We start from the raw sequence: 45723 nt of genomic DNA, 5'->3' as shown, positions 1-45723 counted from the left end.
TTGTGATTTGGTGACGATAAGTTGATGCGGATTTTTTGACGTGTGGGATTCGTTAAGGAAGGGTGATTTTTGTCGCGTGACTTTCATGGTGTTACCCATAGCAGGCATCGTTACCGCTTAATAAAATCATTATGTTAGGGGTGTTACCTGTGAATCAGGCACTCGTCCTGCATGGTTCCTGTGTCGCTTCCTTCGTGCTTCATTGTTACGTTGTCAGCCGCCTTTGTGAGAGTTGTTTTCTGCTAAAACATCAAAAACTGCTTGTTTTGCGCAAAATAGGCTGTTTTAATGGATTTCACACAAAACGACAGGAGGTACACAATGGAACTTTTACAGCGCTTGCAGGACTGCATTTCACGGGGCGCAGCATTAACACGGGCTGTTGCTCAGGCTCAGTTTGGCGATGATTCTCCCGAATCCCGCACGATTACCCGCCGTTGGGGAATCGAACAAGCGGCAGAAATGGTAGGCGTGTCACAGCCGACTATTCGTGCGGCAGAACAGGATGGTCGCCTGCCGGTGCCTGATATGACGCTGAAAGGCAGAGTAGAACAGCGCGCCGGTTACTCAATTGCGCAGATTAACCACATGCGCGACGTGTTTGGAACTCAACCCTACCGACCAGCTGGCGCTGATCCGGTTGTCGTGGGTGTAGCAGCGCATAAAGGTGGCGCATATAAAACCGCGACCGCCGTCCATCTGGCGCAGTGGCTAGCATTGCAAGGGTTACGGGTTCTGCTGGTGGATGCAACCGACCCACAGGCCACAGCGTCGCTGTATCACGGCTATGTGCCTGACCTGCACGTTCACGAAGACGACACGCTGTTACCGTTTTACCTCGGGCAGCGCGATGATGCCTTTTACGCTATTAAGCCGACCTGCTGGCCTAACCTCGACATTATCCCGTCGTGTCTGGCTATTCACCGCATTGAAAGCGAAATTTATCCACTGGCCGAGGCGGGGAAACTGCCGACAGCCCCGCATCTGCTGTTACGCGCGGCCATCGAATCCGTATGGGATGGTTATGACGTCATCGTGATGGACAGCGCGCCTAACCTCGGCGTGGGCACGTTAAATCTGGTGTGCGCCTCCGATGTCGTGGTGGTCCCGACCCCTGCGGAACTGTACGACTATATTTCCGTCCATCAGTTTTTTGCCATGCTGCACGACCTGATTAAAACGGTAGACCTCGGCGGCTTTGAGCCTGATGTGCGGGTGCTGATTACCAAATACAGCCTGCAGCCTGGCAGCCAGTCAACGTGGATGCGGGAAATGATTAGCAGCGCCTTCGGCGATATGGTGCTCGACGAGGTGGTTCGCGTAACCGAGGAGGTCGGCAAAGGTCAGGTGAAGATGCGAACCATCTTCGAACAGGCAAGCGAACAGCGCGGTACCAATCGCGCATGGAAAAACGCGGTCGATATTTGGGAACCCGTTTGCAAAGAAATTTACGAGAAGCTGATCAAACCACGCTGGTCACAGGAGGCCAAATAATGAAACGAGGCGGAATGAGTAAAGCGCCACAGATTGATATGAAAAATATCAGCGAGACGGCAAAAACAACGGCGCAGTCTTCGTCAGTGCCAGCCCTTAACCAGCTGCACGGAATACTGAATAAGTCGCAGGGCGACACGATGACCGTTGACGTCGCAGGCAAGCCGGTAAAATTTACCCTGCACGTCATACCGGGTGAACAGGTCGAACGTAAAACCATGGTTTGGAGTGCCAACGAGCGCCTGCAGGAGTTGTTAACCGAGGACACGCTGGACGACCTGATCCCGACGTTCAAAACCGACGGCCAGCAATTCCCGGCCATTGGCCGCGACGTTAACGGGGTGATAGAAGTGGCAGACGGCAGCCGTCGCCGTATGGCCGCGATTATGACCGGACGCCAATACTGCGTGTGGGTTGGCGACCTGGAAGACTCGCAGATGGCCAGCCTGACCGAAATCGGTAACGACTACCGCCCGACCAGCGCCTACGAGCGCGGAAAACGCTACAAACGCCTTGTAGACAACTTCTATAACGGCAACGTTAAAGCGATGGCCGAGGGCGAGAATCTGGCACGGCGCGTGGTGATTCGCTGCATGGCGACGGCAGAACTGCCCATCGAGATCATCAAGTTGTTTGCTAACCCGTCAGAACTCTCGGCGCGCGCCGGTGAGGAACTTCAGAAGGTTTATAAAGACAATCCTGTGACAATGATGGATATGGCCGAGGAACTGGCGATGTACCGACGCACTGAGATTCTGGAGGCGGATTTCATCGTCAAAACGCTGAAAGCGGCGAAGCCGTGGAAGGAAAAGCCAGAGGTGCGTGTCAGAACCTTTGTTAAGGGTGTAACGGCAAAGTACAAAGAAGACAGCGTGGAATTTACCATTAAGGCCGAAAACACTGAGTTGATTAAACGTCTGGAGGTCATCATGGAAAGCATCGAAAAAACGGGGGGAAGCGAGGAAGTGAACAACCTGTTCAAACAGCTGGAAGAAAAAACGGGGAAAGCCTGAAAAGGTGCCCTTGCAGCACGCCAGCCGCAAGGGCGCATCAACGGTCTTCTACGACAGGAGAACACGCCGATGCACGTAATTTAACATCTGCGTGCAACGGTACAAAGAGATAAAGCCGCGCAAGCGGCTTTTTTCATTTCAGGTCGTAAATATGATAATCGCTGAGGTAAATAATTACGGTCAATCGCTGATTAATTAATCTGACAGCGCGCGCCAATAGTTAACAAAATATTCCAGATAAGGTTATTTTATCCGGCGCGCCAATATCCGGTTTTGGGTTATTTTCGCGCGTGAAAGATAGTCCGTTTTAGAATATTTCAGGGGCGGGCTAATGCCATCCATTTTCCCTAACGACTATCGCGCGATGATTGCTGCGCTGGTGCGTATACGCAAAGAAAAAAGAATTACGCAGGTCCAGCTGGCTGGAGCGCTTCGTGTTCCACAATCTTTTATATCAAAGGTAGAGCGGTGCGAACGCCGTATTGATATAGCTGAATTAGTACACTTGTGTGAAGTGCTCGACGTCCCTGTCGTCACGCTGTTAAGCGCTATCCCCGCCCGATTTTCTGCCATAAGCAACAGCTCAGATTAGCTGGCTTAATCGCTGTTATAGTCGGCTGGTGGCGTTGTCGTCGTGAATGCGGCGTCAATGTAATAGAGACTGTCTGCGCTGTTGTAATACATGCCCGGCATACAGAAAACGCCAGAGGCGACAACCTGTAAGGTTTCTCCCGGATACAACGTAGCGAAATCATCGGATGAATCAGCAATGAGGATGTTGTCCACAACGTTCGATCCGCTTTGAATCATTGCGTAAGTCTGTGCTGTCATTATGCGTACTCCAGTACAATTACTTTACCTGCCGTGCCTGCACCGCCTGCTGCTGCGGTTGTATTGGTGATGATAGTCATTGCGCCGCCGCCGCCGGTGCCTGCGCCTGAACCTGCTCCACCCGCACCATTAGCAGAACCCTTGCCGCCTACGCCCAGCGGACTCCCGCCTCCATTACCTGCACATCCACCACTGCCGCCGGTCATATAACCGGGACTGCCAATTGCGCCACTATTACCGATAAGAACCGTAACGTCAGAAGTCGTTGAGGCCGTACCGCCACTTGTTGCGCCAGCCGTAGCTGCTGTGTTTGCGGTCGTGGCATAGCCGCCACCTACACCGCCTGCACAGGTAATTAAGCTGCCAAATTTTGTAGTGCCGCCGGTTCCTCCCGTGCCGCCGCCAGATGCCCCTGCGGCTCCCGCTGCGCCAATGGTCACAGTCACACTGGAAGGGATCGCCGTAATAAGCCCCTCTACATAGCCGCCGCCTCCGCCGCCCGCACCAATAGAGTTCGATGTAGACGACCCGGCAGGAACGCCCGCGCCACCGCCACCGCCACCCACAGCACGAACGAGAATTTTAGAGGTGCCGGTGGTCGGGGTGTACGTGCCTGATGCGGTGAACACCTGTACTGCCAGTAAGCGACCAGCGTTCTGCGCCAGTAGCAGCGTCTGAATGGCTTCAATCATCTGCGCATCGTTTGACGGGTCCAGCGTCAGGCCGCCCGCCTCAACAACAGCGATAATTTCGCGCTGCACGGTGTTGAACCAGCCCGCATCAAGAATGGTTGGTGATGTGCCGGTTGATACGGCTCCGTTAGTAAATTCGCCCGCACTGGTGGCGGTCGTAGTTAGTTCACTGATTTGCTGCATGCAAAGGGATTCCCTCGCCAGTTAAGGCGCTAAAAGAAAAATGAGTCAGAAAAAGGGGGTTAGTCGGTGGTGGCCGTGTAAACGAACTGGATGATGACGTGCGACGGGGCCAGACTGGTCAGGCGGCATTCAAGCAGCTTATTGCCCCACGAACGCAGCGGGTCGCCCGCATAGTTCGCACCGGCCTGCGCATAGGTGATCGTGGTTTCGGGGGCCGTAACCTGCATAACAAACGGCCAATCCTCCCCGTTCAGCGCGGCCCCAGCAACGGACATCCCCACGCGGGCCTGTCGGAATTGCTGGATAGTGACGATGTAGCCGAGCGCCTTGGCCTGCGCGATGAAATACGTCACCGACTGGCCGCCGGTGGCGGTCAGTTTGGTTGTGACGGCTTTCTGGCGTAACGCAATAGAATCGGTTTCCCCGATCGCGCAGTCGTCGGGCAGACCCAGCGTGCTCTCCCACTCCGACAGCATGATCGTGGACGTGGAGGGAAACGCGCCTTTAAGCAGGGAAATCGCATCGCTGTCGCTGTTGACGAACTCGGCAGCCATCGCGGCCAGAACCTGCGCCTGCACGCTATCCACTTCACGCGGCCAGACCAGACCCACGGGCATCAGCGCCTGTAAGGCGCGGGTATATTCGTCCTGGCTGAATTTACTCATGCGTAAGTCACCGTGCCCACGACCGGCAAACCACCGGTGCCCATCACGACGTTAGTCGTGGGGCTGGTCAGAATGAAGCCCTCGGAACCGTCCACGCCCGCGATGGCGGCCATAATGTCCGACAGATAGATGGTGCCGCCCGGTTCGCCATCGTTAAAAAACAGCGTACTGATGGCGGTGGAAATATCCGTTTTTACGGTGCTGTCAGCGCTGGACAGCCCGGAAATGTCGAACGGTACGAGGGTTTTAACCGGCGAACAGATATACACGACGGCGGTGGCCGGTTGCTGGCTGTAGAGCGCATCCGCGACCGTCAGCTGGTTGCCCGTTGCCACGCCGCCGCTGAGTTGCGTTTCTGATGACGATACGCCGTCGGTGCCCGTCGGAAACCCGTTGTCGTTGGTGTCGTCACTGTCGAGCATGATATAAACGCCGACCGTTCCCGCCCCCATCAGGCGACGCGTCACCCATGCCCGCGTAACGCCGGATACGGCAAGCGCCCACTTGATATAGTCGGCATCATTGCCACCCTGCGGGGTGTTCTGGAAAGCTGACAACATGCGCGAGCGGAACGTCTCTTCGTCCTCAATATCCGCGCCGCCGGTGACGGCGGTGGTCAGCGTCACTGTGCTGGTGATGCCGGAAATTGCTTCGTCAAACGTCAGCACGGTTCCTGAGTCGGCGTTGCCGTCTGCGCCGCCGCCGGTGGAGTCGGTGCTGGTGTCAGGCAGCACGGCGGTGATAGTGCCGGTGCCAGTGCCGTCGGTGCCGATGGTCACTTCAGCGTCTACCGTGTACTGATAGCCGTCGCTGCGGTTCAGGACCGAGGCGGCGGCGATGGTGTAACCGGCGGTGCCCGTGAACGGGACCGCCGAACCGGTGGCAGCGGTGGCCGCTTTGCGGTACACGCTTTTCAGCGCGGCCCAGCCTGCAAGGTTTTCATCGACGGCGTTGAACGGCGTGGAGTTCTGCGCGATGTAGTCCATATAGCCGTAATGCAGGTAACTCATTCCGGCGCTGACATCCCCCAGCACGCGCATGTTGGCAAAACGCAACAGCGCGCCGATGTTCTCCAGCCCGGTTTTAATGGTGTTCTGGTTACGCGTGCGTAACTCGGTAAGCGTGGGCCTGCTGTATGGCATCGGTTAAGACTCCCAAACCCAAAAATATTGCACCGTGGTGCTGGTTAAATCGGGCTTCTGATAGGTGATCGCCATGTTGAGGCGCTTCGGGTAAACGATTTGCGTGTTGATCGTGACGCTCTCGACGACGCCGTCATCGATAAGCCATTGCAGCGCCTCTTTCGCATAAGACGCCGCCTTAGTGGCCGTGCTGCTGGTGAGTTTCTGACGCCGTAACAGCCAGATACGCGAGCCGATTGGATAGTCGGCATCGGTATCGCCCCACCATCCCTTACGGTCCGTGCCGTCGTAGTCGTCATCGCTGCGCGCCTGCCTGTCCGTAAACAGGCTGATATAAATGGCCGTATCGAGGTCGCTGCCGGACGTCAGATCGCCGCTGCCAATCTGCCAGTCGCCGGAAGACTGCGAGACGTTCCAGATGGTTGTGATATCCGTCATCCGACTTGGTCCTCCGTCTTCTCGCTGGTGATAGTGCTGCTGCCACCCTCAACGTTTTTAACGTCATGGTCGTGATCGTTATGGCTGTCGCGGAGGTCTTTCAGGGAACTGATGTTCCCGCTTCCGGTGTTGTCCACAATGTCGCCAGAAACCTGCAAAACAGGGGTGTTCATCACGACGCCTTCTGATGCGTTGATTGTGACCGTGGTCGCATTCGTAACCGTCACCGGCTGCCCGTTTGCCTCGACTTCTACACCTGCAGCAGTCAGTTTGATGAACATCCCGGAAATGTTGTAAATCGCGCACTCGCCGCTATTGAGGCCGGTCAGACGTGAGTCTTTATGGTTGGTGCTGATGACGACCGAACTGGAACGGTCGCCGCCGAGGCTCACGACCAGCACGTCGCTGCCCTCCGGGGGCGCTGACGTAAAACCAAATTCAGCCAGGCGGCGCACGTTCATGACGTCCAGCGCGGTCTGCACTTGCAGGGTCTGCGTCAGGCCGTCGTCAGCCATGCCGGTGACTTTTCCGATGCCCACCATCATTTTCAGCGCACGATAAAGGCGGGAAATGTCCATTAATTCACCTCCTTGATGTTCTGATAGAACTGGTACGGCTCAACGCTGAACGCGGCTGGCGGCATCAGGACCATTTCGGCAGCGGTGCCCTCGTCGTCTTTGCGGAATGTCACCTCGCCGAGTAACCAGACCTCGTCGGTGATGCCGAACACGGGCACGGAAATCGGAATCAGGGTGTTGGGTTCCCACAGCTTGCCCGCGCTGTCGCGCCAGCTGTCTACCGTGACCATCAGCCGCTTTGAGCGGCCATAGCGGCGGTTCATTTCCCAATCGATGCACGCCTGCGCCTGCGCGTTCGCGGTCATGGTGCTTTCCACGATGATCGTGCGGTTGCGGTAGCGCATCTTTGACGCCTCCGGGTCGCTGGCCGTTGCCAGTGCCACCGAGTCGTAAGCCGCATCGCCGCTTGCCTCATTCAGCGGGTTCACGGCCATAGACACGCCCGTGTAAACCGAAAATCGCTCGTCCATGCTGGATTCAAACGCGGCCTGCTGGATGTTTTCGCCCTGCTTCACGCCGCTGGCGGCCTGCTTCGTGCCGACGCGGGTTAAAAACAGGCTGCCGTCTGGCAGGTCGTAATAAAGCAGCGCCGCCCAGCGGCTGATACGGTCGATAACCTCCTGTGACGACTCGCCCCAATTGAGCGTGAACTGAGGCACGGCGGTCGATTGCGTGACGTCACTGGTCACGGTGATGCCGTAAGGCTTAGCCAGCCGCTGCGCAATCTGTAGCGGCGTTGCGCCGCTGATCACGTTGTTTTTCCAGTAGGCCGAGCAATCGACCAGATCCGCGCATTTGCTGCGGCCCGTCGCCATGACCGCGTGACGTGCGCGCGAAATCATCGGTGCCCAGCGGTCGATGTAGCCGGTAATCACGGCATCGGTGCCGATTTTCACCACGCAGGCATCGCCCGGGTTAACCAGCTGCTTGTTGTCGCTGCCGGGGAAATAGTCCATCAGCGACAGCTCAAAATCAGAGGGCAGGTGTTCAATGCTTCGGGTCACGCGCACCGAGTCCCAGCCCGACAGCACTTTTCCGTTAATCGTCAGGGTGAGGTCATCACTCATGAGGTCAGCGCCTTAAAACTGGTCGGCATGAAGGCCGGGTGAATGGGGTCGGCCATTTTGACCAGCGACTCCGTGCGGGATGCGTCCTGATAGAGACGGTTCGCAATCGTCAGCGCCGGTAACGGGCTGGCATAGGTCACGGTGATAACCCGGGCAAGGCTTGCGCCGTTGCTCTCCAGCGCGGTCACGGTGTCGCTGCGCAGCGTCTGCATCGCTTCGTAAATGTCGTCGTAACCGGCGTCGGCAGCGCTCACGATGGCCGCGTCCATCACGTCGGCCACGCGGCGAATCAGCGCGGTCGCTTCTTCGTAGTTGGCTGGCGTGTATGTGGAGGCGGCATAAGCCATCGCCGAGGCGGTCAGCGTGTTAATGAAGATGGCCACGTCGGCGGCGACCGCGCTGTCGTAAGTGTCCTGGCGGTAGGTGGTATCACTGAACCCGGACAGCGATTCCAGCGAATCAATCAGGTCAGACCCGCCCGCCACGCTATCGAGCATGACCGTATACACGGCCTGTAGGTTGGTGGAAAACTCATCCAGTGACGCACTGGCCGACAGCGTCGCAATGGCCGTCGTCATGTCGGCGCTGTTCTCTACCGATGTGGCGATTTTGGTGGCTACCAGCGCGGAATAGTCGTCCGTGTCGGCGGTGTTGTCGGTGTTGGATGACGTGCCCGAGGCGTTACCGCCCACGCTGCCGGTGTTGTAGCGACCGTAACGCGTGCTGCCAAACGTGCTTTTCAGGACGTTGCTGAGGTTGGTCGCCTCGGTAAAAATGCCCTCGACGTTGCTGGTCCAGAATGCGACGGTGCTTTTAATCGTCTTGATGGCCTGCGACACGCTGCGCATATCGCCCTTAATCTCTGCGATAGCGCGGGCGGCAATGGTGGTCACGGTAGACAGCCAGGACGTATTAACCGTGGAAACGGCATCCGCTGCGCTGGTGATGGCAAAGACTTTCAGCCCTGACTCAATGACCGTCAGGGTAAAGCGGAACATGCGGCCCTCTTCCATGCTCTCATGGATGCGTAACCCGCCCTCGGTGACGCTCACCGTCAGCTCGCCGAGCGTCGGATGCACCAGCGTGCCCGATCCTGACGTTTCGGCGGCGGCGACCAGTGAGTCGCGCTGCGTCATCACGTCGGACGCGGTGTAAATCCTGCTGCTCTGTACGATAAAGCCGGTGATGTGGATATGGCGGGTGCCCCGGCCCATATCCTCCACCCACACAGAATCGCGGTAGGGGTATTCATGAACCGCCTGGCGCCTGCCGAACGAGGCGCTGCCCTCGGTCACGGCGAACGGCACGCCACGGAACGAGGCGGCGTGTAAATTGTCCTGCCAGCTCCATGAATCACCGGACCCGCCGAGAAGGCTGGACAGGGCCGAACTTACAATCGTCATTTGCCTTGCTCCAGATACAAAAAAACCGGCACGGGGCCGGTTACGGGGGATTGCGGGGTTAGCGCGGGAAGGTCATCGCCGTTGTGACTTTTGCGCCGTTACCGTTGCCGGTGTAGGTCTGCCGCTGTCCGGTCTTGCTGTCTACCATCGTGATCTCAACCTTCATGCCGTTCTGTTTCAGCGCCTCCGATACCGCGTTCGCAATATCCTGCGCACTTGGCGCGGCCTGCTGGCCTGCTGCGGGTGCGCCGGGTAAGCGGTACGGGGTTACAATCGACTGCTGAGGGGAACGGGCCTGAATAATCTGCTGGATGCGGTCCGTGGTGTAAGGGTTGTTGCCCTCCTGATTGAACAGCGCGCCGAGCACGCGGGCACGTTCGCGCGGGTCCGTCAGGTTCAGCTGCGCATCCGGCGCAATCCCCAGCTCTTTACTGGCGTTGGCAATCATCGCGGGCGTGTCGTTGCCATCACTGCGGGGCGATGCCTTGTTGATGATTTCCGACAGGGTGCGCAGCGGGTGATCCACGTTTTTCGACTCACCGGTGTAGTACAGCATCAGCTGGCGGTCTGCGGCTGATACGCCATCGTCACCGCTGCCGAACCGGGCGAAGTTCTTCGCGCCCGGAACTGCCCCGGGCTGCCCTGCATAGCGCAGGTTCCACGGGTTATTGTTGGCGACCGATAACGCGTAACGGTCCTGCACGCCGCTGGCGGGCACGCCTGCGCCGTTTACCGGGTTAGTCAGGTTCCGAACGTCATCCTGCAGCTGATTCGCCTGCGCGTTCAGACCGTAACGCACCTGCAATTTATTTTTGATGGAATCCGAATCCAGATGGCCGGTAATTATTGCCATCTGCTCACTGGTGGAGAGCGAGTCCATAAAGGGCTTGTCTTTGCGCGCGCGGCCAATCCAGTCAGCCTGCTTGTCACTGATAAACCCGCCAGCCTGCTCCCATGCCAGCCCCGACGTCGGGTGCTGAAAGACTTTGGCAATGCCCTTAATCCCGTCAGTCACCGAACCGTCAGACAGCAAGCTCCCCGCAATTTTCTGGTTCATGCGGTTTTTCAGGCCGTCCCACGTTGCGCCCAAATCGGTCAGGTCGCGGTTAAGCGTCACCAACTGGCCGTTGACCTTGGGGTCAACCGTTAAGCCGACCTCGTCAGACTTGGTTAACAGCTCTTTCAGGCGTGCGCCTTCGCGTAGCAGCTGGAGGCCGTCGGCATCCAGACCGAGCGCGTCGGCGACCGTCTTCTGATTCTGCGGGGACAGTTTCGGGAACACGGCGGCCAGCTGCTGCATGGTGCCGAGCACGTTGGCCGTGCCGTCTGCGTTGCGCACAATCCCCGCGTGGATCTGATTCATGACCGCGAGCGCGGAACTGTTGCGCCCCTGCAGGGCATCGTTGAACGTTTTATAAAGCCCCTCCACGCTGCCGCGCGCGCTGGCGCTGTCGCTGCCGAGAAGGCGCATAGCCCCGGCCAGCTGCGTGAAGTCTTTAACCCCCATCCCGGCGTTTTCTGCCGCGACTTGCAGGCTGTAGGCGTCGTCTGCCGCCTCGCTAATCTGCCCGCCCATGGCGGAAATCCCTTTGCCCGCGAGGTAGGCAGCGCCACCGGCTAAACCGAATTTACCGACCAGACCGCCAAACTTACCCGCCATGCCGGTGAAGTTACGCAGCGGCGGGACCATGTCACCGATAAACTGGACGTTATCCTTCGCAAACCGCCCCAACTGCCCAAACAGCTTGTTCAGGTCGCCTAAATTATCCTTGGTTCCCTGCCCGCCCAGCTCCAGACTGTCATTAGTCTTGTCCAGCTCGGGCTGTAAGCCCTTCACCTGCTCGTTAATCTTTTCCAGCGCAGCACTGACCTGATCGTCGGCGCGCAATTCAAAATCAAAACTGTTCGCCATCACTGCGCCCTTAGCTTGTTAATGCGACCGGCCTGCCGGTCCCAGAACAGAAGACGGCTCCACGTCAGGCGGGCCGCATCCGTCGGCCCCCACTTATAGAAAAACGTGACTTCGGCTAGCTTGTCTTCCCACTCTCCCTGTCCGGGAAGAAGCGCAAAAAAGCCGCCAGATAGCTCTGTGCTTCGAGATATTTGGTGATCGGTAGCTTTTTCAGGGCAACCGGATTCACCCCGGACAGCTCCGCAATCAGCCAGGCCATCGCCTCATCGTCGCCCTTCTGCTCATACATGGCGTAATAGGCTTTGAAGGTGGCGAAGTCCGGCTCATCCAGCGTGAACGCTTCCCACGCCTCGGACCCGTTAAAGTTGGTGATCTGCTTGTCCAGCTGGACCGACAGCGGGCGCGACGTGTCTGCGGCTGGCGGGTCGTAGTTGATGAAATGCAGCAAATACGCCTGACCGCGACGCAGCACGGTCAGCTTGAGCGCATCCACCTCGGCGACCGGCTTGCCGGACATTTTGGCAATCAGCTCGCCCATGGCCGCGTGCGCGTTCGTGGCCTTGGTGTTCTTATAGAACTCTTCGACCTCATGGCGCAGCGGCTCACGCAGCGGGAAAGGCCCTTGCGGGCCAAAATGGTTCAGGAAAACGACCTCATCCATAGCAATCAGCTCTCCGTTACGCTGATGCCTTCCCATTTCACCGGAAAGGTCGCGTCTTCGGATTTCACGTTCTGCTGGTCAACAGACCACAGGCCGGACCCGATGATCGTCTTGCCGTTGGCAAGCAGCGCCGTCACCGTGACGTTGGTCTGGCCGTTGAAGTCGGCGACGGTGGTGCCGCCGCTGTCACGCACGGTTGCCGAAATAGACCCCGCAACCGGGGTTTCTTTGTAACCGTGTACGCCATCCATGCCCGTGAGGGTTTCACGCTTCACGGTTGACGGGCTGTACTCAAAGTCGCCCGCAATCATGATGGTTACGCCGTCCACGGTGACGTTGGCCGTCCCGGCGAGGCGGTTAGTGGTATCACCCATTGCTTAAAATCCTTATGAAGAGGAAGACTGGAGGACGTTGGCCGTCCCGGCGAGGCGGTTAGTGGTATCACCCATTGCTTAAAATCCTTATGAAGAGGAAGACTGGAGGCGGAACTGGTTCAGCAGGGCGAAGATGCGCAGCTGGTCAATCAGCACGCCCGGCCACAGCACATCGACGCGGTTCGGGTTGCTGCTGTTCTGCTCAACAATTAAGCCCGCTGCGAACCCGGCGGAGTCCTGGACGTAGCCGTTGTATTCCAGCGTGGTGTACTGCGCGATTAGCTCGGCGCGGATGGTGTTCGGCGTCACGATGGCCGCACCGGCGGCGAACTTGGTGCCGTCGGCGGCCAGTTTCATGCGGGCGTATTTGGTCGTAACGACGTTGCTCAGGTAGCGCGTGACGTACATCAGGAGAAACATCGTTTCAATTTCGAGATACGAATCATCCGCGTCGCCGTAGCTGTTCGTCTGATAGGTCGTGATGATGTTTTCCAGCTGGACCGTGCCGTCGCTTGCGACCGTGGTGGTCGAAATCCCGCTGTGTAGCAGGTTGTTGCGCTCGGTCAGGGTGAAGCGTGACGCCAGCGGCGGTGCCAGAACTCCCGCGACTGACAGCGTCTGCAACGGACGACCCGGGTCATTGCGCAGGCTGACGGCAGCCGCGCCCCAAATTCCCGCTGTCCACTGGCACGGGGTCGATGGCGAGTCGTACACGCCGACCAGCGATTCGTGCTGGTTATTGCGCAGCTCACCGGCGGCGGTCAGCGTGCCGTAAGTGCCGAACAGGGTGCCCAGCGAATGGCCGTACAGCTGCGAGGCGTAGCTCCAGCGGCCCGTGCTGTCCGAAAGCAGGGTTTTCACCGAATCCAGCGAGGTCGTGTCGGTGTACGGGTTCACAATGAAGTCGAACGCCTTATCGCCGAGGTTATCCAGCGCGTCATCCAGCGACGGGGTGCCGGTGCCGCCTGACATTGCAACAATGGTCAGCGCCATGCCGGTCGGCGTGGATTCACCGCCCGCCGTGCCGAGGTAGTTCAGGCGCATATCGATGTTGTTCCCGTGCGCGCCCTTGTTTTTGGCGGTCACGGTCACGACACCCGCTGCGGCCACAGCAGTCACCGGCAGCGCGGTCGCGGCGTTGATCGCAGCGGCTAAGTCGGTGGCGATGGTGGCGAGCGTGTCCGTGGTGGTCACGGCAATTTGCACGCGCGTGCCGCCGATATACAGCGACAGGGTGCCCGCTGCGGTCGCAACCGCCGTCACGGTGATGGTGCCCGTCGCGGCCACGGTCGCGGTGCCGTCGGCAATCGGCAGAATGTAAATTTCGCCCGCCGTATCGTTCGCAAGATAGGCCGTCATCATCATGTGAATGATTGAGCCATAGCCGCACACGCCGCCCACGGTGGAGGCTGACGAGGCGAGGAACGGCACGCCTGCGGCCTGCGTAGCGCTGTCCAGCTGCTGGCCGATAATCAGCGTTAGCTGCGTGGCCGTGGCCGAGTTGGCCATAGAGTTGTCCATCTCCGCGTAAAACAGCGGGGTGCGGAGAGTGCTCGGGACGTTAGAAAAGGCAACGGTCATTAGCTGCTGGCCTCCGTGCTGGTAGTGGTATCAGCACTTGCGGTGCTGGCCGTGTTGGTGGCCGCCGATGCCGTGGTGCTGGCGGCGGTGGTCGTGGTGCTGGCGGTTGACGTGCTGGCCGTGGCCGTAGCGGTCACTTCCACGACGTCACCGTCGCGCAGGCGGCGACGCCAGAACGCATCGACAACCACATCAGCCCCTTCTGCGGGCAAAAGGGTGCCTTTGACGGGGTCACGCACGGCGCGCCCGTCAGCGGGTTTTAATTTCATGGGTTGGGTTCTCGGTTATTGCGGTAGGCTGGCGTCAAAGCCGGGTTGTGTGGTGCCGTCCGGCTGCTTCACGCGCAGGCCGAGCGTTTCCAGCGGTTCAGACGGGACAGGGTAGAAATCTTCTGGCCCTTGGTAATACTCCACGTCGATTTCGTAGGTCAGTTGGGCGATGTGGCCATCGCCCCCTGCGTCCACCTGAATCGCCGAGCGGATGTGTTTGTACTGCTGCGTGACTTTGGTCAGGTCATAGCTGTTGATAACGGCCTGTTCGACCTGCTCGCGCAGCGTCTCAAGCGCCATTTCGGCCAGCTCGGCCCCGTCACTGGTTGCGCTGTCGAACGCTTCCAGACGACCCGTGATGCGTACCGTGGTCACGGTGTTGAACTGCGGGGCGTTACGCCCTAATGACTGCTTTTCATCAAAGGGCGTCTGCACCAGTAGCACGGGGTAATCCTCGCTACGGGTCGCCCAATCGCGCGGGGAATAGACACGATCCCCGGCATCGGTCGCGGCGGCTTTCAGGGCGGCCACGACCATCGTGCGAACACTGGCCGCATTCATGGTTTCACCCGGTTCAGTACCAGTTTCCGGCCCCCGTGGCTGTCTGGCTGGACGTCAGCGACCTTAAACACGGTCGCCACGCTCACCACAAACAGCATGTCACCCTGCACCGGCAGCGCACGCCCAGCGGCGGTAAACTCCCCGTCACGCACGCCTAACACAGCGTGCGTGGTGTTAATGCTCGGGTCGCCGTCGTCGAGGGGTTCCACTTCCTGCGTGTAGGGCCGGTCAAAAATGCCTGAAATGTCGAAGGCTGCCCCACTGGCGGGACGGTAGTTGACGGATTCGCCAAATGTGTCCTGCAGCGGGGACAGCAATTCACTGTCCCAATCGACGGCCATGGTCAGCTCACCGTGACTTTGCCACCGGTGATGCTCACCCGGGGGCTGGCCTGTGCGGCGTTCTGAAGGTCTTCCAGATAGTCCACGACGCCGAGCGATTTCAGACGTTCAGCATCCGCACGCGGCAGCTCCACCGCCGAATTCGCGGGGTGCTGTTTGCCGCTGTGGCGCACATGCTTTTTCGGGCGCACGACCACTTCGATAAACTCCGGCAGGTCTTCGCTGTCGTCGTCGCTATCGCAGTCGCAGTCATGCTCGCCACAGTCGCATTCGTCGTCGGAATCGCTGTCGTCGTCGCTATCGTCAGGCGGGGTTGGTGTTACAACGGCTGAATCCGTGCCGGATTCGACTGTTGCGGCGTTTTCGGCACTGTCGGGTGCCGTTGGTGCGGTGATTTCAGCCGACGCCGTAGCGTCGGTCTGGTCGGCATTCTCTGCCGACGCGGGTTTACGCGGGGCCATGCGTTACACGACCACGGCTGCGAGGCAGGCGTTTACACGGCTCGGGATGACAATCGGGGCTGACTGCATCATCAGGAAACGCTGCGCCGGGTCTTCCTGCACCCACGTTTTAGGCGCATACGCCATCGGGCCATAGTTGAACTGTGGATCGATGATTGCGCCAAACGCACGGGTGCCCATCAGGTCAGGGCCTGACAGCAACACGGTGCCATCGGCCAGCATCGGCTGCTCGACGCCGTTTTCGTCAATGAACCAGTCGTTATACAGCCACAGATCCAGCTGGCCCCAGCGGCCTTTGTACACCGCGCCGCGCTTCACCTGCGTGCCCGGGTTCACCACGTTGCCCAGCGTGTTCAGCTGCGGGAAGATGATCGCGCCTTTGAGCGTTTCATCCTTGATGAACGCATTCCAGGCGGAATTGCTGAACACCACGTCTTCAACCACGCCGCCCGATTTCTGGAGAACGGTCGTCACCCACTCGGTGATGTGCGTGGTCGGCTTGTCGTACTGAATGCCGGTGGTCGTGGTGTCGCTCCACAGGTCGGTGCCTGACAGCGTCACGCTGAGCGCGCTGTCGCGGCCAAAATCGACCACGGTGGTTTCGTAGCCTTCGCCCGAAATGGTCACCTGTGCGAACTGCATGGCCTGATTCGCCATCCATTCCAGACGGCGCTGCACCATGTCCACCTGATCGGCCATTTCGAACATCATGTTCAGCTGCTCACGCTGCGCGGCGGTGTACTCGCCGCCGATGCGCTCACCAATCTGGCGGCGAATCGGTTTGCGCAGGTCAGGCACGCGCTTGTCTTTGATGTAAGCCGGCTTAAAGGTGTTGGTCTGCATGCGGCGCTGCTCGACCAGCTTGCCCGCCACCAGTGGCGACACAAACGGCGACATACGGCGCTGACCGACGTCCACATCGATAGACACAAACTCGGTGTCGCTGGTCACGATGTTCGGGAAGAAGCGGTCCAGCATCCAGTTTTGTGCGGTCAGAAGGTTCGGGACGATGCCGACCAGCGTGGAGGTGTCGAAAATATTGGCGGTAACGGTCATAAAATTCTCACTAAGCCCGCGCGAGGCGGGCAAATTTTGGACGTGCGAATCCCTGCCCGGTTAAGGGCATAAATTCACGGTTCAGGGTTTAGCGGGGGCGGTTAGACGCCGGGGCCGGTGATGCTGTCCTGGAGGAAAATCGAATAGCCGCGCAGGGCGTCGGCGAGGTCTTCCACGGTCCACGTCGGATCGTAGGTAATGCGGTTCTGGTTGAAGCCGCCCATGATGTAAACGCCTGCGGTGTTGGCCGCGCTGGTGGTGTCCACGTCATCGACCAGAATGGCACTCGGAACCTGCGAACCGTCGGTCGCGGTGCGCACGCACTCGCTATAGAGGTTGGTCGGCTCCGACACGGTCAGCGTGAACAGGTCACCCGCCACGAACGCGGTCGCGCCTGCGGTAATGGTCAGGTTCAGCTGATTGCTGGTGAAGGCCGTTCCCACGGTCACGGTGCCGACGGCGGTGCCGCTCGGGTCGGTCAGCGCAAAGGTGTCGGCATCGGTCGCGGTCAGCTTGTACGCACCGACCTGTGCCGCACTGCCCACGCTCAGGCTGCCCACGGTGCCGTTACCGGTGCCGGTGACGGCACTGGCCGCGACGCTGTGAAGCGAGGCGCGACCGAGCACGGTGCCGCGCTTGAGTTTCAGGCCAGCGGCAATCGTGATGGTTTTTGTCACTAGCTGCACGTTGCTGGCAATCAGCTGATCGGGAATAAACGTGTCCTGAATCGCGGCGGGCTGCCACGGGTTCTGTCCGAACTGGTTAACAGTGGTCATTATTTTTTGCCCTGATGTCCGTTATAGAGATTTACCATCGCGGTGATGCCTGCGGCTGGTCCGGTGGCCTGTTCGGCGTCGTGGCCGACGTTGACACGCGGCAGATTGCCCATGCGCTCATCGAGCGACACACGACCGGTGGCCTGTTTGCCTGCGCCCGGATTGGTCGCGGCGGCAATGTTCAGCTGTGCAATCGCTGAGGACGCGGAAACGCTGGTATTACAGGCGAGGTAAGCGGCCAGCGCGATATTTCCGCCAGCGGCCTTACAGCCGAGAATCGACGCAATGCGCTTTTTCTCCATGCGGCGACCTTTGGCTACCGAGGCGGCGGCGTCGGCGTCGTCCGAATCGTCATCGGCCTTTTTACCTTTGGCTTTTTTAGCCTTTTTCGCCTTTTCGTCCTCTTCGTCGTCGTCGGCGTTTTCGTCGTCGTCAGACTCTTCGGCGTTTTCGTCGCGCTCGTCTTCCTCCGCGTTTTCGTCCTGATCGTCGTCTTCGGCGTTTTCGTCGCGCTCGTCTTCCTCTTCCTCGGCGCGGCGACCTTTGGCGGCTTTCGCCGATTTATTCAGGCCCATCAAATGGGCGAACGGGTTTACAAACTTCGGCATGTCACTCTCCGATAATGGCGATTAAGTCGCGGAATGCGCGGTCAGGCGGGGCGACGGCATCAGCCAGCCCCAGCTCGACGCCTTCGGCAGCGATGAACGTCGCGGCCTGCGTTCCCCGGATGGTTTTTTCAGAAATCCCGCGATTGCGGGCGACGGTACTCACAAACAGCGCGCCCATCGTGTTCACGTCCTGCTGAATTGCATCGCGTGCCCGGTCGCTCAGTTTCTGATAAGGGTTGGATTCGGCTTTGCGGTCGCCGAATGTGATGATCGAGACGGTTAACCCGTCGTCTTTAATCTTCTGCGTCCAGTCGCAGTGCATCACGATGACGCCGATTGAACCGACGCCGCCGGTGCGCGGCACGATGATGCGGTCGGCAGCACTGGCAAGCGCGTAGGCGGCGGAATACGCCGACTCGTTGAGCACAGACCAGATAGGCTTACTGCCGCGCGCCTTGTAGATTTCGTCCACAAGGTCGAAGCAGCCCGCCACCTCGCCACCCGGAGAGTCGATGTTAAGCATGATGGCTTTCACGCTCTCGTCGGTCATGGCCGTTAAAAATGCCTGGCGAATACCGTCATAGCCGGTCATGCCGCTGTAGGGTCGAAGGCGGCCCGACTTCTGCACCAGTGTGCCCTCAATGTTGATGACGGCCACCGGACCCGCCATGTCGTAACCCTTGTCGCGGTCACGGCCACGCGCGGGGCGGCTGAAATCTTCGTCGTCATCCCACATCATGGAAGGGCCATTGATGCGGGTAATGCCAAAACGCTCGGACAGCGCGGCCATCACGACCTCGGCCTTGCGCGGGTGAAGCGCAAGCGGCGTATTGAAAAGCCGCTGCGCCAGTAACGGCAGATTCACTATTTTTCCTCCGGGTCGGTGATCGTCTTGCTGGCTTCGTCCCCTTGCAGGTATTCAGGCAGCGCGAGGCCACGCTCAACAAAGCGGGCCTGCTCAATGGCGCGCTGGTCGATAACCTCTTCCCAGTCGTCGCCCTCGCTGTCGCCGACTTCTTTTTCAAGCGTTGACATCCCGGCATCCAGACCGAGAATCGCGCCTTTCTTCTCGGCGACGGGGTCCACCCATCCCCGCCCCGGCCCCATCCATTTCGCACGGCTGTAGGCGGAACGTGCTTCCAGAAAGTCGGGCGCACCCGCTGGCAGCGGCACGCCTCCGAGGGAATGCACTTCCTCTACTAAACAGGTAGCTACTGGTTGCGCGGTCCCGGTGGCAAAGTCGTGACGGCGGCGGGTTAACGTCTTCCACGCTTCCAGCATCGCGGCGCGCGCGGAAGAGTAGTTAACGTCTGACCAGTCCTGTGTAACCTGCTGCGTCGAGAGGCCGGTGGCGGCTGTGATATTGCGGAGAACGGCGGATTCAAACGCGGCAAAATTTCCGCTCGGGCGGGCGGCGTTAACCATGCCGATTTTTTCACCCGGGAACAGCATGTTGATGCCGAGGCCGCCCTGCAGGGATATGCGGCGGTCAGCGTGGTAGTCGATGCGTTCTTCCTGATACGCGCCCAGCTGGCCGCTGTCGCCCATGCCCTCTTCGACCATCTGCTGGTCGTAGGGGGATTCGATAAACGCCCCGAACACGGCGTTCAGAATGGCGGCTTCAACCTCGCTCTGATCGTACTTAATCAGCATTTTCAGACGCTGGATGACAGGGGCGAACATGCTCAGGCCGCGATGCTGTGCGGCACGGTCGCTGTCAAAATCATGGATAACAATCGGGCGGCCCCATGGGGTTTCACGCGGTACGCGCTCCCACGTCATGGTTTTTTCACCGCTCCACCAGTCACCCTGATGCGCCCTGCGGAAGTGGTACGCCACCGGCGCGCCGTAATCATCCAGCTCTACGCCACCGCGAGTGTGCGCCATGTCGTAAACCTGCTGCGGGTTGCTCAGGCGGTCCGGGTCAATCACCTGCATTGAGGTTGCAAACTGCGCGCGGCCATAGCCCAGCCTTTCGGGCGTGTAGTGCATGATCACCACATTGTCGCCATCAATCAGCTTGTGACGCAGCCCCAGCCGGAACATCTGCGAAACGGTTTTCTTACGCTCATAGTCGCACCAGCGGCCCTCGTCGTTGGCCCACGTGCGCCACTGTGCGGCCATGTAGCGTGCGTACTCGTCGGCCCATACGGCATCAAACGCTTTGTTGCCGGTCAGGACCTGTAACGCCTGATAGTCCGGCTTAAAAATCGGGCGGTAAGTCGCCCCGACCGCGTTGTCCAGAATGCGCGTGACCGCACCGGCGGCCCAGCCGTCGTTACGGACTATGTCGCGCGAACGCGCCACAATACGGTCGCGGTAAATATTGATTTCGTTGTCGGTGGACCACAGCGTCGGCTGCCACCCGCCCAGCTGGTCGCTGAACGAGTCGGCGGCGTCATACGGAACCCGGCCAGAACCGTTCAGCGCCTTAAAGTTCGGGCGGGAAGGTTCCAGCGGCAGCCCGTTAGCGCCGAGGATTCGGACGGGATTCTGTTTCATCAGTAGCGAAACCTCACCTTACGGCGGCGACCGCCCGGCATCCCGAGCGCGCGCTGCAGCTGCATGATGAACTGCGTCAGCTGCGCCATGCTGGTTGGCTGGTAGGCCACCGAACGCGTGCCGTCGCCCTGCGTGTAACTCAGTGAAACGGTTTTTTTTCCCATCGCCATTTCGGCATAAGCCTGCTGTGCGCTGGTCAGCATCGACTGCAAAGAGTCGCGGGGCATCCCGGCAAGGATGCCGCTATCAAGTGGTTGCATGGTCTGCCCTTATGACGGAAGACGTTTAGAAAGCCGCTTACGCGGCTCGGTAGGTTTGTCCTGCTGGATAATCACGCCGGGGCGCTGGTAGCTCGGCTTTGCGGGTTCGGGCGCTACTGGCGGGGCAATCAGCTTATCCGGGTTGGCTTCGATGGTGTCTGCCATCCGGTTCAGCTTTAAGCCCTGATGCAGCAAGCCCATCAGCGCAGCATAGTTATACACGCGGCAGTCCAGCGCCTCGTTAGCACGGCCTGATCGCAACTCCCACACGCGATAGCTGAAACCGCCCGTCATCTTTCTGACCGAGCGTTCGGCAAGCAGCTGGCTGAAATAGTTGAGGTCGCGGTCATGCGGAAAGTGCATATAACCCGGCTGGCTTTCACCCGGTGCGGGGGCGTCCAGGTGGAGACGATTTCGGATCACATCTTTCGCGGCGTTGACGCCAATAATCACCGGGCGATAGGTCGCCTTGCTGCGGTTGGATGGCTTTTTGTTCGGCCAGACTGGCGAACGCTTGCCACCGCGCGCAGACTCGCCCTTAATCGCCCATATGCGGCGACCAATGCGGGCTTTCGCAAACTGGTAGACGGCTTCGGTGTGGTGGCCGCCTGAGTCGATACAGCCCGCCATAATCGTGAAGCCGCGACCGTCACCCCGTCGCCAGACTTGCAGGAGGTAGGCGTCCAGTCGCTCCCACGGTTCGGGCGTGTCTAAGTCGCCTTCGATGACTTCATAGTCAATCGACCAGCTTTCCTCGTTACGGCCCCAGCCGGTGATCTCCACTTCTAAGCGACCGTCCTGTGTGTCGATACCTGCGGTAAGCAGCACGACGCCGTCGGGCACTTCGGCGGCGTAGACTTCGCACCGCTCAAGCAGCTTTTTCTCATTGAGAACTTTGTCGCCTGAATCCTCATAGGGCTGGCCGAGCGTGGTGTTAATGAACGTCTGACGCCTTACCGGGTCATCTTTCACTTTTAACCATTCTGCGACCAGCTTTGGCCATGCGGCCTTCGGGAAAAGGCTGTACGCCGTCCAGATATGAAATCCGGCGATCCCTTTAAAGGGCTTGTGCGCGCGCCATTCGCCGCGCTTCACCATTAACGGGAGGTCAGTGTGCTTAATCACGCAGCCGTGATGACGGCACGCGTAATAGGTGGTTTCAGGCAGGCTCACGCCATTTTCGTCGCGGTCCCATTTGATGCCGTAAGGGGAAGTGCGATCCCCCCATTCCAGAACCTGAAATTCACCACAGTGCGGGCACGGCACGTAATAGAAACGCTGATCGCTTTCTTCAAACGCCTTTTCGATTCGGCTTTCACCCTTAACCGTGGGCGTTGAACCAATTGCGATTTTGCTGTTCCAGAACGTTTCCGCGCGCTTCTTTCCAAGCGAAATCTGGTCCCCTTCATTACCTGCGCCCGAGACGGGGTAGCCGTCCACCTCATCAAAGAGAACAAGACGGCAGGTGATGCGTCGGAAGCCGCCCGGGCTGTTTGCACCGATTAACGTCAGGTTCGCGCCACTCAGGAAAGAGCGTTTTAAAATGGTCTGGCTGGTGTCACGGGATTTAGCCCCGCCACCAACCAGCGCAGCAAGCTCGGGCGTATCACGCAACATTGGTGCGATTTCGGTCTTGCTGTAATCCTCGGCGTCATCCTCACGGGGCTGGACGACAAGCATCGGGGACGGGTCATGATGAATGTGATAGCCAATCACCATGTCTAAAATTTTGGTGTAGCCCACGCGGGCCGATTTCATTACGACAACCTCCTCCACCGCTGGGTCGGTGAAGGCGTCCATAATGCCGTCCTGAAAGGCCATGGAACGGAATCGGCCTGTCTGTGAGGACGTTTCTTTAGACAGCATCCCGTAGGTGTTCGCCCACTCACTCAGGCGCAGCGGTGCAGGTGGTGCAAGCGCACGCCTGATGGCATTAAGTTTGCCTTTGAAAATGTGCCAGGCTGACGGGTTATCCGCTGGCGAGGTCTGTAGGTTCGCTTCCATCGGCGCTGAGTTCCTCCATTGCTTCATGGATCACGCTTTGCAGTGCGGCCACAAAATCCGTGTCATCACTGGTCAGGGCAAGCAATCGGAGGCGGGGACCGTGTTCGGGCGCGATGGCGATAAGCCGCGTTCTGACGCGCGCGTATTCATCGGACACAAGCCCCAACATGTCCTCAAAGGGAAGAAGCCGACCGGCTTTCTGTTCGTATTCCAGTTGGGTCAGCTTGGCGTGAAAGTTGGCTTTGACGGTGCGTGCTTCGTCGAACGTCAGCGACACCCCAAACTCTTTAGTAATTCGTTCAACTAACTGACTGGCGGCATCGTCTCCGCCGTCGCCGTCATCACTTCCAGATCCCCCGGACCTGTTACCCGAATCTGAATCGTCAGTGTTACCACGGTCGCGGATAATTTCTTTTTTTTTTCGGGCGGGGTAACAGCTTTCCGGTGCATCTCGATGTTGGCGTTGGACGCCTCGACGTTCACCTCGTCACCATCCAGAACCAGCCAGCCGCGCGCCTTCCACGTGGTGACAGTCTTGCGGCTGACGCCGTGGAGTTTTGCAAAATCGGCCTGATTCATCTGGTTGTTACCTTGTTACCTGTTACCCGAATTTTTGAAATTTCATAGCTAGGGAAAGAACACGGCGCGCAATGCCCGTGATTTAAAAAGGCTCAGGAGGGACCCAAACCCCACAGGGGGCCGGGGTCCGTGTGACCATGGTCACACGGCCTAGCGATGACGCAGGCACAGGACAGCAACGACCAGACACAGCGGCACCAGAAGCCACGCAAGCGGGCTACAGTGTGAATGATGGTCGATGGTCACAACGCTGGATTGCGAAGCCGATACGGCAGCAATTACGGGCACGTGTGGCACGATCACCGGATGTGATTCAATCACTGGATGTGCAATGACAACCGGATGCGCGACGACAATAACCTCAGTCATGATTCTTCCTGTTATGCCGTGTGTCCATGGTCACACGGCGTTGATTGATTCAATGAAGGCGTGAACAAACTGCGCAGCGACCTGTGGAACTATGGCATTGCCATAACCGCGCAGGCGTCCCACTCTGGCGGAAATCCCATTAGCCAGCGGGAATGTGCCGGGTTCAACTGGCCGTTGATTTCCATCCCGGCAGCCGAGCCAGTCAGCATCAGACCAGAAACTGTGATGCGGAATGCCAGATCTATAGTCCGTGCTATCAAGTGGCGCGCCTGACCACTCAGGGTTTGTAAGCCTCTCTCCGTATTTGGCTGTGGAAAGTGGTTTGTCGTCGGCGTGTACCAGTAGGTTTGCGCCGAAAAACAGCCGATCCCTTTTGTGCGGGGCACCGACGCAGCACGCTGGCAATACTGCCGCCCCGCAGGCGTAGCCTTCTGTTTCCAGCTCAGTGCATAAATCGTCGAGCCAGTGTTTTCCAATTGCTGCCGCAACCTGTTCGCCAAACAAGACTGGAGGGCGGCACTGGCTGACGAGGCGCATAAAGGTGGGGGCAAGGTGTCTTTCATCCAATTGACCTAACTGTTTACCTGCGGTGCTGAACGGCTGACAAGGCGGCGATCCCGTCCACAACGGCATGCTGTCCGGTATGCCTGCTTGTCTCAATGCGAGTGACCAGCCGCCAATGCCGGCGAAGAAATGGCACTGAGTGAACCCTTTCAGGTCGGCGGGATGAACATCGGTGATGCTTCTGTCGTCAACGATGCCGGGGGCGATCAAACCTTCTTTAATGAGTTCACGCAGCCAATTTGCTGTGCGCTTATCCCATTCGTTGTAATAAGCGGTCACAGGCTGCCTTTATGCTTACTGACTCAAAGAATGCCGTGTGTCCATGGTCACACGGATTGAATAGACTCAAACCCACGCCAGCGAACAAGGGCGATGGCTTCGGCTATGCGGTTGTGGTTGCTAGCTTTAGCCTGTCGGCACTGATAAAGCAGGCGCGCCCACGGCGTGACCGGGATAACCTTTCCGGTCAGGCGGCGAATCGGGTCAGTCGCTTTAATCATCGTCGAACAGCACAGGACGTTACAGGCCGCGTCGGGGTGCTCGGGCACAGCGCGCGTGGTAACAATAAAAATCTGTCCGTGATTGCCCCGACTGATGATGGTTTTCAGCGGCTGCGGCGTCAGTTTGATGCCTGGCATGATGTGCCCTCTGTGTGTCCGTGGTCACACGCTAAAGCGTGGGATGATTTCATAATGCTGGCTGACGATTTCATCCAGCGACGTCGCCGCCTTGGCGGCCAGATCAACCAGTAGCGGATGCGTGGCATTGCGGAGTTCATGAATGTGAACCGAGCGCGTCACGCCGCCGAGCGGGTTGCCTTTTTCATCCGTTGCGGTCATCTGAATCAGGACCGTTGCGGGGCGCTGATGTTGTGTCATGGCTCGTCCATTGCAAATAGAAAGCCCCGGCGTGAGTCGCCACACGGCTAAACGCCGGGACGGTCAGAGGCGGGGGCTGATTCGTTTTCGTGTGACCATGGTCACACGCTAATTAATGGCCGACGTGTGCATTGCGTAACAACTGCAAGCAGGGACGGCAGCGCTGTTATCGGGGTGCCGTGTTCGCTACGTTCGGACACTGCGCGCTTTCCACACGCAGGCCGTCATCGAGATAAAACACGCGCACCGGTATTTCATGGCTGACCGTTCCACCTGCGCGGCGAATGCGCTCGGCGCACTCGTTGATCGCATGGTTGCGGTTAATGATGCTGGACCCGCGCCCCTCGCGCAGCTCTGCAGGCGTCAGTTGTTCCAGGTGGGGCAAAATCACGTGCATAGTTTTCACCTATCGCGCGCTTGCCAGTGCGGCGGCCATCGCGCGGCTTAATTCTGTTTGCATGAGGTTGGCGGCCATGGTCTGCGCCCGGTCAAAGTAGCCGAGCACGGGATGCACTGGCAGCGCGTCGCCAAACCGAATTAATAACACCGGTGGGCGCTGCTTGATGCGGGCCTGATGCGTACCGTTCGCCGAGCGTTTGCGGCGCTTCGCGCCCTTCTTACCTTTGGTTGCTTTCTTGCGCTGCCAGACGCCGTTAACGCCGTCTATCACCCCGATGAACGTGTCAGGCTTGGCTTTCAGCTGCGCCATCTTGTTGCGTGTCAGGTTGCCGTATTTGTTCAGCTTGATGTTTTTCGGGTTTAACAGCGCCTGACTGTTCAGCTTGTGATCGCCACCGAACTCGAAAGGCTCAAGATAGCTGGCCGCGATGTCGCGGATGAACACCTTAGCGACCAGATTGTCGCGGCGTGCGCCCTGCGACCCCACGGAGTTCACTGTAAACGGCGTGGGATTCTCCAGCTTGCGGGACAGGGCCGTCTTTTCGGCGGCCTGTATTTTCCTCGCTATAGCGGTTAGTGCCTGCGCCGTGGAAAATGGGATTTGCTTTTGCAGCCGGGTCAGCTGGCCGGAAAGCTCTTTCAGTCCTGCCATTCATCCCCCTGTGTGACCATGGTCACACGGAAAAGAAACACTAAAAAACGCCCCTCGGGGCGCTTTATGGTGCTACTCGATTTCGTGAACTTTAACGCCGTTTTCGTTGAGCACTTCGGCCATATCCCCGGCATAGAGGAACTGATAGTTCGTGCCGGTCACGCCTAATTCACCCGATGCGGCCACGTCAGTAATCAGCACGGCGAATGGCTCGCCCTGCGCGTCCGGGCGCGGAATGTTCAGGGTCATTTCATCCTGCAGCGCGCCGTCGGCGTCGAACGTCTCCGGGAATTTCTGCACGACGTCCAGCGGCTGCTGGTTGCCTTCTGCCTGCGTCATGTCCACGACAGACTGATAAAGCTCGCTGCCTTTCATTCCGATAGAAACCTCGGGCGACTGACTGATAAGAATGGAACCGGCAATACTCAGTTTGATGGTTAGCATGTAAAGCACTCAGTGAAAACGACAATAAAAAACCCGCCTTTCAGCGGGTTTCGGGATGGCTTATCAGGCCAGCTTTTTCGCTAACGCGATGCCTTCTTCCCACAGGTGTTCAACTTCAACACCGGCGAACGTCAGCACATCTTTAAGCGAGGATAGTACAGCCGACAGGCGCGCTTCCACGGCTGCGGCCACCGAATCCGAATCAGCAACGGCTGCATCAGATGCCGGTGCCACGGTCGCGGCAGAATCAGTAACGGTTGCCACGGATGCGGAAGCATCAGAAGCAACAACAGCGGTTGCAGTGGATGCGGAAGCATCAGCAACAGCGCCAGAATCAGCAACGGATGCGGAAGCATCAGACGCAGTCGCTGCGGTAGCAGTCGCATCGGTTGAGACAGTTGCGGTCGAGTCCACTGCGGTCGCAGTCGCATCGGTCGCGGTAGTTGCCACGTCAGTCGCGGCGGTAGTGTCGATAACATCAGGCACATTGTTCTCCTTTGTGCGGGTGAAGATGGCTTTCAGCCATGTAAGAAATTTGCTCACGTTTGCCCCTCGGTAATGGCATTAGCGAGCCAGCCGGGTGACTGGCTCGGTGATGGCTTTACCAGCTGCTGTCGCTGCCGCCTGAACTGCTGCCGCTGTCATAGCTGCCACTGTCGTAGCTGCTACTGCTGCTGCCGTAATCGTGGCTGCTGTGACTGTCGTGGTGGCTGCTGTGATGGCCGCTGTTATAGCTGCTGCTGTCGTGGTGGCTGCTGTGATGACCGCTGCCGCCGCTATCGCTGCTGCCGGAATGGTGCGGCGTTACACGTCGCCCCCCGTCAGCTCTCACAAACTCACGATGACGGCTTCCCATCGATGTGACTTCGATCTGCTGCAAGCGGTGATCGCGTTGGGCCTGCTCGAAAGCAAGTTCCATTGCGAGTGCGTTGGGGTCATCTGGCGCAAGCGTCATGTAAAACGGGACAGGCTCTGGCTGGCGATAACTGCGCAACTGCGCTGATGTAAGGTTAATGCCACTCAATTGCGCTTTGCGGCGCAGCTGCGCGCGGCGTTCTGCGGCTTCCTTCTGTTTGCGCTGTCGGCGCTCACGTAACCATCTGAACATCGGCAAACCTCCGCGCCTTAACGGCGACCGAAACTGCGGCTGGCGTGGAACGCGGAACGCGCGCCACTGCTGAACCCGCTGCGGCTGCTGACGCTGCTGCGGCTGGTGCTAAAGCTACTGGCCGTGCTGCTACTGGACCCGGCCATGCGCGAATACCACGGACGCCTGACCGGCTGCGCGGCGGGTGTGGCCGCTGGCGCGGGGGCGCTGGTCGTGTGGTAGTGGTTATTGATGAGCTGCGTCGAACTGGTGTGGCTGGAACTGGTCCCACCACCTCCACCGCCGCCTGACAGCATGTGACCGAGAACCATACCGGTTAACAGGTCGCCGCTGCTGTCGTGCTGAACCACGGTCGGCTGCTGCACGTAAACCGGGGCGGGTGCGGTGACAACGGTCGGCGGGGCGGCCTGCTGAACCACAGGGGCAGCCTGCGCGACCTGCTGACAGCCCGGGGCAGTACATTGCTGTTGCAGCTGCGCCACGGTCTGCGACAGCTGCTGAATCTGCTGCTGTTGCGCCTGAATCACGTCGTCTTTGTTATCGCAGCCGGACAAGAGCGAAGCGCCCATTACCACTATCGCGATAAGAATTTTGTGTTTATTCACGGTTAAAAGTCCTGAATGGTGTGAACGGTGGGGGGATTGTTTTTCGGCCACGGAGAGAGCATCCCCGGCAGCTGGCGCTCGCCCTCAAACGCCGCAAACACCGTATCGGTGTCAAGTAGCGCCCAGGCGGTGTAAAAACGGTGCGGCTCATACTCATCGCGCGCGAATTCACGGATGTAAACCCGGTCCGGCTCGCCGTCCTCGCGGTCAACGTTGATTTCGCCGATGTGCCAGCCGTCGCAGGGGTTAAAGACAAGAACGTCCCGGCCTTCCATGTCCACGGTCGGCGGCTCGCTCGCGGGGCGCATCACCACGCTGCAACGTAATTGCGGGGTCATGGCGTCACCTTCCCGCTGGCCGTGCGCTGCGCGTCTTCGGCGCGGATGCCTGCCAGCTGGTTGTTTGCCTTGTCGATGGTGCTCAATAGCGGGTTAATCCACAAAACCGCCTGGCAATAGGTCAGGGTGCTGGCGGCAGCGGCACCACTACCGGCGCTGTCAGCGTCGGGGACAGTGCCGGACACTGCGCCGGAACGTAAACGGTTCGCGTAGTCGAGCAACCCGCCAGACACAGAAGCAGGCACAGGCAGATTGCAGGTCGGCTCACTTTTAAGGATCGTGCGATATTCAACGACTTTCTCCTCGCTGGCGCTGGTGGTCTTCGTCGCGTACTGCTGCGCGGCGGTGGTAATCTGATTGAACGCGTTAAACGTCAGTGACTGGCTGGCGATGGTTTCCGACTGCAGCGTGTTGTCGCTTTGCAGCTGGCTGACCTTGCCCTGTTCGGTCACGGCTTTGGCGTGGTAGTGAAACGCCAGCCAGCCAAGTGCGCCGAACGCCAGAAGCAGCACGCCCGCGAGCGTGCCTAAAATGGCTGCTTTCATTTCACCCCCATCATGCAGACCGTCTCATCGATATAACGGCGATAAATCAGGCCGCGACTGCGCTGCCCGTTGACGTAAACCCACTGGCGCATGTCGCTGCACGCCTGCGCCGTCTGACCGGCGTTGAGGTGGCGAAGCAGGGATGAATGCTGGAAGGCTCCCGTGCCGACGTTGTAGGCGAACGAGTAAAGCGCGGCGCGGGTGTAGTCATCGACCGGCACCTTGACGGCGCTGTCTACGATCCGTTTAACCGGCGTCAGGTGCTTTTCTAACAGGGCATCACACTCGCTGTCGGTGTAATGGTGGTGGCGCTGCACGTCTTTGCCGGTGATGCCGTCGCAGACGGTCCAGACGCCGCCGACGTCCTGATAGGCGTCATAGCGACGACCTTCGACGCCGTCACCGCCTCCGAGAAGCGCGACCGCAAGGGCGAACGCGCCAGCGGCGGCGGCCCCCATCAGCTTTTTCATCAGGCCGGGCGGGAATTTCAGGCGCATGCATCAGTCCTCACCCTCGGGCAGCTTGTAGCCGCGTTTGATGGCCCACACTTTGATCGCCATGTTGCTGACGCAGGTCAGGCCCGCAAATGCCAGGCTGCCCATGACGCCCACGGCGGCCCACTGGTCGGGGGTCATCGCGGTTGTGAGTTTGTAAAACCAGTAACCGGTACTGCCACACGATGCGCCATAGGCGCAGACGTTCGCGGCGGCGGAAATCTTATCCATGCTCATAATCTCCCTCCCCACGAAAGCCGTGCGGCGGTTGGTGTGTGACCATGGTCACACGGGTTGGAATGGCGTCCGGCGCTTATCTCCGGCTGTCGCTCTCACGCAGGCCAGCTCTACAGCACGCCAATAGGGGAAACGCGTGTGACCATGGTCACACGCACGTTAATGCGGTTGATTCAGGGGAAGCGGGGGCGGTCAGGGTGCGATGCACCTCGTCCACTTCGTTCACGGTCTGGCGGTAACGGACCGGATCGAGTTCCGTGCCGTACACGGTGCAGCCGTGTTTCAGGGCGGCTTTAATGAACGAGCCAGACCCCATAAAGAAATCGGCGCAGACAAAGCCCGGGCGGGCGCTGGCGCGCAAAATGTCTTCCATCATGGCGGAAGGCTTTTCACATTCGTGCTTGCCGGGATAGCTGTGTACGGGCGGGTAGTGCCAGACGTCCAGAAACGGCACGGCTTTTGAAACCGTGAACACGCGACGGTCTTCTTCATACGCAAGGCGGCGGCGTTCAAAATCAGCCAGGTGCGTCGCATACTGGTCTGTCAGGCCGTTATAGGTTGCTGGCAGGCCCGGATGGTCTGTCCCCTTAGCCTTGCGCCAGAAAAGCGCCTGTAGCTGCGCGTACTGGTCAGGCTTCGGCAGCTGCCACTGTGACCCGCTGAACCAGTGCGAACACATCTGCGTGCCGGTGGCGTCGTGAATCTCTTTGGCCGTTACACCCAGCGCGGCACGCGCGTCGGCGAAATAACTGATTAACGGGCCAAACACCTCGCGGCGTAACGTTTCCATCTTCGCGCCATAACCCGCACCGCCCGGGGCGGTACTGCGCTCGCCGTGGTGGTCGGCGAAAATTACGCGTTCGGTGGACGGAAAGAACTGGCGAAACGCCTCTTTCCGGTTGCGGCCCCATGTCCCTGACGGCTTCGCCCAGATGATGTGATTCAGCACGTTCAGATGGCGGCGAACCATGATTTCAGTGTCCGAGGCCAGCCGGTGGCTGCAAAACATGTACAGGCTGCCCGTGGGCTTGAGTACGCGACGGAACTCAGCGACCATGCTCTCCAGCCAGTCCAGATACTCGGCATCGCTCGACCACTGACGATCCCACGCGCTTTCCTTCACGCGGAAGTAGGGCGGGTCCGTGCATATCAGGTCTAGGCTGGCGGCGGGCAGGGTTTTAATAAACTGCAAAGCATCCGCACAGGCTAAATGCGCTGCGCCGATGTTAACGGGTTCAGTCATATGCGGGTGTCGTCATGGCCCGGAACGCGGTCGCGTGGTAGCCATAGCGGCGGGCAAAATTCAGGCGAAAAAAAACCGCCTTTCGGCGGTTTGTCGTGTGCGGGCGTTGTTTTCCCAACTTAGAAAAAGAGTACCTGATTTATTGATTTTTTGTCAAGTACACTTTCCATGGTGATTGCTTTTTGAACTCTCGACTTGCTTCTCCAGCTCCCGCACACGCCCTATCAGCTGTAATATAGCGGCTGGATGCGCGGCCTCTATGTAAGCGCAGTCAATGGCAGTTAGGTCGCCATCTGTCGTGTTTACAACAGATTTACCGCTTTTATTGATAATGTATCCCCGTGCATACAAAGACACGCGAACATAGCGCCAAGGACCTGCGCTTGCTCTGCTCGCTAAGTCTTCCAGGCTGTTAAGCTCGTCTGATGTCATTCGCTAAACCTCTAACGTTTTATGACGGGGATTTTCCCGGTACATGTAGCGGAATATCTCCCGGTTCAGGGCCAGCATGACCCCATCCGGGCGACGCAGTACAAACTGACCAGGCATGAGAAACACCACTTCATTCGCCGGGGTCGGCAGCCTGATACCCTGCCCGGGATAGGAATTATCAATCCGGTGCTGCATCACCAGCTTGTGCCACCATGCCGGGTGTTCGGAACGGATGACCGGGAACTGGTTTCGGTCCAGCTCATAAAGCACGGCCTCAACCTCGGGGGCACGGGCAACAAAGTTAACGGGTTCGGCTGGCTGCATGTTAGACCTCTAACGCTAACTGAAATGAAATGCGATCCCGTGACTCACAGTAAATCAGTGACCCCGGGGCGTTGTGCGATTCGATTCGCTCAACCAGTACGGCGGCGCGGGTTTCACGGGAAGCGGGCGAGTAAGCCCCGGACCACGCTTTATCGATACCGATGTTCCGGGCCACGTTGGTGCTGTCAGCGCTGGCAAGCGGCAGCTTTGTGAATATGTGGGCCGACAGCATGCGCAGGCCGTGAAGCTTTGCCACCGGCTGACCGTGCTCGTCCGTAACGTGCCGAATCAGGTCTTTCATCCGTAACACCGCCTGCTTGGGGCGTTTGACGTCGTACTCCCCACAACTCCCGATGGCCACGCGGGGGAACCGGTGGCACAGGTGGATAAACCGCTCGTCACTCTCGTTCATGTGCCAGACCGGAACGCCAACCACGTCACCGTGCGGCCATTCGTCCAGCAGGGCGTCGTTCGCCTCTTCGCCGCCGTCTATCACGTCCGGGATAATGGCAAAGTCGAAGCCTGGATGATTTTTCCAGCGCGCCACAAACGCATAGTAATCAGTCCAGTCAATTTTGTTCTTTCCCGCTGCTTTCCACGCGGTAAACGCGCCATTGTCCAGCGCGAACGACTGACAGACCTCAACGGCCAGACTCAGCTGGTCAGGACGGGCAAAAGAGATAAACGCATGACGCCCGCGCCACGCTTTGAGCGCAGCGACGTCGGGTGTAATCGGGCCGCCGTGATAGTGGATCATGATGTTGCCCTCAGTGATAACACACGGCCATGTCGGCCAGTATTTTCTGCGTCGCCGTCAGCTGCAGCTGCACGTTGCGAATCTGTTGCGCCAGCAGGCGCCCTTCGGTGGTGTCGTCGCTGATGGCCTTCATGTGGAACGCGGCCAGCTGGTTGAATATCTCGCCGAGGCCGTCGCGCGCGCTTGCCAGCTCGCCGAATGCCTCAGTTTCTGTAATGCGTTTCATGTGTTCCCCTGTCATAAAAATGCGGGCGGGTGGCGTCCCTCCCGGCATGGCAACGGGGCGGCAGACCTGCCGCCCGCATTACCTCCTGTTAGCTGCGCTTACGGGCCGTGGCGGCCTCTCTGCTGATGACTTTATCCAGCTGGTGGGATAACCCTGCCTTGCGGATTTCGGCGCGCACACGCTCGCGCAGCGCGGCTTGTGTTGAACTGAACTGGAAGCGCTGACCAAAGAAGTTCACGATCACTTCTTTCGCCTTCACTTCTACCCGGACGCTGGCACCGCCAAACGTAAACTGAATCAGTTGTTCCACATTGTTCTCCTGTCGTTATTGCCTATGTCGCAGCAGGTGGCGTCCCACTGCAAGACAGACGATAGCGTCTTTCGATGTTTAGTTACAGCTAAATATTTAGCTACAGCTAAATATTTTTCGTTGACTGACCCCGGGCGTTTAACTAACCTTCCCCCATCAGATAACAGGCGCGAAGGCGCTCGGGGGCTTTGCATGAAACCGGTAGAAATGAACGATCTGAAAGGGAAGATGCTGAACACGGAGGAAGCGCGCGAAGGATACCGCGAAGCAGATCGCAATCTGGCCATCACCGGGTTGCTGCACGAAATGCGCGCGCACGCGAACATCAACAGGGCGGAACTGGCGAGGCGGCTCAACGTCACGCCGTCGTCAGTGACGCAGCTGGAAACGAACCCGGGGGGCGTGAAACTCAGTACACTGGAGCGGTACGCGGCGGCGTGCGGGGCAAAAATCAGCATCAGCGTTTCATACGATTAACCCGTGTGACCATGGTCACACGTAATCAGGGCGGTGCAGGTTACAGGGTCAGGCTGGCAGCTCTGCACTGTCCTGGCTTCCCGCGCAGCTCTGGATCTCTTCGATATTGTCCATCCACTGATCGAGGCAGTGCAGCATCTCTGGGTTAAGCATGACGCCTTCGCAGCTTTCCATCGCCAGTTTCAGAACGGACATACCCGAACGCATACGACTCAGCAGCGCATAAAGGCGCTCGGGGTTTTGTGGCGATGTTGTTTCATTTGTCATTGTTACAGTCCGTGATTAACTTTAACTAAACTCGCCGCCGGGAATGGCGGGTTGCGCCTATTTAGCGGGGTAGCTAAAAAGCGCATCCAAATAAGGGATCGGATAAATCTGATTTAGCAATACATTATCCCATGTGACGACAGGCGTCTACTGAATCACTCAATTTATTTTTGGCAGTTGCAATTTATTAAATTGGTTTTTAGCTGCGGCTAAAATTTCACTAAAAAGAGCAAGTTCTTATTTGTGACCAGTTAAATAGTTTATTTGTGGTCACACGCATTTAACCGAATGTTGCTCTGTTTTTTGACATTACTGTGTAGAGCGATGCGTAAGGAAAGCGTTAAAAACAAAAGGGCGGAATCCCCGCCCTCTATATCATCAAAATTTTTAATTCAATGAATAAAATGTTTCCGTTGTTTACGCCATGTACATTAAACGGGTCGGTACAGATAACCGCGAACGCCGCCGTCGCTTCGCTTAATTATCCGGCGCTCGATGGTGCCCGCCCGGACGCCTGCATCCATCACCCGGCGCATGGCCGCCGTGCGCAGGCCGACGTCAAAGCGCAGCACGTCAGTGGTCACGAAACCCGGGCCGCCCTGTCGGGCATTCTGCTCGCAGCGCAGGCGCAGCGCGTTCACAACGTTAGCCAGCTGGACCGCAGACATAGTCAGACCCCCGTGCCGTGGGTAAAGTGTTGCAGGCTCGACAGAATATGCTCGCAGGTCTTTGCCACAATCTGCATGTCGGCGGCGTGGTTCTGCTCGGCTTCGTCGTCCTTCCCGCCGGTGCCGCTGCCGTAGTCCAGCGCGCGCAGGCTGATCCCCGCGTTATCCGGCACGTCCAGCACGAACGACGCGACGCGCTTGCCGGACTTGTACAGGTCCATATCGGTCGTGCGCACCGTCAGATCCTTGAGCACTTCACGCACGTGCTCGTCCAGCAGGCTGACCCCGTCAAAAGTCACTTTAGAATCGCCCTCGCGCTCCACAGCAACCAGTTTCGCCCCGTCAGAAATCAGCAGGTCATCCGTCAGCGCGCGGGTGCCGTGACGCAGGCGGCTGGCAAGCTGGCGGCCCGCCAGCGGGAACACCACGGATTCAGTGTCCAGGCTGCCCAGCACGCGGCGCAGGCGCTTAAGCGCGGCCTCGCATTTCTTCACGGTGCTGCCCGCGCACCAGACCTTACCCGCGTGGAAGTCGTAAAGGATGTACACGGATAAATGATTTATTTTGGCGAACTTCACCGCCTCGCGTTCGGCCAGCTCGCGCACGGCTTCCATCGTTTCGGAGGTGACTTCGCGGCCTTCGTCCGTCACCTTTTGCAACCTTTCCTGATAAATATGATTCACCGTATAGGTGTCGGCTTTGCGCGACTGTTCACAATAAAGAAACAGATGGCGACCGTCGGATTTAATAAAGCGTTCGCTTTCCGTTAATAAAGCGAAACCTGACGCTTTATTTTGTCCGTCGGTTAATGAATCAAATGCGTGTTGTGATAAACGCATTTCAATATCGTGCGGAACTTCTTTCGTAGTTGTGAAAGGGAAAATTAATTTCCAGTGCTTCATGATTTTATTTCCTGTGCTTTCTTTCGCGCTTTATTCATTTGCTGCATGCGCGGCGTTAAAAAATTACGGCGAGGATTATTAAATGGTCGGGCGTGATAATCAGACGATTTACGCACGGGAATAAAATCGACGCCTTTCAGTCGGTTTAAATATTCCTGCATAAAGTCATATTCTTTTTCCGGTCGCATTCCGCATCCGGCGCGGGCATATACAGATTCCATGCTTCATTAACCTTTAGTGTGTGTCCGTGGTCACACAGGGTTGCGATTCGCCGGAAGGGCTGACCGGCGCGTTTTGCTGGCGGTGATACTTCTCTTCCCACAGCTCGGCGATGTACGGATCGCCGGGGCGGTTCATCCCGCACCACTCGGCGATCACGCTCTGCCGGTTGCTGGACGGGTAGGTCTGGATGCGGCACGACGGGCAGAACATCAGATACTCACCCCGGACGCTGGAGAAGCGCAGCGAGGGGCGGCCCGGTTCCCGGCGCATCAGCTGCTTACACAGGCAGACGGGCATCTCGCCGCTGTTGGCTTTCCTGACGGTGCTGTTTTCCCACATGGCGGATGGCCTCGTTGTCGTAGTCGTGACAGGCGCTGATTAACAGCGTCCAGCGCGGCAGGTAATTGTTCTGCCAGTTGTCGGGTTTTATTCCCAGTAGCTGGCTCAGCTCGGCCCAGCTATATTCCTTGCTGCCGCCGTTGATTTGGCTTACGGCCACCTGAACGGCCAGCCATGCGAGGCTCTGAACCCGGGCGTGCGTTTTAGCGTTCATTTTTTTAAGCCCAGCGACGGAAGCGAGATTTAGAAACCGATTCCAGACCTGTTTACAAATGATCAATTGATGATCAAATTTGAGGTTGTCGCCGTAGCAATATTTCATCCAGGAATGCCACGGGTCAGGAACCTTATTTGCTGCCTGCCGCCATATGGCTGACTGGAAAGCGCTTTCCAGAATCAGCGGCTTATTCTGTTTGAATTTTTTTCCCTCGCGATAGCGAACCGGCTCGGCGTCGATTTGCACCGCGCTGCCCTCCGATATCACCGTTCGCACCGGGCGGTCCGTGTAGCGGTCCCCGCCAGCGGTGTCGCTCATGATGGCGATCTGACCCTTCTGCGTCATCGGCAGGTCGTAAAGGGCGTTGCGTAACTGACCCCGGACAAAGCTATCGTGCATGTGCGCGTTTCCCTCTCGGCGGGCGGGATGGCGTTCCCGCTGCCATTGCCAGCGTGTAATCCGATTTCAGTGCGCCACCGCTTTTCACTTCGATTTCAAACTGGCGCGCTGGCGGCACCCGTTCCCCCCATTCCTGAACAGAGGCGCGGTGACAGCCAACAGCGCGCGCGATGGCGGCTTTACTGCCAAAAAAGGCGATAGCATCAGCGGTTTTCATGGGAGTGATGTTAAGTGCGCCTAACATGTTTGTAAAGTCTATTGTCCATCAGGATCAATATTTCTTCGACAGGTCGTAATTGCGTATGGCTGCCCTAACATTTTGGATGCTAAGATTGCACGCATGAACAGAGGAAAATGGCTTTCAGCTCGGCGCGAAGAGTTAAAATACGCGAACCCCAAGAACGCCAGCGACTACAGTCTGCGAGGTGTAGCGGCAGCAGTTGGTTCGACGCATGCCGCGATCAATCACCTGGAAAAAGCAGACGGAATGCCGACGCTGGAATTAGGTCTTAAACTGGCTGATTATTACGGAAGGTCGCCGGAATGGGTTTTGACAGGGAAGGACACCCGCGCGGAGCACGGGGTCCCGATTGTTGGAACGACGCAGACTGGCCCAAGCGAAGAGTTTTTAAAAGACGGGGTAGTGAATCCGCACGATCCGCAGTTTGTGAACCTGCCGAATAACTCTACACGCAGGCTGTACGCGCTTCGCATCGCGGATAACAGGGCGGCACCGGCCTATCAGGCGGGTGATGTGATTATTGCCGACCCTGACGAGCGTCCGATCCCGGGTGAATCGCATTTGTTGAAACTGCGCCGGGATGATAACTTTATTGCGGTCATGACATTAGTCACCGACATGAACGACGCTTTTGTGTTCAGTTCGCTGACGGAATTACACAGTCGTGAGGTCTTGGCGAAAGATGAAATTGAGTACCTTCACCCCGTGGTAGCAGTGGCGAAAGCCTGGACGGTGAAAAAAATCTGACAAGCACGTCATCCGTGTTTGTAAAGTCGGCTTTCCGTCGTTATTATTTTGCCGGTAATAACGACGCGCAGGCAGGCTGTAAAACTGGCGAATTAGTGAACGATTCCGAGTCCCGGGCGAAAAAAAACCCGGTTTTGCCGACCGGGTTCTTTAACTGATTCTTATTTCTGGTCTTAGTGACACAAGAAAAAGATTGTCTGTGAGAGACGTCTTTATTGTAGCTAAGACCGGACCCTGTGCGCAAGTTCAACGCGTACTGATTCTGGTCAAAAAATGACAATAACGGATTTTTACCAGGAGTTTTTTAACTCCGACCCTTACGAGATTCTGAGGGCAGGCGAGTCACAGATCGCCGCTATCGCTGAACAGGCTGGCTTTGACTGGTCTGCAAACGCATCTTCCATCCGTCTGATTGACGGCGACGGGGTCGCGACCAAGTTCCGCACCTACAACCGCCGCTATCCGGTCATGAACTCCCCGGCCCTGAAAAGCCACGCCGATATTTATTCCAATATCCGCACCAGCGGGCGCATTCGTTACCCCTTTATTAACTTCGTGGTGAAGCAGAAAGCCGCCGGTGAGTGGAGTGGCTACGAGTTCCTGAAAGGCGAATACGAGGATCACCTCCGCCGCAGTGCGGTGACGGTCACACAGTCCCCGGAAGAAATCCGCCGCCGCGAGGTGCGCCTGCAGCAGCAGGAAGAACGCCGCATCGCGCGCGAGAAGCAGGACGCCATCGAGCAGCGCAGGCGCGAACGCGCGCAGGCGCGCGAGCTGGCCTACTGGAACCGGATTAAAGAGGCGTTTGACGCAGCACCGCGTGAAGACGGCTCGCATCCTTACATCAACGACAAGCGCATCGGCGGCGTGCAGGCACATTGTGACCTGCGCCGTGTGACCCTGTGTGACCATGGTCACACGGAAAAAACGGAAGAGTTTTTAGCGATCCCGCTGCACCATCTTAACGGGGAATTCTCCGGGCAGCTGGCGGGCTGGCAGCGTATCTATGCCGATGGCCAGAAGAAGCAGACGACGGCCATTGAGGGCGTACCTTACAACGGCGCGGCCTTCGTCATTGGCGACCTGCACAGCGCGCAGAACGTGGCGGTCGTGGAAGGCTTCGCCACCGGCGCGACCGTGTTCATGGTCGATGATCGTTTTGATGCCGTGGTCGTCGCCATTTCAGCCGGCAACATGACGCACGTGGTGCGCCAGCTGGTTGACCTTGAAGGCGTATTTACCATCACCTGCGCGCTGGATAACGACCGGAAAAACCCGCGTCGCGGTAACACCGGCTTGCTGACCGGCCTCGACATTCTGGAGACGTTCGGCGGCGACGGCGTGAAGTGCATTTTCCCGACCTTCTACGACGAAAACGGCAGCGACTTCAACGACCTGTTTGTGCTGAACGGCAGAGCCGAAACCGTCACGCAGATGAAAACCAGCAAGCTGACCCGTCCGGCCAGCCTCTACGAAGCCGCGCTGCAGAAGCTGCGTTTCATGAATCAGGAGCAGACCACGAATTTCGAAGCGCAGGTGTTTAAGTGCGTGGACGTGGCGATGCTCTCCTGTCCGGCAGACATCAGCCGTGACCAGGTGAAAGCGACGCTTTCCGCCGAGCTGGCATCCATCGGGGCCGACGAACAGGTCGGTGTTAACGCGGCCAGCCGTATCGACTGGAAATACCGCGTGAAGAAAAAAGCGGCCATGGAGGCGCGCGGCTTCACTGACGCCATTACCGACCCGCGCAACCGTCCGGCGCACGTGAACTATCGCCGCCTGAAAACCACGCAGATTACGCCTGCGGTGCTGGATCTGGTCCTGCGCCTGTCGCAGACCGGACCGGTCATCGTGCGCGCGGGTATGGGGTCCGGCAAAACGATTAACCTGATGCGCCCCGTGATGCAGCTGGCGCACCGGGGCATTGCGCTCGCCAACCGCGTCAGCCTGATGCTGTCCATGCACGGCGTGATGCAGCAGAACGACGACGGCACCGGGTCCGATGCGGGCGTGTTTTACTACAAAGACGACATGACCGGCATTTCCCCCGAGCACATCAACAAGCTGACCATCTGCATTAATTCCATCATCAAACCCAAGTGGCAGCCGCTGTTAAAAAATCACGACTTTATCGGGCTGGACGAGGCGACGCAGGGGCTGCGCGGCATCCTTATCGGTAAGGCCATGGAGAACCCGGTGGCGGTGTTTAATCACCTGGTTGATTCGTTTGCCCGCACCACGGAGTGCGCCTTGCTGGTCGATGCGGATGCCAACGACTCGCTCGTTTCGTTCTGCGAACTCGCGATGGCCAAGCGCGCGAAAACCGGCCTCAAGCAGTGGGAAAAAATTCACGTCATCGAACTGCCGGTTGACGTGTCCTGCCAGCCGGAAGGGTCCGAACAGCGCCAGCCACTTCGCGTGCTCTACACCGACCGCGACCGCGTGTACTTTGAAATCATGGTCGCCGCCAAGCGCGAAGAGAAAATGCTGATCGCCACCGATTCGAAGGCGTTCGGCCAGCAGGTGTACGACCAGCTGATCACCGACTACCCCGATAAAAAATGGCTGTACGTCAGCCAGGACACCAAGATGCAGGACGACGTCATTGCGTTTATGAGTGACCCGAACGGCACGGTGCAGAAGTATGACGGCCTGATTTACAGCCCCGCGATTTCCTCCGGGGTATCGCTCAACAAACACCGCCACTTTACGCGCCACTTCGGCATGTTTTGCGGTCAGGTCGTGCCCTCCGATGCGGTGCAGATGCTGCGCCGCGACCGCAAGGCGGTGGAGTTCGTGGTCGGGCTGTCTCAGCTGCCCGGACGCAAGGAAACCAGCGAGGAAGCGCGCCGCAACGGCTTCGCCGGGGCGGTGAGTTTTACCGACCTGGTATTAAGTCAGGTGACGGACGTCACCCGCGACCCGGGCACCAACCGCGCCTCCTTCGGCCTGTCTGATTCTGACTTCGCCGACATGCAGTTCCGTCTGGCCGCGCAGGAAGCGGCCGCCCGCAACGACTTCAAAAATAACCTGATCCTGATTCTGGAGGCTGACGGCTACAACGTGCAGCAGCTGGCCCCCAACGATGCGCGCAGCGACGCGGGCAAGGAGATGCGCAAGGAGTCACGCGAGCGCATCTGGGAGCAGACCGTGCTGGTCCACATGGAAGCCGAAACGCCGACCGACGAGGTACGCGAGCAGCTGATGGAAGCCGACTATCTCGACGTCGTGCAGCAGGCCCAGCTGGCGCGCTGGGAAATTGAGCACGAGCTGATGCTCACCGTGACCCCGGAAAGTCTGGCGTTCTACATGGACGGTGGGCGCAAAAAATTAAGCCTGCTTGAGCTGATGCGCATGGACGAGGCCACGGCGGCCAGCATCGACCAGCATCAGGCGATGATCTGTTTCTCCTACAGTTTCCGCAAGGCGATGCGCACTAACTTCGTGTCCATCACCGCGCACAGCCGCAAAGAGGCTGACGAGAAGTTCCGACGCCTGCAACCGGGCGTGACCTCCTTCACCGTTCGCCATCAGCCGCTGGTTGAAGTGCCTAACCGCACCTTTGCCGCGTTGCACAGTCAGGCGCTGCGCCTCTACTTTGAGAAGTGCGGCATCAACACCGAAACCGGCGAGGGGCAGGCCACCAAAGAGGCGCAGAAAGAGGCGTTAGAAGCCGTCGTGAATATGGCGGGCGTAGACGCGTTTAACAACGTTTTACGCTTCGGGGGATACCTCGGACGCAATGGCGCGAAAAAACGCCCTGACGTCGTTTTTAAGGACATTTGCGGGGCGTTAGGGTTCGGGGTCGAGAATGACCGCGTTGGCCGCGCAGGGGCGCGCATAATGCGTCTGGATGGCGACAGCGTGGAATTCATGAACCAGCTGAACGCGCTGCGCGCCGAGGCGAAAAAATCGTTCTTTAACGTCAAGGCTGAACAGATGGATATGGTGCAAAATGATGATCCAGATCTTTTAGTTAGTCTTATAGATATGGAAAGATCTGGATCACTCTCCGAACCCCTCCCTGCCTCCAGTCAGGATGCCCCACAGAGCGCTGCAGAAGGTGCGGTGGCGCGTGCGATAGCCGACACCCCGGTACCGTTCGCATGGGTGCGCAGCGTGCTCAACAGAGGCGAGCTGGCGCAGCTGGCTGCCATGCCGTTGCAGCTGGCCCGGGCGACGCTCGCGGGCATGTACCTGACCGACCACATTGGCACCCTTAAACCTGCCGACCACGCGGCGTTAAAACGCTTGCAGGCTGGATAAGGTAAGGGCAAAAACAGGCGCAAATGACTGATCCAGATCTTTTCTTACTCTTATAGTAATAGAAACATCTGGATCACTAAAAAACCCCGCTACGGGCCGCACAGAGGGCACCAGATGGACACGCAGGAAAGGGCACAGGAAGCATGGCAATACAAACGGTCGCAACAGCTGCGCGGCGTGCGTGGCGTCCTCTACGCGACCGGCGCGTTTCGCATCTACGCCGACGGCAACCTGTTCCGCCCGCTTATGCGGTGGTGGCATCCCGTCACCTGGCTGATTTGGGTCATCATGCTGCCGGTGGCCATCGTCGTGTCGCTGTTCACGCCGTTCACTGTAATCAGCATTTACAGCGAAATATCATTTCGGCCCGTTCCCTATTTCCGGCAGAACCCGGATCAACTCTTCTTTGTGAAATGACCGTGCCCGCCCACCAGCTGATTTATTTTTTTTAACGGCCAATTCAGGCGCATAAATACCGGTGCGCTTTTCTTCCCTTCCCTTATTTCCAGCCTGACTTATACTGTATAAAAATACAGTATTTAAGAGGGTCAAACGCCATGGGTTTTCCGAGTCCCGCAACTGATTATGTTGAACAACGCCTGTCGTTAGATGCGCTCAGTAATAACCACGGCCCGGGGGTTTATCTATTTAAATCCGACCTTGAATCCCCGCTGGCGGGAATTAAGCGGGGCGCGGTACTGGTTTGCAACAGCGCGCTGGAACCGCTGGACGGCAGCCTGATTGCCATGGCGGTCGATAATCATTTCAAGGTGGTGCGGTTCCGTAACGTGCCGCGCCTCCACCTGGAAGACATTAACGACCCGGAACGCAAAATAAAGGTAAGCGAGGATGAAATGGGACTCGGGGAAGAGGGGATCTGTTTCGGGGTCGTCACGCACGTTCTGAACGACGTGCGCGTGAAGCTGGAAGGGGTGTAAAACAGCCGGGGCAGCTGCCCCGACCGGTTTAAAAGTGCAGCGTGGCTTTTTCCACCCCACAGGCGCGCGCATAGCGTGCCAGTGTGTCAATTTTTGCCGCTTCGATGTTCTTTTCCATGCGTGACAGCGTGGGCGGTGTGATGCCCATGCGTTCGGCCACCTGCGCGCTGGTCAGGCCCGCGTGGGCGCGCCATTCAGCCAGAAGCGCCTGCAGGCGCTCCTTGCGTTCTTCGGCTTCGTATGCGGCGCGGAACTCGTCGCGCTGCATCATATTCGCCTTTACCTCTGCCAGTGTTTTACCTTTCACCCTTCATTTCCTCCAGTCTGCGCCATGCCAGCTCTATCTCGGGGCGGGGCGTTTTCGGTGTCTTTTTGATGAATATCCGCAGCAGAAAAATCTGTTTCCCTGACTGATAAACCCACAGCCCCCGGGCAATATCGCCGCCCTTCGTGGTCAGTTCAAACAGTCCGTCGCCGATGGGCTTGCAGTGTGGCTCTCTCATGGCTTGCGGGTTCTGTTCCAGCTTTTCCAGTAGTTTGGTCATCTTCGCTGCGATGACCGGCGGCAACTCGATTAACTCTGTTTCCGCCTCGTCGTGAAACCGTACTGTAAACAATGTGCTTTCCTCCCTGAAAATAATATTAGCCCAAAGGCTAACTTAGCACAAGAGCTAAGTTAGCATTCAAGCTAATTATTTTATTCACCGTTAATCATGGTAAGCGCGCCATGCTTTTTCCATTGCTTCGCGGATGTTCTCCGCTTTGCCGGTCCACGCGAAACGCTCGCCGCCGAACTCATAGCGGATCACCCACTCGCCCGCGTCGTTGTGTTTTGGCGCATCAAACCGGGGGCGCTCGGCGTTCGCAGGTTCCGCAGGCGTCTCAGCCTCTTCAGTTTCGGCCTCGCTTTCCAGCTCGATGTCGAGTTCGTCATCGTCGTGCGCGTCGTCGGCTTCTTCCTCGTCTTCCTCCACCAGCTCGGCGGCGTGCTCGTCGTTATCCAGCACGATTTTTTTAACGCCGTCATCCAGCTGCAGGCGACCGTTGTCACCCACCGTCTGGCCCAGCGCCTCGGCGGCCAGCTCTAAATAGCGCTGAATCATTTTTGTGTTGAATCCGAACGGGCGCAGCCGTGAACTGTTGATGATGGCGTTCGGCTCGTCGGCAATGATGCGCTTAACGGTGTCGTGCATCTTGATTCCTGCGTCACCCCGGGCAAAACCGGGCATCAGGTCGTCCAGCTCCTGCAAGGCGGCCAGCCGGTCGTTTTCCTCGCCGGTTTCATACTTCCAGCTGGTTGAGAAGTTATGCAGCTTGAACTGCTTATAGTGCAGCTGCGTGCCTTCGTCATCGTGGCCGAGGATTTCAGAAAAGAAAACGTCCTCATCGACCTTTGACCAGCGGGGATCGACGCGGAACCATGATTCATAGGCGATACGGGCATAAATGGCGCGGCTATCTTTAAACACGCGGCGGTCATCGCTGAAAAACTGTTTCACCCATACGTTAAACGAGTTACCGAGCAGGGTCTGAATTCTGCCGTTTTCGGACCGCATATCGTCGTCACCATACCCCCGCACGACCTCGTCAAAGTCGGCAGCGGCCCCGCAGCCGCGCAGCAGGTTCAGCTTTTCCATAAACAGCCCGCTGTCGCACAGGGTGTAAATGGTGCGCGTGGTGCCGTCCTCCTCGCTGCGCTTTTTTGCCTGCCCGGTAAATTCGACCTTATTGCGCCCCGCTGGTTTGAACTCACCGAGGCGCATCACCTCTATCATGCGTCGCCCGGACACGGCGGCCAGCGCGAACGCCAGCGGGGCCATGCTGGCGCGCGTGCCGAAACTGAACCGGTTGGCGGGCGTGTGGAGAATATCGAGCACGGCCTGCATATAGGCCGGATAATCAATCAGCACGGTGCTGCGCTTTTTCTCGTCCAGGACGTCGCCCCACCGTTTTTGTATTGAGACGCGTTCGGCGGTGCTCAGTGTCAGCGAATACATGATCTCATGGTTAACGCGCAGGCCCATCAGCGCATCGAGCAGGTCGTCGCCCTCGTCAAAATACTGGAAGAGGCGCACCCGCGCTTCGCGCCAGTCAGGGGCGTTGAGGTCGAAAAGTGCGAGTTTCCACCCCGGGTATTTTGCGGCCAGACGGACCACTTTTTTTTCACCGGCCTTTGTCCCGATGCTCACGTCGCCGATTTCCTCGCGCAGCGGCATAATTTCTTTAAGGCGGGTAGTCAGCTCTTTGATGTGCTGGCGGATTTCTTTTGTCGGCAGCGACAGCCAGGACGTTAACTCATCAGAGTAAAGCGGGTGCTTTGCAGCCAGCGCCGTCACGTTTTTTTCAAAGGCATGGTGTAACCGGTCATCAAATTTTGAACGGGCTTTACTCATGTAAGTGTTGAATGTGTTGGCCGTGACGCGGCGTGTCAGCCCTTTGCCGCGAAACTTACGCTTGTCGTTAAACAGGGCATTTTTGAATTTATTCGCTAATGCCTTGTATTTCTTAGTTTTAACACCTTGTGGAATATCTGAGGTGTCCACCGCGTCCACGTCAGCCACAAGCGCGTTTATCATTTCGCCTAACTTGATTTTAGCCATTCTGCATCCCTCTGAGTCGTTTCAATTTATCGTAACACATTTACGAGACAAGTACATATGAAGG

General features: G+C 58.2%; 62 protein-coding genes. 8 read left to right on the top strand and 54 right to left on the bottom strand.

Annotation, left to right across the window (positions count from 1 at the left end; all coding sequences use genetic code 11):
- Nucleotides 1-321 precede the first annotated feature (321 nt).
- From ACPUC8_RS24360 to ACPUC8_RS24350, 3 genes are all read left to right on the top strand, one after another.
- Nucleotides 322-1494: an AAA family ATPase gene (locus ACPUC8_RS24360; RefSeq protein ID WP_494927624.1), complete on the top strand. Its 1173-nt coding sequence runs from the start codon at nt 322-324 to the stop codon at nt 1492-1494.
- 14 nt (nt 1495-1508) lie between these two features.
- Complete coding sequence (locus ACPUC8_RS24355) at nt 1509-2507, top strand: ParB/RepB/Spo0J family plasmid partition protein (RefSeq protein WP_494927623.1); 999 nt, start codon at nt 1509-1511, stop codon at nt 2505-2507.
- Between the two features lie 331 nt (nt 2508-2838).
- Nucleotides 2839-3099: a helix-turn-helix domain-containing protein gene (locus ACPUC8_RS24350; RefSeq protein ID WP_494927622.1), complete on the top strand. Its 261-nt coding sequence runs from the start codon at nt 2839-2841 to the stop codon at nt 3097-3099.
- A 5-nt stretch (nt 3100-3104) separates the two neighbouring features.
- On the opposite strand, the gene ACPUC8_RS24345 is transcribed toward ACPUC8_RS24350, so the two are convergent.
- The 44 genes from ACPUC8_RS24345 to ACPUC8_RS24130 all read right to left on the bottom strand — a co-directional run bounded on the left by ACPUC8_RS24345 (nt 3105) and on the right by ACPUC8_RS24130 (nt 33376).
- On the bottom strand, nt 3105-3338 hold the full coding sequence (locus ACPUC8_RS24345; RefSeq protein ID WP_494927621.1) for a hypothetical protein: 234 nt from the start codon (nt 3336-3338) through the stop codon (nt 3105-3107).
- Complete coding sequence (locus tag ACPUC8_RS24340) at nt 3338-4213, bottom strand: glycine-rich domain-containing protein (RefSeq protein WP_494927620.1); 876 nt, start codon at nt 4211-4213, stop codon at nt 3338-3340. Before ACPUC8_RS24340 ends, ACPUC8_RS24345 begins: the two co-directional genes overlap by 1 nt.
- Before the next feature lie 59 nt (nt 4214-4272).
- Nucleotides 4273-4878: a YmfQ family protein gene (locus ACPUC8_RS24335; RefSeq protein ID WP_494927619.1), complete on the bottom strand. Its 606-nt coding sequence runs from the start codon at nt 4876-4878 to the stop codon at nt 4273-4275.
- Nucleotides 4875-6020, bottom strand: a complete 1146-nt coding sequence (locus tag ACPUC8_RS24330) for a baseplate J/gp47 family protein (protein WP_494927618.1) — start codon at nt 6018-6020, stop codon at nt 4875-4877. Before ACPUC8_RS24330 ends, ACPUC8_RS24335 begins: the two co-directional genes overlap by 4 nt.
- Before the next feature lie 3 nt (nt 6021-6023).
- A complete protein-coding gene (locus ACPUC8_RS24325; protein ID WP_494927617.1) occupies nt 6024-6458 on the bottom strand; it encodes a phage GP46 family protein in 435 nt (144 codons plus the stop codon).
- Complete coding sequence (locus tag ACPUC8_RS24320) at nt 6455-7036, bottom strand: phage baseplate assembly protein V (protein ID WP_494927616.1); 582 nt, start codon at nt 7034-7036, stop codon at nt 6455-6457. The genes ACPUC8_RS24325 and ACPUC8_RS24320 overlap by 4 nt, the downstream gene beginning before the upstream one ends.
- The gene (locus tag ACPUC8_RS24315) at nt 7036-8103 is read right to left on the bottom strand and encodes a phage baseplate assembly protein (RefSeq protein WP_494927615.1); all 1068 of its coding nucleotides are present in this window, start codon (nt 8101-8103) and stop codon (nt 7036-7038) included. The genes ACPUC8_RS24320 and ACPUC8_RS24315 overlap by 1 nt, the downstream gene beginning before the upstream one ends.
- A complete protein-coding gene (locus ACPUC8_RS24310) occupies nt 8100-9506 on the bottom strand; it encodes a DNA circularization protein (protein WP_494927614.1) in 1407 nt (468 codons plus the stop codon). The genes ACPUC8_RS24315 and ACPUC8_RS24310 overlap by 4 nt, the downstream gene beginning before the upstream one ends.
- A gap of 58 nt (nt 9507-9564) precedes the next feature.
- Nucleotides 9565-11418: a hypothetical protein gene (locus ACPUC8_RS24305; protein WP_494927613.1), complete on the bottom strand. Its 1854-nt coding sequence runs from the start codon at nt 11416-11418 to the stop codon at nt 9565-9567.
- A 115-nt stretch (nt 11419-11533) separates the two neighbouring features.
- Complete coding sequence (locus tag ACPUC8_RS24300) at nt 11534-12079, bottom strand: phage tail assembly protein (RefSeq protein WP_494927612.1); 546 nt, start codon at nt 12077-12079, stop codon at nt 11534-11536.
- A gap of 5 nt (nt 12080-12084) precedes the next feature.
- Nucleotides 12085-12453, bottom strand: a complete 369-nt coding sequence (locus tag ACPUC8_RS24295; protein ID WP_494927611.1) for a phage tail tube protein — start codon at nt 12451-12453, stop codon at nt 12085-12087.
- 87 nt (nt 12454-12540) lie between these two features.
- Nucleotides 12541-14034, bottom strand: a complete 1494-nt coding sequence (locus ACPUC8_RS24290) for a phage tail sheath subtilisin-like domain-containing protein (protein ID WP_494927610.1) — start codon at nt 14032-14034, stop codon at nt 12541-12543.
- Nucleotides 14034-14303 carry a DUF2635 domain-containing protein gene (locus ACPUC8_RS24285; RefSeq protein ID WP_494927609.1) on the bottom strand — a complete coding sequence of 90 codons (270 nt, stop codon included), beginning with the start codon at nt 14301-14303 and terminating at the stop codon, nt 14034-14036. Before ACPUC8_RS24285 ends, ACPUC8_RS24290 begins: the two co-directional genes overlap by 1 nt.
- A 15-nt stretch (nt 14304-14318) precedes the next feature.
- A complete protein-coding gene (locus ACPUC8_RS24280) occupies nt 14319-14864 on the bottom strand; it encodes an ATP-binding protein (protein ID WP_494927608.1) in 546 nt (181 codons plus the stop codon).
- Nucleotides 14861-15205, bottom strand: coding sequence for a head-tail joining protein (locus ACPUC8_RS24275; protein WP_494927607.1), 345 nt, complete (start codon nt 15203-15205; stop codon nt 14861-14863). Before ACPUC8_RS24275 ends, ACPUC8_RS24280 begins: the two co-directional genes overlap by 4 nt.
- A 2-nt stretch (nt 15206-15207) precedes the next feature.
- Nucleotides 15208-15666, bottom strand: coding sequence for a hypothetical protein (locus ACPUC8_RS24270; RefSeq protein WP_494927606.1), 459 nt, complete (start codon nt 15664-15666; stop codon nt 15208-15210).
- Nucleotides 15667-15669: 3 nt separating this feature from the next.
- Entirely contained in the window at nt 15670-16722 is a 1053-nt protein-coding gene (locus ACPUC8_RS24265; protein ID WP_494927605.1) for a major capsid protein, read from the bottom strand.
- 101 nt (nt 16723-16823) lie between these two features.
- Complete coding sequence (locus ACPUC8_RS24260; RefSeq protein ID WP_494927604.1) at nt 16824-17498, bottom strand: head decoration protein; 675 nt, start codon at nt 17496-17498, stop codon at nt 16824-16826.
- The gene (locus tag ACPUC8_RS24255; RefSeq protein WP_494927603.1) at nt 17498-18106 is read right to left on the bottom strand and encodes a hypothetical protein; all 609 of its coding nucleotides are present in this window, start codon (nt 18104-18106) and stop codon (nt 17498-17500) included. Before ACPUC8_RS24255 ends, ACPUC8_RS24260 begins: the two co-directional genes overlap by 1 nt.
- Nucleotide 18107: 1 nt before the next feature.
- Nucleotides 18108-18971 (bottom strand): S49 family peptidase, encoded by an 864-nt coding sequence (locus ACPUC8_RS24250; RefSeq protein WP_494927602.1) that lies wholly within the window; start codon nt 18969-18971, stop codon nt 18108-18110.
- On the bottom strand, nt 18971-20608 hold the full coding sequence (locus ACPUC8_RS24245; RefSeq protein WP_494927601.1) for a phage portal protein: 1638 nt from the start codon (nt 20606-20608) through the stop codon (nt 18971-18973). The genes ACPUC8_RS24250 and ACPUC8_RS24245 overlap by 1 nt, the downstream gene beginning before the upstream one ends.
- Nucleotides 20608-20868, bottom strand: coding sequence for a gpW family head-tail joining protein (gene gpW, locus ACPUC8_RS24240; protein WP_494927600.1), 261 nt, complete (start codon nt 20866-20868; stop codon nt 20608-20610). The genes ACPUC8_RS24245 and gpW overlap by 1 nt, the downstream gene beginning before the upstream one ends.
- 9 nt (nt 20869-20877) lie before the next feature.
- Nucleotides 20878-22872, bottom strand: a complete 1995-nt coding sequence (locus ACPUC8_RS24235) for a phage terminase large subunit family protein (RefSeq protein ID WP_494927599.1) — start codon at nt 22870-22872, stop codon at nt 20878-20880.
- The gene (locus tag ACPUC8_RS24230) at nt 22838-23149 is read right to left on the bottom strand and encodes a hypothetical protein (RefSeq protein WP_494927598.1); all 312 of its coding nucleotides are present in this window, start codon (nt 23147-23149) and stop codon (nt 22838-22840) included. Before ACPUC8_RS24230 ends, ACPUC8_RS24235 begins: the two co-directional genes overlap by 35 nt.
- Nucleotides 23150-23175: 26 nt before the next feature.
- Complete coding sequence (locus ACPUC8_RS24225; RefSeq protein ID WP_494927597.1) at nt 23176-23451, bottom strand: hypothetical protein; 276 nt, start codon at nt 23449-23451, stop codon at nt 23176-23178.
- Between the two features lie 150 nt (nt 23452-23601).
- A complete protein-coding gene (locus ACPUC8_RS24220; protein WP_494927596.1) occupies nt 23602-23820 on the bottom strand; it encodes a hypothetical protein in 219 nt (72 codons plus the stop codon).
- Between the two features lie 30 nt (nt 23821-23850).
- Entirely contained in the window at nt 23851-24663 is an 813-nt protein-coding gene (locus ACPUC8_RS24215) for a DNA cytosine methyltransferase (RefSeq protein ID WP_494927595.1), read from the bottom strand.
- Between the two features lie 47 nt (nt 24664-24710).
- Nucleotides 24711-25022, bottom strand: coding sequence for a hypothetical protein (locus ACPUC8_RS24210; protein WP_494927594.1), 312 nt, complete (start codon nt 25020-25022; stop codon nt 24711-24713).
- A 24-nt stretch (nt 25023-25046) separates the two neighbouring features.
- Complete coding sequence (locus ACPUC8_RS24205; protein WP_494927593.1) at nt 25047-25262, bottom strand: hypothetical protein; 216 nt, start codon at nt 25260-25262, stop codon at nt 25047-25049.
- A gap of 166 nt (nt 25263-25428) precedes the next feature.
- Complete coding sequence (locus ACPUC8_RS24200; protein ID WP_494927592.1) at nt 25429-25659, bottom strand: hypothetical protein; 231 nt, start codon at nt 25657-25659, stop codon at nt 25429-25431.
- A 9-nt stretch (nt 25660-25668) separates the two neighbouring features.
- The gene (locus ACPUC8_RS24195; protein ID WP_494927591.1) at nt 25669-26313 is read right to left on the bottom strand and encodes a hypothetical protein; all 645 of its coding nucleotides are present in this window, start codon (nt 26311-26313) and stop codon (nt 25669-25671) included.
- Nucleotides 26314-26385: 72 nt separating this feature from the next.
- A complete protein-coding gene (locus ACPUC8_RS24190) occupies nt 26386-26757 on the bottom strand; it encodes a hypothetical protein (protein WP_494927590.1) in 372 nt (123 codons plus the stop codon).
- A gap of 63 nt (nt 26758-26820) precedes the next feature.
- Nucleotides 26821-27300 carry a hypothetical protein gene (locus tag ACPUC8_RS24185; protein WP_494927589.1) on the bottom strand — a complete coding sequence of 160 codons (480 nt, stop codon included), beginning with the start codon at nt 27298-27300 and terminating at the stop codon, nt 26821-26823.
- 58 nt (nt 27301-27358) lie between these two features.
- Nucleotides 27359-27865 (bottom strand): hypothetical protein, encoded by a 507-nt coding sequence (locus ACPUC8_RS24180; protein ID WP_494927588.1) that lies wholly within the window; start codon nt 27863-27865, stop codon nt 27359-27361.
- A 17-nt stretch (nt 27866-27882) separates the two neighbouring features.
- Nucleotides 27883-28470 carry a hypothetical protein gene (locus tag ACPUC8_RS24175; RefSeq protein WP_494927587.1) on the bottom strand — a complete coding sequence of 196 codons (588 nt, stop codon included), beginning with the start codon at nt 28468-28470 and terminating at the stop codon, nt 27883-27885.
- Nucleotides 28471-28472: 2 nt separating this feature from the next.
- The gene (locus ACPUC8_RS24170) at nt 28473-28808 is read right to left on the bottom strand and encodes a hypothetical protein (RefSeq protein ID WP_494927586.1); all 336 of its coding nucleotides are present in this window, start codon (nt 28806-28808) and stop codon (nt 28473-28475) included.
- Complete coding sequence (locus ACPUC8_RS24165) at nt 28805-29353, bottom strand: hypothetical protein (protein WP_494927585.1); 549 nt, start codon at nt 29351-29353, stop codon at nt 28805-28807. Before ACPUC8_RS24165 ends, ACPUC8_RS24170 begins: the two co-directional genes overlap by 4 nt.
- Nucleotides 29350-29850, bottom strand: coding sequence for a lysozyme (locus tag ACPUC8_RS24160; RefSeq protein ID WP_494927584.1), 501 nt, complete (start codon nt 29848-29850; stop codon nt 29350-29352). Before ACPUC8_RS24160 ends, ACPUC8_RS24165 begins: the two co-directional genes overlap by 4 nt.
- 3 nt (nt 29851-29853) lie before the next feature.
- Complete coding sequence (locus tag ACPUC8_RS24155; protein ID WP_494927583.1) at nt 29854-30078, bottom strand: phage holin; 225 nt, start codon at nt 30076-30078, stop codon at nt 29854-29856.
- Nucleotides 30079-30232: 154 nt separating this feature from the next.
- A complete protein-coding gene (locus ACPUC8_RS24150) occupies nt 30233-31327 on the bottom strand; it encodes a DNA-methyltransferase (protein ID WP_494927582.1) in 1095 nt (364 codons plus the stop codon).
- Nucleotides 31328-31762: 435 nt separating this feature from the next.
- Nucleotides 31763-32083: a hypothetical protein gene (locus ACPUC8_RS24145; RefSeq protein WP_494927581.1), complete on the bottom strand. Its 321-nt coding sequence runs from the start codon at nt 32081-32083 to the stop codon at nt 31763-31765.
- 1 nt (nt 32084) lies between these two features.
- Nucleotides 32085-32840, bottom strand: coding sequence for a hypothetical protein (locus ACPUC8_RS24140; RefSeq protein ID WP_494927580.1), 756 nt, complete (start codon nt 32838-32840; stop codon nt 32085-32087).
- 10 nt (nt 32841-32850) lie between these two features.
- On the bottom strand, nt 32851-33066 hold the full coding sequence (locus ACPUC8_RS24135) for a hypothetical protein (protein ID WP_494927579.1): 216 nt from the start codon (nt 33064-33066) through the stop codon (nt 32851-32853).
- Nucleotides 33067-33154: 88 nt separating this feature from the next.
- Nucleotides 33155-33376, bottom strand: a complete 222-nt coding sequence (locus ACPUC8_RS24130; protein ID WP_494927578.1) for a hypothetical protein — start codon at nt 33374-33376, stop codon at nt 33155-33157.
- Between the two features lie 192 nt (nt 33377-33568).
- On the opposite strand from ACPUC8_RS24130, the gene ACPUC8_RS24125 reads away from it, so the two are divergent.
- On the top strand, nt 33569-33853 hold the full coding sequence (locus ACPUC8_RS24125; RefSeq protein WP_494927577.1) for a helix-turn-helix domain-containing protein: 285 nt from the start codon (nt 33569-33571) through the stop codon (nt 33851-33853).
- 48 nt (nt 33854-33901) lie between these two features.
- On the opposite strand, the gene ACPUC8_RS24120 is transcribed toward ACPUC8_RS24125, so the two are convergent.
- The 7 genes from ACPUC8_RS24120 to ACPUC8_RS24090 all read right to left on the bottom strand — a co-directional run bounded on the left by ACPUC8_RS24120 (nt 33902) and on the right by ACPUC8_RS24090 (nt 37084).
- A complete protein-coding gene (locus ACPUC8_RS24120; RefSeq protein ID WP_494927576.1) occupies nt 33902-34120 on the bottom strand; it encodes a hypothetical protein in 219 nt (72 codons plus the stop codon).
- A gap of 431 nt (nt 34121-34551) precedes the next feature.
- The gene (locus ACPUC8_RS24115; protein WP_494927575.1) at nt 34552-34788 is read right to left on the bottom strand and encodes a hypothetical protein; all 237 of its coding nucleotides are present in this window, start codon (nt 34786-34788) and stop codon (nt 34552-34554) included.
- A 2-nt stretch (nt 34789-34790) separates the two neighbouring features.
- Nucleotides 34791-35690 (bottom strand): recombination-associated protein RdgC, encoded by a 900-nt coding sequence (rdgC, locus tag ACPUC8_RS24110; protein ID WP_494927574.1) that lies wholly within the window; start codon nt 35688-35690, stop codon nt 34791-34793.
- The gene (locus ACPUC8_RS24105) at nt 35687-35911 is read right to left on the bottom strand and encodes a hypothetical protein (protein WP_494927573.1); all 225 of its coding nucleotides are present in this window, start codon (nt 35909-35911) and stop codon (nt 35687-35689) included. Before ACPUC8_RS24105 ends, rdgC begins: the two co-directional genes overlap by 4 nt.
- A gap of 13 nt (nt 35912-35924) precedes the next feature.
- Entirely contained in the window at nt 35925-36182 is a 258-nt protein-coding gene (locus ACPUC8_RS24100; RefSeq protein ID WP_494927572.1) for a hypothetical protein, read from the bottom strand.
- Nucleotides 36183-36189: 7 nt separating this feature from the next.
- Nucleotides 36190-36867, bottom strand: coding sequence for a bacteriophage antitermination protein Q (locus ACPUC8_RS24095; protein ID WP_494927571.1), 678 nt, complete (start codon nt 36865-36867; stop codon nt 36190-36192).
- Nucleotides 36857-37084 carry a Cro/CI family transcriptional regulator gene (locus ACPUC8_RS24090; protein ID WP_494927570.1) on the bottom strand — a complete coding sequence of 76 codons (228 nt, stop codon included), beginning with the start codon at nt 37082-37084 and terminating at the stop codon, nt 36857-36859. The genes ACPUC8_RS24095 and ACPUC8_RS24090 overlap by 11 nt, the downstream gene beginning before the upstream one ends.
- A gap of 123 nt (nt 37085-37207) precedes the next feature.
- Between ACPUC8_RS24090 and ACPUC8_RS24085 the strand changes: the two genes are divergently transcribed.
- The 4 genes from ACPUC8_RS24085 (at nt 37208) to ACPUC8_RS24070 (ending at nt 43059) form a co-directional block, all read left to right on the top strand.
- A complete protein-coding gene (locus ACPUC8_RS24085) occupies nt 37208-37855 on the top strand; it encodes a helix-turn-helix domain-containing protein (RefSeq protein ID WP_494927569.1) in 648 nt (215 codons plus the stop codon).
- 273 nt (nt 37856-38128) lie between these two features.
- Nucleotides 38129-42121, top strand: coding sequence for a plasmid replication protein, CyRepA1 family (locus ACPUC8_RS24080; protein ID WP_494927568.1), 3993 nt, complete (start codon nt 38129-38131; stop codon nt 42119-42121).
- Between the two features lie 114 nt (nt 42122-42235).
- Nucleotides 42236-42538 (top strand): hypothetical protein, encoded by a 303-nt coding sequence (locus ACPUC8_RS24075; RefSeq protein ID WP_494927567.1) that lies wholly within the window; start codon nt 42236-42238, stop codon nt 42536-42538.
- Nucleotides 42539-42678: 140 nt separating this feature from the next.
- The gene (locus ACPUC8_RS24070; RefSeq protein ID WP_494927566.1) at nt 42679-43059 is read left to right on the top strand and encodes a HumD family translesion DNA polymerase; all 381 of its coding nucleotides are present in this window, start codon (nt 42679-42681) and stop codon (nt 43057-43059) included.
- A 28-nt stretch (nt 43060-43087) separates the two neighbouring features.
- Here ACPUC8_RS24070 and ACPUC8_RS24065 read toward each other — a convergent pair whose 3' ends face one another.
- From ACPUC8_RS24065 to ACPUC8_RS24055, 3 genes are all read right to left on the bottom strand, one after another.
- A complete protein-coding gene (locus ACPUC8_RS24065) occupies nt 43088-43366 on the bottom strand; it encodes a helix-turn-helix domain-containing protein (RefSeq protein WP_494927565.1) in 279 nt (92 codons plus the stop codon).
- A complete protein-coding gene (locus tag ACPUC8_RS24060; RefSeq protein ID WP_494927564.1) occupies nt 43356-43676 on the bottom strand; it encodes a type II toxin-antitoxin system RelE/ParE family toxin in 321 nt (106 codons plus the stop codon). The genes ACPUC8_RS24065 and ACPUC8_RS24060 overlap by 11 nt, the downstream gene beginning before the upstream one ends.
- Before the next feature lie 90 nt (nt 43677-43766).
- Nucleotides 43767-45659 (bottom strand): protelomerase family protein, encoded by a 1893-nt coding sequence (locus ACPUC8_RS24055; RefSeq protein ID WP_494927563.1) that lies wholly within the window; start codon nt 45657-45659, stop codon nt 43767-43769.
- Nucleotides 45660-45723 lie beyond the last annotated feature (64 nt).

The sequence above is a fragment of the Pantoea sp. CFCC18177 genome, from assembly GCF_059412425.1.
This window is presented reverse-complemented; position numbering and strand designations above follow the sequence as displayed.

What these genes read in the sequence shown, in the direction of transcription:
- ACPUC8_RS24245 (WP_494927601.1), bottom strand. Translation starts at nt 20,608, where the DNA reads ATGAAACAGAATCCCGTCCGAATCCTCGGCGCTAACGGGCTGCCGCTG.
- ACPUC8_RS24095 (WP_494927571.1), bottom strand. Translation starts at nt 36,867, where the DNA reads ATGCACGATAGCTTTGTCCGGGGTCAGTTACGCAACGCCCTTTACGAC.
- ACPUC8_RS24360 (WP_494927624.1), top strand. Translation starts at nt 322, where the DNA reads ATGGAACTTTTACAGCGCTTGCAGGACTGCATTTCACGGGGCGCAGCA.
- ACPUC8_RS24070 (WP_494927566.1), top strand. Translation starts at nt 42,679, where the DNA reads ATGGGTTTTCCGAGTCCCGCAACTGATTATGTTGAACAACGCCTGTCG.
- ACPUC8_RS24190 (WP_494927590.1), bottom strand. Translation starts at nt 26,757, where the DNA reads ATGCTAACCATCAAACTGAGTATTGCCGGTTCCATTCTTATCAGTCAG.
- ACPUC8_RS24210 (WP_494927594.1), bottom strand. Translation starts at nt 25,022, where the DNA reads ATGCCAGGCATCAAACTGACGCCGCAGCCGCTGAAAACCATCATCAGT.
- ACPUC8_RS24055 (WP_494927563.1), bottom strand. Translation starts at nt 45,659, where the DNA reads ATGGCTAAAATCAAGTTAGGCGAAATGATAAACGCGCTTGTGGCTGAC.
- ACPUC8_RS24275 (WP_494927607.1), bottom strand. Translation starts at nt 15,205, where the DNA reads ATGGCCGTCGATTGGGACAGTGAATTGCTGTCCCCGCTGCAGGACACA.
- ACPUC8_RS24255 (WP_494927603.1), bottom strand. Translation starts at nt 18,106, where the DNA reads ATGCCGAAGTTTGTAAACCCGTTCGCCCATTTGATGGGCCTGAATAAA.
- ACPUC8_RS24160 (WP_494927584.1), bottom strand. Translation starts at nt 29,850, where the DNA reads ATGCGCCTGAAATTCCCGCCCGGCCTGATGAAAAAGCTGATGGGGGCC.
- ACPUC8_RS24155 (WP_494927583.1), bottom strand. Translation starts at nt 30,078, where the DNA reads ATGGATAAGATTTCCGCCGCCGCGAACGTCTGCGCCTATGGCGCATCG.
- ACPUC8_RS24105 (WP_494927573.1), bottom strand. Translation starts at nt 35,911, where the DNA reads ATGGAATCTGTATATGCCCGCGCCGGATGCGGAATGCGACCGGAAAAA.
- ACPUC8_RS24135 (WP_494927579.1), bottom strand. Translation starts at nt 33,066, where the DNA reads ATGAAACGCATTACAGAAACTGAGGCATTCGGCGAGCTGGCAAGCGCG.
- ACPUC8_RS24290 (WP_494927610.1), bottom strand. Translation starts at nt 14,034, where the DNA reads ATGACCGTTGCCTTTTCTAACGTCCCGAGCACTCTCCGCACCCCGCTG.
- ACPUC8_RS24150 (WP_494927582.1), bottom strand. Translation starts at nt 31,327, where the DNA reads ATGACTGAACCCGTTAACATCGGCGCAGCGCATTTAGCCTGTGCGGAT.
- ACPUC8_RS24090 (WP_494927570.1), bottom strand. Translation starts at nt 37,084, where the DNA reads ATGAAAACCGCTGATGCTATCGCCTTTTTTGGCAGTAAAGCCGCCATC.
- ACPUC8_RS24305 (WP_494927613.1), bottom strand. Translation starts at nt 11,418, where the DNA reads ATGGCGAACAGTTTTGATTTTGAATTGCGCGCCGACGATCAGGTCAGT.
- ACPUC8_RS24345 (WP_494927621.1), bottom strand. Translation starts at nt 3,338, where the DNA reads ATGACAGCACAGACTTACGCAATGATTCAAAGCGGATCGAACGTTGTG.
- ACPUC8_RS24235 (WP_494927599.1), bottom strand. Translation starts at nt 22,872, where the DNA reads ATGGAAGCGAACCTACAGACCTCGCCAGCGGATAACCCGTCAGCCTGG.
- ACPUC8_RS24285 (WP_494927609.1), bottom strand. Translation starts at nt 14,303, where the DNA reads ATGAAATTAAAACCCGCTGACGGGCGCGCCGTGCGTGACCCCGTCAAA.
- ACPUC8_RS24125 (WP_494927577.1), top strand. Translation starts at nt 33,569, where the DNA reads ATGAAACCGGTAGAAATGAACGATCTGAAAGGGAAGATGCTGAACACG.
- ACPUC8_RS24265 (WP_494927605.1), bottom strand. Translation starts at nt 16,722, where the DNA reads ATGACCGTTACCGCCAATATTTTCGACACCTCCACGCTGGTCGGCATC.
- ACPUC8_RS24325 (WP_494927617.1), bottom strand. Translation starts at nt 6,458, where the DNA reads ATGACGGATATCACAACCATCTGGAACGTCTCGCAGTCTTCCGGCGAC.
- ACPUC8_RS24310 (WP_494927614.1), bottom strand. Translation starts at nt 9,506, where the DNA reads ATGACGATTGTAAGTTCGGCCCTGTCCAGCCTTCTCGGCGGGTCCGGT.
- ACPUC8_RS24225 (WP_494927597.1), bottom strand. Translation starts at nt 23,451, where the DNA reads ATGAATCAGGCCGATTTTGCAAAACTCCACGGCGTCAGCCGCAAGACT.
- ACPUC8_RS24085 (WP_494927569.1), top strand. Translation starts at nt 37,208, where the DNA reads ATGAACAGAGGAAAATGGCTTTCAGCTCGGCGCGAAGAGTTAAAATAC.
- ACPUC8_RS24320 (WP_494927616.1), bottom strand. Translation starts at nt 7,036, where the DNA reads ATGGACATTTCCCGCCTTTATCGTGCGCTGAAAATGATGGTGGGCATC.
- ACPUC8_RS24335 (WP_494927619.1), bottom strand. Translation starts at nt 4,878, where the DNA reads ATGAGTAAATTCAGCCAGGACGAATATACCCGCGCCTTACAGGCGCTG.
- ACPUC8_RS24330 (WP_494927618.1), bottom strand. Translation starts at nt 6,020, where the DNA reads ATGCCATACAGCAGGCCCACGCTTACCGAGTTACGCACGCGTAACCAG.
- ACPUC8_RS24120 (WP_494927576.1), bottom strand. Translation starts at nt 34,120, where the DNA reads ATGACAAATGAAACAACATCGCCACAAAACCCCGAGCGCCTTTATGCG.
- ACPUC8_RS24170 (WP_494927586.1), bottom strand. Translation starts at nt 28,808, where the DNA reads ATGACCCCGCAATTACGTTGCAGCGTGGTGATGCGCCCCGCGAGCGAG.
- ACPUC8_RS24315 (WP_494927615.1), bottom strand. Translation starts at nt 8,103, where the DNA reads ATGAGTGATGACCTCACCCTGACGATTAACGGAAAAGTGCTGTCGGGC.
- ACPUC8_RS24195 (WP_494927591.1), bottom strand. Translation starts at nt 26,313, where the DNA reads ATGGCAGGACTGAAAGAGCTTTCCGGCCAGCTGACCCGGCTGCAAAAG.
- ACPUC8_RS24280 (WP_494927608.1), bottom strand. Translation starts at nt 14,864, where the DNA reads ATGAATGCGGCCAGTGTTCGCACGATGGTCGTGGCCGCCCTGAAAGCC.
- ACPUC8_RS24080 (WP_494927568.1), top strand. Translation starts at nt 38,129, where the DNA reads ATGACAATAACGGATTTTTACCAGGAGTTTTTTAACTCCGACCCTTAC.
- ACPUC8_RS24145 (WP_494927581.1), bottom strand. Translation starts at nt 32,083, where the DNA reads ATGCAGCCAGCCGAACCCGTTAACTTTGTTGCCCGTGCCCCCGAGGTT.
- ACPUC8_RS24340 (WP_494927620.1), bottom strand. Translation starts at nt 4,213, where the DNA reads ATGCAGCAAATCAGTGAACTAACTACGACCGCCACCAGTGCGGGCGAA.
- ACPUC8_RS24350 (WP_494927622.1), top strand. Translation starts at nt 2,839, where the DNA reads ATGCCATCCATTTTCCCTAACGACTATCGCGCGATGATTGCTGCGCTG.
- ACPUC8_RS24295 (WP_494927611.1), bottom strand. Translation starts at nt 12,453, where the DNA reads ATGGGTGATACCACTAACCGCCTCGCCGGGACGGCCAACGTCACCGTG.
- rdgC (WP_494927574.1), bottom strand. Translation starts at nt 35,690, where the DNA reads ATGAAGCACTGGAAATTAATTTTCCCTTTCACAACTACGAAAGAAGTT.
- gpW (WP_494927600.1), bottom strand. Translation starts at nt 20,868, where the DNA reads ATGCAACCACTTGATAGCGGCATCCTTGCCGGGATGCCCCGCGACTCT.
- ACPUC8_RS24115 (WP_494927575.1), bottom strand. Translation starts at nt 34,788, where the DNA reads ATGTCTGCGGTCCAGCTGGCTAACGTTGTGAACGCGCTGCGCCTGCGC.
- ACPUC8_RS24205 (WP_494927593.1), bottom strand. Translation starts at nt 25,262, where the DNA reads ATGACACAACATCAGCGCCCCGCAACGGTCCTGATTCAGATGACCGCA.
- ACPUC8_RS24200 (WP_494927592.1), bottom strand. Translation starts at nt 25,659, where the DNA reads ATGCACGTGATTTTGCCCCACCTGGAACAACTGACGCCTGCAGAGCTG.
- ACPUC8_RS24260 (WP_494927604.1), bottom strand. Translation starts at nt 17,498, where the DNA reads ATGACCACTGTTAACCAGTTCGGACAGAACCCGTGGCAGCCCGCCGCG.
- ACPUC8_RS24140 (WP_494927580.1), bottom strand. Translation starts at nt 32,840, where the DNA reads ATGATCCACTATCACGGCGGCCCGATTACACCCGACGTCGCTGCGCTC.
- ACPUC8_RS24180 (WP_494927588.1), bottom strand. Translation starts at nt 27,865, where the DNA reads ATGTTCAGATGGTTACGTGAGCGCCGACAGCGCAAACAGAAGGAAGCC.
- ACPUC8_RS24100 (WP_494927572.1), bottom strand. Translation starts at nt 36,182, where the DNA reads ATGCGCCGGGAACCGGGCCGCCCCTCGCTGCGCTTCTCCAGCGTCCGG.
- ACPUC8_RS24355 (WP_494927623.1), top strand. Translation starts at nt 1,509, where the DNA reads ATGAGTAAAGCGCCACAGATTGATATGAAAAATATCAGCGAGACGGCA.
- ACPUC8_RS24220 (WP_494927596.1), bottom strand. Translation starts at nt 23,820, where the DNA reads ATGACTGAGGTTATTGTCGTCGCGCATCCGGTTGTCATTGCACATCCA.
- ACPUC8_RS24300 (WP_494927612.1), bottom strand. Translation starts at nt 12,079, where the DNA reads ATGGATGAGGTCGTTTTCCTGAACCATTTTGGCCCGCAAGGGCCTTTC.
- ACPUC8_RS24075 (WP_494927567.1), top strand. Translation starts at nt 42,236, where the DNA reads ATGGACACGCAGGAAAGGGCACAGGAAGCATGGCAATACAAACGGTCG.
- ACPUC8_RS24270 (WP_494927606.1), bottom strand. Translation starts at nt 15,666, where the DNA reads ATGGCCCCGCGTAAACCCGCGTCGGCAGAGAATGCCGACCAGACCGAC.
- ACPUC8_RS24165 (WP_494927585.1), bottom strand. Translation starts at nt 29,353, where the DNA reads ATGAAAGCAGCCATTTTAGGCACGCTCGCGGGCGTGCTGCTTCTGGCG.